This window comes from Roseivivax halodurans JCM 10272 (genome assembly GCF_000521785.1).
GTDB lineage: Bacteria > Pseudomonadota > Alphaproteobacteria > Rhodobacterales > Rhodobacteraceae > Roseivivax > Roseivivax halodurans.
The window spans coordinates 112688-169015 of the sequence record NZ_JALZ01000007.1 but is presented as its reverse complement, the minus strand read 5'-3'; the positions used below and the strand labels follow the sequence as shown (position 1 = coordinate 169015).

The window sequence follows — 56328 nt, the reverse complement described above, 5'->3', positions numbered from 1 at the left end:
CGCCAAGTGGTCGGCTGCCTATACCGACATCCCCGCGGGAGAGGCGACCGGCAATCTCGAGGTGCGCGAGAAGGCGCATGTCGCGCGTATCCTCCACGACGACTCCGGCAAGGTGACGGGCGTCGAGTATTTCGACGACGCGGGCAATCTCCAGATGCAGCGGGCGCGCGTCGTTTGCGTCGCGGGCAACTCGTTCGAGAGCCCGCGCCTCTTGCTCAACTCGCATTCCTCGATGTTCCCGGACGGGCTCGCCAATAGCTCGGGCATGGTCGGCAAGAACTACATGCGGCACCTTACGGGATCGGTCTACGGCATCTTCGAAAAGCCCGTGCACATGTATCGCGGCACCACCATGGCCGGCATCGTGCAGGACGAGGCGCGCCACGATCCCTCGCGCGGTTTCGTGGGGGGGTACGAGCTCGAGACGCTGTCGCTGGGCCTGCCCTTCATGGCGGCCTTCCTCGATCCCGGCGCCTGGGGCCGCGAGTTCACCACCGCGCTCGACAGTTACGAGAACATGGCGGGCATGTGGATCGTCGGCGAGGACATGCCGCAGGAGAGCAACCGCGTGACGCTCTCGGACGTGGAGGACAAGTTCGGCCTCAAGGTCGCCAACGTGCATTACAGCGACCATGCCAACGACAAGACGATGCGCGAACACGCCTACAAGCAGGGCGCGGCGATCTACAACGCGGTCGGCGCGACACGGACGCTGCCGACGCCGCCCTATCCCTCGACGCACAACCTCGGCACCAACCGGATGTCCGAGCGCCCCGAGGATGGCGTCGTGAACCGTAACGGGAGGGCGCATGATGTGCCGAACCTCTACGTCTCGGACGGCTCGCAATTCACCACCGGCGCGGCGGAGAACCCGACGTTGACCATCGTGGCCCTCGCCATCCGTCAGGCAGAACATATCGCCAGCGAAATGCAGAGCGGCGCTCTCTGAGCGCCGAGGATCGGCTGGCACGACACCCCGCGGTTGCGCCGCGGGGTGTTTTCACATCTGGAGCGCCTGCCGCGCGGAGGTCATGAAGATCATGCGCGGAATTCATGACATCGCCCCGTGAACCTTCATCCCGTTCATTATATAAGGCCGGATGATCCGCCATCGGCAGGGAGACACCTCATGGGCAAGCCAGACATCGCACACGCAGCCGCGGACCGCATCCTCGTACTCGACGGCGCGATGGGGACGATGATCCAGGCCGAGAAACCGGACGAGGCGACCTACCGCGGAGAGCGGTTCAAGGACCATCCCTCGGATGTGGGCGGCAACAACGAGCTTCTGAGCCTCACGCAGCCCGACATGATCCGGCGCATCCACGTCGATTTCCTCGAGGCCGGGGCGGATATCCTCTGCACCAACACCTTCGGGGCGAACGCGGTCAGCCAGGCCGATTACGGCATGAGCGAGCTCTCCCGCGAGATGAACGTCGAGAGCGTCCGTCTGGCGCGCGAGGCCTGCGAGAAGAAGACGGCCCAGGACGGCAAACCGCGCTGGGTCGCGGGCGGGATCGGGCCGACGAACCAGACGGCCTCGATCAGCCCGGACGTGAACGATCCCGGGTACCGCGCGATCACCTTCGACGATCTCGCCGCGGCCTATGGTGAGGCGGCTCGGGGGCTGATCGACGGCGGCGCGGACCTTCTGCTGATCGAGACGATCTTCGACACGCTGAACGCGAAGGCGGCGATCTACGCCATCGAATCGCTGCGGGACGAAGGCGTGGCGGTGCCGCCGCTGATGATCTCGGGCACCATCACCGACCGCTCCGGCCGGACGCTGACCGGACAGACGCCCGAGGCGTTCTGGACCTCGATGTGCCACGCGCGGCCATTCTCGATCGGGCTCAACTGCGCGCTCGGCGCCGGCGAGATGCGCCAGCACGTGCGCACGCTGTCCGGCGTCGCCGACACCCGGATCAGCGCCTATCCGAACGCAGGCCTTCCCAACGAGATGGGCGGCTACGACGAGACGCCCGAGGAGACCGCGGCGCATCTGGGGGAATGGGCCGATAGCGGCCTCGTCAACATCGTCGGCGGCTGCTGCGGCACGACGCCCGAGCACATCGCCGCCATCGCGAAGGCGGTCGCGGGCAAGGCGCCCCGCAAGATCCCCGAAAAGGTCCGCAGGATGCGCCTGTCGGGCCTCGAGATGTTCGAAGCAGGGAGCGCGGCATGAGCGGTATCGCGACATTCATCAACGTCGGCGAGCGCACCAACGTCACCGGCTCGGCCAAGTTCAAGAAGCTGATCATGGAGGGCGACTATCCGGCCGCCCTCGACGTCGCGCGCAGCCAGGTCGAGAACGGCGCGCAGATCATCGACGTGAACATGGACGAGGGGCTTCTCGACAGCGAAGAGGCGATGAAGACCTTCCTCAACCTCATCGCGTCCGAGCCGGACATCTCCCGCGTGCCGGTGATGATCGACAGCTCCAAGTTCGAGGTGATCGAGGCGGGCCTCAAATGCGTGCAGGGGCGCTGCGTCGTCAACTCGATCTCGCTCAAGGAGGGTGAGGAGGAGTTCCTGCGTCAGGCCCGCATCATCCGCCGCTACGGCGCCGCTGTGGTCGTCATGGCTTTCGACGAGAACGGGCAGGCCGAGACCGCCGAGCATAAGCACGCGATCTCGCGCCGGTCCTACGACCTCTTGGTGGACAAGGCCGGCTTCGATCCATGGGACATCATCTTCGATCCGAACATCTTCGCTGTGGCGACAGGGATCGAGGAGCACAACGATTACGCCAACGCCTTCTTCGAGGCGATCAAGCTGATCAAGGCGGACATGCCCGACGTCCACGTCTCGGGCGGGCTGTCGAACGTGTCATTCAGCTTCCGCGGCAACAATCCGGTACGTGAGGCGATGCATTCGTGCTTCCTCTACCGCGCGATCCCGCTGGGCATGGACATGGCCATCGTCAACGCGGGCCAGATCACGGTCTACGACGACATTCCCGACGAGCTGCGCGAGCGGGTCGAGGATGTGCTGCTGAACCGGCGGGACGACGCGACCGAGCGCCTGCTCGAGATCGCGGACAAGTATCGCGGTTCGGGTGAGGCGGCCAAGAAGGAAGACCCCAAGTGGCGTGAGCAGGCGGTCGAGAAACGTCTCGAGCACGCCCTCGTGCACGGCATCACCGATTACGTGGTCGACGACACCGAGGAGTGCCGTCAGCGCGCCGAGAAGCCGCTCGATGTCATCGAAGGCCCGCTGATGGACGGCATGAACGTCGTCGGCGACCTCTTCGGCGAGGGCAAGATGTTCCTGCCGCAGGTTGTGAAATCCGCCCGGGTGATGAAGGCGGCGGTGGCGCATCTGTTGCCCTACATGGAGGAGGAGAAGCGCCTTTCGGGCGACACCTCGGCCAAAGGCAAGGTCCTGATGGCGACCGTGAAGGGCGACGTGCACGATATCGGCAAGAACATCGTCGGCGTCGTCCTCCAGTGCAACAATTACGACGTGGTGGATCTCGGAGTCATGGTCCCGACCGAGGACATCCTCGCGAAGGCGAAGGAGGAGAAGGCGGACGTGATCGGCCTCTCGGGCCTCATCACGCCGTCACTCGACCGGATGGTCGAGGTCGCGTCCGAGATGAAGCGGCAGGGCTTCACGGTGCCGCTGATGATCGGCGGGGCGACCACCTCCAAGAAGCACACCGCGCTCAAGGTCGCACCGGAATACGACAACGGCGTGATCCATGTGGACGACGCCTCGAAGGCGGTGGGCGTGGTCTCGCGCCTTCTGTCGAAGAAGGCCGCGCCCGAGTACCTCGCCGAGGTGAAGGCGGATCAGGAAAAGCTGCGCGCCGGCACGAATACGGGCGGCGACCGGGTCAAGACGCTGCTCTCGCAGGCGCGGGCCAACCGCTTCGACGGAGGCTGGGACGATTACGTGCCGCCCGCGCCGCAGGTGCCGGGCCTCACGCCGGTCGCCGACATGGATATCGCCGCGATCCGTCCCTTCATCGACTGGACGCCGTTCTTCAACACCTGGGAGATGCGGGGCGTCTATCCGCAGATCCTCAACGATCCCACCAAGGGCCCGCATGCGCGCGAGCTCTTCGAGAACGCGAATGCCATGCTCGACCGCATCATCGCGCAGGACTGGTTCTCGCCGCGCGGGGTCGCGGCGATCTGGCCGGCCAATTCGGACGGCGACGACATTCTTGTCTGGGAGGACGAAAGCCGTGAGACCCTGCGCGCCCGGATGCCGCAGCTGCGCCAGCAGGGTCAGAAGTCGGGCAACAAGCCGCATATGTGCCTCTCGGACTTCGTCGCGCCCAAGGGAACGCCGGACTGGATTGGCGGTTTTGCGGTGACCTCGGGGCCCGAGGTCCACGAGATCGCCGAGAGCTACAAGGCCAGGGGCGAGGATTACGACGCGATCATGGTGCAGGCTCTGGGCGACCGGATCGCGGAAGCCTTTGCCGAGGCACTGCACGCACGCGTCCGCAAATCGCTCTGGGCCTATGCGCCCGACGAGGGGCTCGACAACGAGTCGCTGATCCGCGAGCGCTACCGCGGGATCCGGCCGGCGCCGGGCTATCCCGCCTGTCCGGACCACACCGCCAAGCCGCAACTCTTCGAGCTGCTCGATGCGACGACCCATACCGGGCTCACGCTCACCGAAAGCTGCGCGATGTGGCCGGCCTCGGCGGTTTCGGGGCTCTATTTCGCGCATCCCGACGCCGCCTATTTCGGCGTTGGCCGGATCGGCCCCGATCAGGTCGCCGATTATGCGGCCCGCAAGTGCATGGAGATTTCCGAGATCGAGACGTGCCTTGCGCCCAATCTCGGATACACGCCCGATCGGGGCCAGGCGGTGAAATCCGCCTGAGGCTCTGGGGGCGGCGGCGCCGCCCTCAAACGATCTTGCCGGGATTCATGATCCCCTGCGGGTCGATCGCCTGCTTGAGCGTGCGCATCAGCGCCCAGGCCGGGCCGTGCTCCTCTTCCATGTAGATCTTCTTGCCGCTCCCAACGCCGTGTTCGCCAGTCACCGTGCCACCGAAGGCGAGGGCGAGCCGGTTCAGCCGGTGGGCCAGCGCCTTGGCGCGGGCGAGTTCCTCGGCGTTGCCGGGCTCGATCAGGATCGAGAGGTGGAAGTTGCCGTCGCCCACATGTCCGACGAGCGGGGCCAGCAGGCCCGATTCCGCGATGGCCTCCTTGGTTTCTGCGATGCAGGCGGCGAGGGCCGAGATCGGCACGCAGACATCGGTGACGAGCGCGACGCAGCCCGGGCGCAGCGCCTTGCAGGCGTAATAGGCGTTGTGCCGCGCCTCCCAGAGCCGGTTGCGCTCCTCGGTGCGCGTCGCCCAGGAGAAGTCCGCCGCGCCCATGTCCTCGGCGATGGCGCGGAAGCTCTCCACCTGTTCGTCGACGCCCGCCGAGCTGCCATGGAACTCGAGGAAGAGATGCGGCGCCTCCGGCAGGCCGAGATCGGGATTGTAGAGGGCCATCCCCCGCATCATCACCTCGTCGAGCAGCTCGATCCGCGCCAGCGGCAGACCAGACTGGATGGCGAGGATGACCGTATCGACGGCGGCCTCGACGCTCGGGAAGGCGGCGGTCGCGGCCGCAATGCGCTCGGGGATGCCGTGAAGGCGCACGGTGAGCCGGGTGATGATCCCGAGCGTGCCCTCGCTGCCGACGAAGAGATGGGTGAGGTCGTATCCGGCCGAGGATTTCCGCGCACGGGTCCCGGTCTCGATCACCGTGCCGTCGGGCAGCACCACTTCGAGCGCGAGCACCGTCTCGCGCATGGTGCCGTAGCGCACCGCGTTGGTCCCCGACGCCCGCGTGGCGGCCATCCCGCCGAGCGTCGCGTTCGCGCCGGGATCGACGGTGAACATGAGCCCCGTCGCTCGAAGTGCGTCGTTGAGCTGCGTGCGCGTGACGCCGGGCTCGACCACGGCGTCGAGGTCCGCCTCGTGCACCTCGAGCACCCGGTTCATGCGCGAGGTGTCGATGCTGACGCCGCCGCGCACCGGAACGATGTGGCCTTCGAGCGAGGTCCCGACGCCGTAGGGCACCACCGGGCAGCCCGCTTCGGCGCAGATCGACACGATCTTGCTGACCTCTTCGGTGGTCTCGGGGAAGGCGACTGCATCGGGCAGCGACGGCGTGCTGTAGGCCTCGTCGCGGCCGTGCAACTCGCGCACCGACGTGCCCGTCGAGAGCCTCTCGCCCAGCAGCTCCTTCAGCCTGTCGATGGTCGCGGACCGGTCAGTCATGCCTCTGCCTCCCTCTGCGCTGGCGTCTCTGCTTAGCAGGGCGGTCGCGCATCCGACAGGGCCGCGGCATCCGCGCCAGAGCGTCAGGAGGACCGCAGACGGCGGATCTCGGCGGCAATGCGTTCGGCCCCCTGCTCGACGCGGAAACGCGCCTCGACCTGCGCCCTGCCGGCGGCGCTGAGGGCGCGGGCATAATCCGGCTGACCGGCGAAGTTTCGGATCGCGCGGGCCAGCATGCCGGGATTTCTCGGCGGCACGAGAATCCCGGTGCGGCCGTCGCGGATCAGCTCGGTCACCCCGCCCGCCTCGGTCCCGATGGTGGGAACGCCGCAGGCCATCGCTTCCATGTAGGAGACACCGAGCGTCTCGTGCCAACTCGGCAGGACGAAGGCATCGGCGGTCAGAAGCTTCTCCCGGATCGCCTCCGAGGGCAGGGAGCCGAGCAGTTTCGCATGATCGCTGAGGCGCAGATGTCTGAGATGGGCCTCGAGTTTCTTGCGGTACCCGGACCCTCCCGCTTCGTCCTCGCCCGCGATCTCGAGCCGCACATCGACCCCCATGTCGAGCAATTGGCGCGTCGCCGACAGCAGGTCGTGATGCCCCTTTTCGGGCCGAAGGCGGGCACAGGAGAAAAGCCGCATCGGGCGTCCGTGACATACCGGCTCGTAGGGCGTCTGCCGGGTCAGGTATCGGGTGTCGACGCCGACCGGCTGCGTGATTACGCGAGGCGGAAGATCGTCCCCGAGGGTGGCTGCGACCTCTCCGTGCAGAGCGTCGGTCACGATAGTGGTGAACGACGCGTTCCGCCATTTGAAGCGCTGAGCGGGCCCCTCGCCGGACAGCGGCCCGTGCAGGGTGAGCGAGTAGGTCGGCCCCCCCATGCGAGCGGCCAGCGCGGCAACGAGCGCCGCGCGACCGCAGGAATGGACATGCACGTGATCGATCCCGCGCGCCCGCGCCATCGCCTGCAGCCGCCCCGCTGCAGGCAGAGCCATCATCAGGTCGCGAGGTCCCGCGACGCCTTCGCCGAACATCGCGACATCCACTCCCCGGGGCGCGAGACCACCGAGGGCGCGTATCGCTGCAAGAGGATCGAGTTGCGACAGGTAGGTCGTGCGTGCCGCTGCCTTGCCGGACCAGCCGTGCACCATATCGGTAGGCGCGGGGCGGCTCGTCGAAAGGACGTCCACCGCAACGCCCATATCCTCCAGCGCGAGTATCTCGCGCCAGAAGCATGTCTGTGTCTGCCCCGGGAATCGAGGCAGCAGATATCCCATTCGAACGGGTCGGGTCACGACCACCGCCTGCTCTTCGTGAATCCGATTGTGCAGCTTCCCCAGCTGCCGACGAGCGTTCACGATTCTGCATGTCTTGGCCACATGTGCAGTGAACCGCAGCCTCGCGCGTGTGGCGCAAATCCCGCAGGTGCAATTCCGTGTCGATCCGCCGAGCGGCTTGCCCCTCTGCTGTCCAGCCCCCATATGCGGCGCCAGACAGAAGGAAGGACCAGATGGCAGACGAGACATTCCCCGGCTGGCACGGCACCACGATCATCGGCGTGCGCAAGGGCGGCCGCGTGGTCGTCGCGGGCGACGGGCAGGTCAGCCTCGGCAACACCGTCATCAAGGGATCGGCGCGCAAGGTGCGGCGCCTGTCGCCAGGCGGCTCCGACGTGGTCGCGGGCTTTGCGGGATCGACCGCGGACGCCTTCGCCCTGCTCGAACGGCTCGAGTCGAAGCTCGAGGCCACCCCCGGCCAGTTGCAGCGCGCCTGCGTCGAGCTCGCCAAGGATTGGCGCACGGACAAGTACCTGCAGAAGCTAGAGGCGATGCTGATCGTGACCGACGGATCGCAGCTCTATGTCGTGACCGGTGCGGGCGACGTGCTGGAGCCCGAAGACGGCGTCGCCGCGATCGGATCAGGTGGCAATTACGCGCTGGCGGCCGCAAGGGCGCTCGTCGACAGCGACATGGACGCCGAGGCCATTGCCCGCCGCGCGATGGCGATCGCTTCGGAGATCTGCGTCTTCACCAACGGAAACCTGACGGTCGAGGCGCTCGACGCCTGAGGCGCCGCGCAGAACCTGCGGCACCGCCCGCAACGGGGCGTGCCGAACACGACCGAGAACCAAGGAACCCCAAGATGACCGACCTCACACCGCGCGAGATCGTCTCCGAGCTCGACCGTTTCATCATCGGGCAGAAGGATGCCAAGCGTGCCGTGGCCGTCGCCCTGCGCAACCGCTGGCGGCGCAAGCAGCTGTCGGACGACATCCGAGACGAAGTCTACCCGAAGAACATCCTGATGATCGGCCCCACCGGCGTCGGCAAGACCGAGATCAGCCGGCGCCTCGCCAAGCTCGCCCATGCGCCCTTTACCAAGGTCGAGGCGACGAAGTTCACCGAGGTCGGCTATGTCGGCCGTGACGTCGAGCAGATCGTTCGCGATCTCATGGACGCGGCGATCGCCATAACTCGCGAGCGGATGCGCGAGGAGGTGAAGGCCGGCGCCCATCAGGCCGCCGAGGACCGCGTCATCGCCGCCATCGCCGGCGAGGATGCGCGCGAATCGACCCGCGAGATGTTCCGCAAGAAGCTGAAGTCGGGCGAGCTCGACGACACGATGATCGACCTCGACGTCAAGGAGACCGCCTCGCCCTTCCCGATGATGGAGGTTCCGGGCCAGCCTGGCCAGGGCATGGGCGGCATGAACCTCGGTGACATCTTCGGCAAGGCCTTCGGAGGGCGCACCACGCGCAAGCGCATGTCCGTCGCCGAGAGCTACGAGACGCTGATCCAGGAAGAGGCGGACAAGCTCCTCGACGACGAGACCGTGAAGGCCGCGGCGCTCGAGAACGTGGAGCAAAACGGGATCGTCTTTATCGACGAGATCGACAAGGTCTGCGCGATGTCCGACGCGCGCGGCGGCGATGTCAGCCGCGAGGGTGTGCAGCGGGACCTCTTGCCCCTGATCGAGGGCACGACCGTCAGCACCAAGCACGGGCCGGTCAAGACCGACCACATCCTCTTCATCGCGTCGGGCGCCTTCCATATCGCCAAGCCCTCGGATCTCTTGCCGGAATTGCAGGGCCGACTGCCGATCCGGGTGAACCTGCGCGATCTGACCGAAGAGGATTTCGTGCGCATCCTGACCGAGACCGACAACGCGCTCACCCGCCAGTATACCGCCCTGATGGCGACCGAGGAGGTCACCGTCGACTTCACGGAGGACGGCATCAAGGCGCTCGCGCGGATCGCGGCGGAGGTCAATGCCTCGGTCGAGAACATCGGCGCGCGGCGGCTCTACACCGTCATGGAGCGCGTCTTCGAGGAGCTGTCCTTCGTCGCCCCCGACAAGGCGGGCGAGAGCGTCACGGTCGACGACGCCTTCGTCGAAAAGCACCTTGGCGACCTGTCGCGTTCCACCGATCTGAGCCGCTACGTGCTCTGATCTCAGTGGCAGCTTCAGGCTTTCGGGCCGGTCCGGTGCTCCGGGCCGGCCTTTTTCGTCCGGACCGACCGTTTCTGATAGGTTTCCCGCCTCCCGCAATGGTGGTATTACATGCTTGACGCGCATGTCTACCGTGCGTCAGATTTTCCGGACTACCCCAAGACCTTTTTAACAGACTTCATTTCGAGGAGGGCTTTCTATGCCCCAATCCACCAAGACTCATGCTACGTCCAGCGTGACGGCCAGCCCGATAACCGCTCCCGATCAGCGCCGGATGGAAGCGATCACGCGCCGGGACAAGGCACGCGCGCTCGCGCTTACCGTCGAATTCGCGTCGCCCGACAAGAACGGTGACGAGGTTTCCCCGTATCTCTTCAGTTTCACGAAGGGGCTCCGGCACAGCGATCAGGGGATCGTCGAGGATCCCGCGGCGTTCACCGCCTTCGCGGCGGGGACCGAAGCTGCAGATCCAACCGTCTTCCAGCAGGCGCCGCTGAACCAGACCGGCTGGAAGACGACGCCACCGGCAGGGCTCGGCGCGCATTACCGCAGGTGGGAGAGCCCGACGGGTGGTCATGCCTACACCCTCATGGGCCCCGATCCGCAGGCGATCGGCATCCCTGCGGCTCCGGCCGCCGGGAGCGCGGAACTCGCTGCCGAGATGGCGGAGATCTACCAGATGGCGCTGTGCCGGGATTGGCCGGTCGCCGCCTTCATGGCTCAGGATCTCGTCGACAAGCTCGATGATCCCTTCGCCAATCAGTGCAAACAGGCCGTCGAAGACGCCGCCTCGCGCCTGTCGCAGATGCGATGGTTCGCTGGCCAGCCCGAGGCGAGCGACGTCACGGACAGCGAGTTGCGCGGCCGCCGTCGTTTCAACGAAGGCCCGACCCCGGCGACGCTCTTCCGCGGGATCGGCGAGGGCACCGCAGACGGTCCGTTCCTGTCGCAGTTCATGGTCGTCGGCAGCAGCACCGGCGAAGGCCGTGGCAGCGGGTACATCACCTATGGCAACCAGGCCATCTCCCAGGACGTGCGCGTGGCGCATCCGCATGTCGACTACATGCAGAACTGGAACGACTGGCTGGACGTCCAGAACGCGTACAACGCGCGCGGCGCGCTTTATCAGGGTGGCGGAGGCGAGTTCACCGATGCGCGGCGTCCGATGCTCACGCTTCGCGACATGGCGACCTACGTGCATGACGACCAGCTCTACCAGGCGTATTTCAACGCGGCGCTCATCCTGCTCTCCGAGGGAGCGGCGACCGACAAGGGCATTCCGTATCACGGCAACGCCACGCGCCAGTTCGGCGGCAACCAGGTGCCGTTCGCCGTCTTCGGGGGCCCTCACCTGCTGACGCTGGTGACCGAGGCATCGAGCCGGGCGCTGCGCGCGGTTCGAGCGGCCAAGTTCACGGTCCATCGACGGGGCCGGCCCGAACTGCTGGCGGCGCGCTTCCACACGGTGCTGTCGGGATACGATCCGAGCGGGCAGAACACGCCCTACGACGATGCGAACCCGCTCGAAATGGACGCGCGGGATATTCTCGCCTCCACCATCGCGCCCTACACCCACCCCACTGACCAGGCTCCGAGGGAGCCCGCGCTCTACGAGATCCTGTCCGAGATCCGCCAGCACAACGCGAAAGCGAACGGGCCTCATGCCCCGTCGAGCTGGCTTCTGCCGATGGCGTTCCCCGAGGGCTCGCCGATGCACCCCGCCTACGGGGCGGGACACGCCACGGTGGCGGGTGCCTGCACCACGATGCTGAAGGCGTTCTTCGACATGGGTCCCAAGGGCGACAGGACGCTCTTCGTGGATCCGAACGCCGCCAACGCGGACATCCGGCAGGCCTACGTGCCGGTCGGCTCGGATGCCCACGACAGCGGAGCGACCCTGAAGGCCCTGAACGTGCATGGCGGATTGTCGATCGTGGGTGAGCTCAACAAGCTTGCCTGGAACATCTCGAACTCGCGCAACATCGCGGGCGTGCACTACTTCACCGATTATATCGAATCGGTCCTTCTGGGCGAGGCGATCACGATCGGTATCCTGCGCGAGCAGATGTGCTGCTACGATCCGGGCGAGCAGGTCGAGATGACGGTGCCGCTCTTCGTGCCGCGCACAATTCCGGCGGTACTGCTCAACGGGCCGGACGGCACGCAATCCGCGATCCAGCCGGACGAGATCGTTCACGAGATCAGGATCTGCAGCGACGGCTCGCTCGCCAAGGTGCACTGACCGGTCTCGAAACAGAAAACGCCCCGCGTGATGCGGGGCGTTTCCTCGTGTCTGGACAGGCTGGTGGCGATCAGGCCATCCACCAGCGCTCGGCATGGCGCGCGTTGTCCATCTGCCAGAGATTGCCGATGGTGTCGGGCGTCGCGACCTTGTTCGAAACCGCCTGCACCCAGTTGGCGAACATCGGGATGATCACGCCGCCGTCGTCGCGCAGGATCTGCTGCATCTCGCCATACATCTCGCGCCGCTTGGACGGATCAAGCGTCGCGCGCGCCTCCACCAGGAGGTTCTGGAACCGCTCGCTGTCATCGGTGCCCCACTGGCTGTCGTTCCACGCGACGCCTTCCTGGTAGGCCGAGGAGAACATCCAGTCCTCGGTGGCGCGGCCGGACCAGTAGCTGGCGCACCACGGCTTCTTGATCCAGACGTTGGACCAGTAGCCGTCCGCCGGCTCCTGAACGACGTTGATGTCGATGCCCGCCGGGGCCGCCGAGGCCTGGTAGAGCTGGGCCGCGTCCACCGCGCCCTCGAAGGCGGCCGAGGATGCCGATAGATCGACGCTCAGCGAGTCCAGCCCGGCTTCCTTCAGGTAGAATTTCGCCTTATCTGGATCGTAGGGGATCGGGTCGAGGTCGGCCATGTACTGGTTTGCCGCGCCGATCGGGCTGTCCGCCGCGACCTTGCCGTGACCGAACAGGATCTTCTGCACCAATTCTTCGCGATTGATCCCGTGCTTCAGAGCGCGACGCACGTTCACGTCGTCGAACGGGGCGATGTTGGTCAGCATCGGGAAGGTGTAGTGCTGGTTGCCCGGCACTTCCTGGATACGGATCGCCGGGTTCGCCTTGAGCAGGCTCTCGGTCTTGAAGTCGATGCGGTTGATCGCGTCGACCTGTCCCGTGAGGAGGGCGTTCATCCGGGCGGTATTGTCGTTGATCGCGATGAACTCGATCTCGTCGAACCAGCCCGCCTGTCCGTCCTTGTAGTGCGACTCGACGCGCTGCCCGACCCAGCGCACGCCGGGATCGAAGCTGACGTTCCTGTAGAGACCGGTACCGATGCCCTGTGCGATGGCCTCTTCGATCTGGCCCGCAGGATATATGAGCAGGTGGTAGTCGGACATCAGGTACGGGAAGTCGGCATTGCCCTCGGCAAGCACGAACTGCACCTGATGCTCGCCGAGCTTCTTCATTTCGGTGATCGGAGAGACGAGCGGCGCGGCGCTCGACTTCGAACCTTCGGCGACGTGCAGCTGCAGCGATTCGATCACGTCATCCGCGCCGAATTTCTTGCCGTTGTGGAAGGTCACGCCCTTGCGAAGGTTGAAGGTCCAGGTCTTCGCGTCCTCGGAGGCTTCCCAGTCGGTCGCAAGCTCGCCCACGAGGCTTCCGTCGGCGGCGACCTCGGTCAGGCTGTCGAAGACCGCGCCCTGTCCGGACGAGGTCATGAAGATGTCGGAATGGGTCCGGCCGTCCCAGTTGTCGGAGGTGTTCGCGCCCGAGAGGCCCACGACGAGGCGGCCGCCCCGCTTGGCTTCTTGCGCGCGGATGGGCAGGCCGGTGGCAGCGAGCACACCGGCGGCGGCGCCGGTGCGCAAAAGACTGCGTCTGGAAATCGAAGTCATCGTGACGTCTCCCTTGTCGTTCTTGTGCGGGACGTGCCCGCGATTGGTGGCGCCCCGAGGACGGGGCGCAGAATCAAGATGCCCGCCCGGTCGAGGCGTCGCCGATATTGTCGCGGCCGCGTTCCTCGAGCAGGCGGGTGAGCCAGTCCGGATCCATCTCGGGCACCGAGCTGAGCAGCAGGTCGGTATAGGGATGGTGCGGGGGGCGGAACATCTCGCGCTTGTCACCCTGTTCGACCACTTCACCGTCCTTCATGACCACCACCTCGTCCGCGATCGCGCGGACCGTCGCCAGATCGTGTGTAATGAACATATATGACAGTTTCCGCTCGTCCTGTAACCGTGCCAGCAGCTTGAGGATGCTTTCCGCGACAAGTTGATCGAGCGCGGAGGTCACCTCGTCGCAGATGATGAACTTGGGCTCGGCCGCGAGGGCTCGCGCAATCCCGATGCGCTGCTTCTGCCCGCCGGACAACTCCGAGGGCAGACGGTGGAGATACTGGCCGGGTGGCAGCTCGACCTCTTCGAGGATTCGCTCGACGCGCTTGCGTTTCTCGCGGCCTGAGACACCCATGTAGAACTCGATCGGCCGGCCGATGATCTCTCCGATCGTCTTGCGCGGATTGAGCGCCGTGTCGGCCATCTGGTAGATCATCTGGATCTGCCGCAGCTGCTCCTTTGACCGCTTGCGGTAGTCGAGTGGAAGATCCTCTCCGTCGAGCTGGATCACGCCCGTCTTCGGCGGCAGCAGGCCGGTGATGCACCTCGCAGTGGTCGACTTGCCCGACCCGCTCTCGCCCACGACCGCGACGGTGCGGCCCTCGTGGATGTCGAAGCTGACATCGCTCAGCACCTTGGCGGTACCGTAGGCGGCGTCGATGCCCTGCACAGAGATCACCGGCATCGCATCGGTCGCCGGGGCGGGTTTCGCCGGGCGTTCGAAGCTGCGCACGGCCCAGAGAGACTTCGTGTAGTCCTCCCTGGGCTCGCTCAGCATGGTGCGGGTGTCGGCTTCCTCGACCTCGTCGCCGCGGAACAGGACCTTTATGCGGTCGGCCATCTGGGCGACGACCGCGAGATCGTGCGTGATGTAGATCGCCGCGGTGTCGAACTGGTCGACGATGTCGCGGATCGCGGCCAGAACCTCGATCTGCGTCGTGACGTCGAGCGCGGTGGTCGGCTCGTCGAAGATGATGAGGTCGGGGCGGCATGACATCGCCATCGCTACCATGGCGCGCTGCAGCTGGCCGCCCGAGACCTGGTGCGGATAGCGGAACCCGATTTCCTCGGGGTTTGGAAGGCGCAAGCGCTCGTAGAGGCGGATCGCGTCCTCCTCGCTTTCCTTCTTCGTCATCTCGTGGTGCCGCACCGGGGCCTCGGTGTGCTGCTCGATCAGCTTGTGCGCGGGATTGAAGCTCGCTGCAGCCGATTGGGCGACATAGGCGATGCGCTTGCCGAGCAGCCCGCGCTTGACGCTCATGCGGGAATTGACGAGGTCGATCCCGTCGAACTCTACCGTCCCCCCCGAGATGCGCACGCCGTCCCGGGTGAAGCCCATCGCAGCGAGGCCGAGCGTCGACTTGCCCGCGCCGCTCTCGCCGATGAGGCCGAGCACCTCGCCGCGCTTGAGATCGAGGTCCACGCCGTTGACGATCTGCGTCCACGTCTCGTCGCTCTGGCCTTCGAGCTTGAGGCCGCGGATCTTCAGAAGCGGTTCGGTCATCGGGTCACTCCTTCAATCCAGAGGAGCGCTGCAGCATCCAGTCCACGACGAAGTTCACCGCGACGGTCAGGAGCGCGATGGCCCCGGCCGCCATCAGCGGCAGTGCGGCGGCGAGCGGCGAGAAGGCGGCGAAGTTGATGAACTGCGCGAGGTCGCGGACCATGGTGCCCCAGTCGGCAAGCGGCGGCTGGATCCCGACACCAAGGAAGGACAAGGCCGCGATGGTCAGGAAGACGAAGCAGAATCGCAGCCCGAACTCGGCCAGAAGCGGCGCGGTCGCGTTGGGCAGGATCTCTTTGAAGATGAGGTAGGGCAGGCCCTCGCCACGCAGCTTCGCGGCCTCGATGTAGTCCATCACGACGATGTTCTGCCCGACCGCGCGGGCGAGCCGGAAGACGCGGGTCGAATCGATCACCGCGATAATGACAATCATGTAGAGCGTCAGCTGCCATTGCTGGCTGCCCGCCCAGGCGCTTGCGATGGTCATCAGGAGAAGCGCGAAGATCAGCGACGGGATCGCCATCAGCACGTCGACGATGCGGCTGAGGATGTTGTCGAACCAGCCGCCGATCGTCGCCGCGAGGAACCCGAAGGAGCCGCCGAGGAAGAAGGCGAGGCAGGTGGTCGCGAAGGCGATGCCGACGGTGTTCTGCGCGCCGTAGAGCAGGCGGGACAGCAGGTCGCGCCCGATCTGGTCGGTGCCGAGCGGATGGGCGGGATCGCCTCCGTTCGCGACATCGCCCCCGGGCAGTAGGTTCACCGCACCGACGACCTCCGACTGGCCGTAGGGGGCGAGCAGCCCGGCAAACACGGATATCAGCGCGTAGATCAGGATTGTCAGCAGGCCGAAGGACGCGGTCAGCGGCATGTGCCGGAACGCTTTCTTCGTCGCTTCGGTGCCGACCTTGCGGCCCGCGAGGCGGAAGATGAAGGCCGCGATGGCGGCAGCGACGAAGAACTGCACCGCCCAGCGGAAGAAGACGGCTCCGGGCACGAACCACAGCCATACGCCGCCCGCGATTGCCGCCGCGGCGAAGACGTAGCCGAACGCGACCGCGAAGGGCATGTCGCGAAAATATGGCTTGTTGCCGGTCGCCGCCGCGCCCGCGGCGCGGAAGACGAAGGCGAGGCCGAAGAGCACGGCGAGGACGATCACGGCCCAGATCCAGTTGATCATTTGGGATGCCTCAATCGGGGATTGGACAGGATCGACAGAATATCCGCCAGCAGGTTCAGGAGTATGTAGGCAGCCGCGAAGATCAGGCAGCAGGCCTGCACCACGGGGATGTCGCGGTTCTTGACCGCGTCGACGAAGAGCTGGCCGATGCCGGGATAGACGAAGACCACCTCGACGACGACAACGCCGGTGATGAGGTAGGCGAGGTTCAGCGCGATCACGTTGATGATCGGCGCGAGCGCGTTCGGCAGCGCGTGCCGCACGATCACGTGCATCGGCTTCATCCCCTTGAGCCGCGCCATCTCGATATAGGGACTGGCGAGCAGGTTGATGATCGCCGCCCGCGTCATCCGCATCATGTGCGCGGTCACGACGAGCGTGAGCGTCAGGGCCGGCAGGAGCGTCTTCTCGATCCGCTCTCCGAGGCCCATCCCGTCATAGATGTTCGACAGGGACGGCAGGATTGGGTTCAGCACGGCAAGGAAGAGGATCAGCACGTAGGCGAGAAAGAATTCGGGGCTCGAAATCGAGGACAGTGCGAAGACGTTCGCGCCCTTGTCGAAGGCGGTATTGCGGTAGAGCGCGGCGAGGATGCCGAGACCGACGGCGAAGGGCACCGCGATGAGCGCGGTCACGCCGGCGAGGAACATGGTGTTCTCGAAGCGCGGTGCGATCTGCTGCATGACCGTGGCGCCCTTCGCGGCGCCTTCACCGACGAAGCTCGCGAAGTTGGCCTGCGCGAAGGAGGTGCCGAGATCGCCCTGCACGGCGCCGCCAAGCCAGTGGAAGTATCGAAGGACTAGCGGCTGATCGAGCCCGAGATCCCGGCGGATCGCCGCGACAGCGTCGGGTGTCGCGCCCTGACCCAGGATGACCTCGGCAAAGTCCCCGGGCAGCATGTTGACCGCAGCGAAGATGACGACCGAGACGACAAACAGCGTCAGCAAGCCAAGCAGCAGACGCTGGAGAATAATCTTCAATACGTTGGACACGGACCCTGTATTTCGGCCTCTTGTTGTTTCGGCGCTTTGCACCTTACCGGGGTACGATCACCATTCAAAGCCTTATGTCGTTTTCATCCTGCCCGGGGTCGTCTTCAAGCCATGTCGTCCATGATCCGCACAAGTTCCGCGCTGATGCCCGGCTCGGACAGCGCGTGACCGGCGTTGCGGATCATCCGAAGGTCGGATTGCGGCCAGGCCCGGGCGAGCCGCCAGGCGCGCACGGGCGGACAGATCATGTCGTAGCGGCCCTGCACGATGTAGCCGGGGATATCCTTCAGAGTGCCGGCGTTCTTGAGGATCCACTCGTCCTCGCCCAGAAAGCCGCGATGGGTGAAGTAGTGGTTCTCGAGCCGGGCGAAGGCGCGGGCGTAATCGCCGGGCGCCTCGCCGCCATGGCCGCTCGACTGCACCGAGGCGAGCGCGTTCTCCCAGGCCGACCAGGCGCGGGCGAACTTCGTCTCCATCCGCATGTCGCCCGAGAAGAGCCGGCGGTGATAGGCGGCGATCATGTCGCCCCGCTCGTCCTCTGGCACGAGGTCGGAGAACCGCGCCCAGGTCTCGGGCCAGAAGAGACCCGCGCCGCCGCCGTAGAACCAGTCGAGCTCGGCCTCGGTCATCAGGAAGACGCCGCGGAGGACCAGCGCGCGCACCGCCTCTGGATGGCTGATCGCGTAGATGAGAGCGAGGGTCGCGCCCCAGGATCCGCCGAAGAGAACGACCTGCTCCAGGTCCAGCTCCTCGCGGATCCGTTCGATGTCGGACACGAGATGCCATGTGGTGTTGTTCTCGACGCTGGCATGGGGCCGCGACCGCCCGCAGCCACGCTGGTCGAAGAGGATGACGCGATAGACCTTGGGGTCGAAATAGCGGCGCATCGCGGGGGAGCAGCCCCCGCCCGGCCCGCCATGCAGCACGATGACCGGACGGCCGGCGGGATTCCCGCATTGCTCGACATAGATCGTGTGCCCGTCGCCCACGTCGAGCATCCGCTGGTCGAAGGGGTCGACCGGAGGGTAGAGATATTGCACCGCGCGCTTTTGACCGACGTCTTTGTCCATGCCCCAGCTATATGAGAGAAATCGCCCTGAAGACCATGAGAAAGTCAGCCGCATGACCGACCCCAGCGTCGACCCTTCCGAGGTCGCGAAATTCGAGGCGATGGCCGCCGATTGGTGGGATCCGAACGGAAGCACCGCGCCGCTGCATGCCATGAACCCCTGCCGCCTCGACTACATCGTCGCTCAGATCTGCGGCGAATTCGACCGGGACATTCGGGTGGGGCGGCCCTTCGAGGGGCTCTCGGTCCTCGATGTCGGCTGCGGCGGCGGGCTCCTGTCGGAACCCCTGGCGCGCCTCGGGGCTCGGGTGACCGGCGTCGATGCGGCGGCGAAAAATGTGGAGATCGCCCGAGCGCATGCGCGCGATGCGGGGATGGAGATCGACTACCGCGCGGTGACCGCCGAGTCCTTGCTGGCGGAGGGTGCCGCCTTCGACGTCGTGCTCGGGATGGAGATTGTGGAGCACGTGGCCGATCCTGCGACATTCCTACGCAGCCTGGGCGCGCTTGCACGGCCCGGTGGGCTCGTTGTCGTCTCGACGCTCAATCGCACCGCCAGGAGCTTTGCCGCGGCGATCGTCGGCGCCGAATGGGTGATGCGCTGGCTGCCGCGCGGCACACATGACTGGTCGAAATTCGTCTCGCCGGAGGATCTTGCGGGGATGATGCGGGAGGCAGGGCTCGATCCCGTGGACCGCAAGGGCATGGTGCCCGATCCGCTCCGCGGGCAGTGGCGTCTTTCGGACCGCGACCTGTCGGTGAACTACGTCATGACCGGCGTGCGGACCTGATCCGGCGGAGCGGCGCTGGCGCGCCGCGCTGGTCATGTCGCCATGCGCCCTTGCGGGCTTTGGCTCCGGCTGGGCACCCCGCGTGACGCGTCGGGCGCAGAGGTGTCCCTGCAGTCAGGTTTCGGACGCGGATTCAAGACTTTGGCGCAGGGCACGCAGGACCGGGAGGGCGCCGCGCAGGCGCTCGGGCTCGATCGTGTCCGTCGCCTCGGCGAGAACGGGGGCGATGGCCTCGAGCGCCTCGTTGCGGGCGCGCAGGCCGGACGGGCTGAGCGACACGAGCTTGCGGCGGGCATCTTCCCAGTCGGGACGGATGTGCACGTGCCCCGCGAGATCGAGCCGGCTGAGCGTGTTGGTCATCGCGCCCCGGGTCAGGTGGAAGGCGCGGGCGAGCTGCGCGGGGGTGCGCTCGTCGCCCGTTCGCGCGAGATAATTCAGCACAGAGAAATGCGAGAGCTCCATTCCCTGCGGCAGGACCCGGGCGAGGCGCGAGCGCAGCAGCTGGTCCGCCGCCATGACCTCGCTCACGAGCGACACGGCGAGATCGCGCGTCTCGGCCATCAGGGGCCCTCGAAGTCGCGGCCGTGGGTGAGCGACGGGATCCTGGCCCGGGCCTCGGCCACGGCGCTCCGGTCGATGTCGACGAAAGTGACGCCGGGCGCCGTTCCAGCATCGGCGAGCACCTCGCCCCAGGGCGAGACGGCGAGAGAATGGCCCCAGGTCGACCGGGCCCGGCCGCGGCTGGCGGCGTGATCGCCGGTCTGGGCGGGCGCGAGGACGTAGGATCCGGTCTCGATCGCCCGGGCGCGCAGGAGCGGCTCCCAGTGCAGCGGGCCGGTCGCGGGCGAGAAGGCGGACGGGACCGTCAGGATCTCGGCGCCCGACTGCGCAAGCGCGCGATAGAGATAGGGAAAGCGCAGATCGTAGCAGACCGTCAGGCCGAGCGTGCCGAACGGCGTCTCCGCGATGACCGCGCGCTGGCCCGGCGCGTATCCCGCGCTCTCGCGGTAGGTCTCGGCCTCCGAGACCTGGACGTCGAACATGTGCATCTTGTCGTAGCGCGCGGTGATCGCTCCGTCCGGCGCGATCAGGAACGAGCGGTTGGCGAAGCGTTCCTCCGGCGGATCGGACTTCACGGCCAGCGAGCCGATGAGAAGCCAGATTCCGGCGCGGGCCGCTTCGTCCCGGAGGCCAGCGAGCGTCCTGTCTTCGTTCTCGACCCGCAGGACCTCGCGCTGACGCGTCCGGCTGGCAGAGACGCAGTTCGTGACCTCGGGCGTGAGAACGAAGCCCGCGCCCTCCGCCGCCGCGGCGCGCACCTCGCTCACGACCCGGGGCAGGTTCTCGGCCGGATCGTCGGAGGAGGTGAGCTGCAGCAGCGCGGCGCGGGTCACGCGGCGAGCAGCGGGTCGAGCTTGCCCGAACGCTCGAGCGCGTAGAGCTCGTCGCAGCCGCCCACATGGGTCTCGCCCACAAAGATCTGAGGCACGGTGCGAGAGCCGCCGGCGCGCTCGATCATCTCGGGCTTGCGCTCGGGCGAGGCCCAGACGTCGATCTCGGAGAAGGTGACGCCCTTCTGGGTGAGCAGGCGCTTGGCGGCGTGGCAGAAGCCGCAGAGGGGGGAGGTGTAGATCTCGACGGTTTGCATGAATTCGTTCCTTGTCGCTGTCCCCTCCGATCTAGGCGTCCCGGCCGACGCGTGCCAGTGCCAGCGTGCAGACCTCTCTTGCGCCGCTGGCATAGAGCGCGTCGGTCGCGGCACCGAATGTCGCGCCGCTGGTCATGACATCGTCGACGAGAAGGACGTGCCGGCCGGCGATCTGCGCCGCTCGCGAACGGCGAACGGCGATGGCGCCGTGCAGGACTTCGAACCGCGCCTCGCGCGTGCGTCCGTCGAGGCTTGGCGTGCGGCGGGTGCGCACCAGCGCATCACAGAGGATGTCGCATCGGGTTTCGCGGGCGAGCGACTGGGCGAGAAGGGCGGACTGGTTGTAGCGCCGCTTGAGCAGCCTCAAGAGGTGGAGTGGCACGGGAACGATCAGGCTGTCGTCTCTCAGGATCGGCGCGGCGGCCCGCGCGAGCCACGGGGCAGCGGCGCGCGCAATGTCGTGGCGGTCGCCGTGTTTCAGCGCAAGGACCAGCCTGCGACCTGCCCCGGAATAGAGCAGTGCTGCGCGGCCCTGGCTCCAGGGGCGGCGCGCGGCGAGGCAGCCGTCGCAGAGGATGCCGTCTTCGGCTCCGTCCCCCGGCAGGGGCGTGCCGCAGGCGTCGCAGACGAGACCGGTGATGAAATGCGTCTCGGAAAAGCACGCGCCGCAGAGGCCGAACTCGGTCGAGACGTGCTCGCCGCAGGCGAGGCAATGCGGCGGATAGACCAGCCGGATCGCGGTTTGCACACGGGCGGAGAGCACCTTATCTGATCCTCATGACAGAAGCGCCGAAGCTCACCGACCGCACCGCCCTGAGGCGCAACCGGGCCCGTGCCCGCCGCGCGCCCGCGCTCGTCCTCCACGAGATGGCCGCCGACGACCTGCAGGATCGTCTCGATCTGGTTAACAGAGAGTTCACGGCACCGGCCGTGGTGACGCCTTTCCCGGAGGTCTGGGAGGGACGGTTTCCCGGTGCCCGGATCGTGCCTGACGAGGAGGTCCTCGACCTCGAGCCGGGGGCGCACGATCTCGTCCTCCACGCGCTCGCGATGCATTGGGCGGACGATCCGGTCGGCCAGTTGATCCAGAGCCGGCGGGCGCTGAAACCGGACGGGCTTTTCATGGGTACGGCCTTCGGGGGAGAGACCCTGACCGAACTCCGTGCCGCTCTCGGACAGGCGGAGATCGAGATTGCCGGGGGGCTTTCGCCGCGCGTCGCGCCTATGGCCGATATTCGCGACCTCGGCGCGCTGATGCAGCGCGCGGGGCTGGCCCTGCCGGTGGCGGATTCCTTCGCGATCACGGCGACCTACGAAAGCCCGATCCACCTCATGCACGACCTGCGGGCGATGGGAGAGGCGAACGCGCTGTCCGCGCGCCTGCGCCGAGCGACGGCGCGCCGGGTTCTGATGCGGGCGGCCGAGCTCTATGTCGAGAGCTACGCGATGGAAGACGGTCGCGTGCCTGCGACCTTCGAATTCGTCTCGCTCACCGGATGGGCGCCGGACGACAGCCAGCCGCAGCCGTTGCGGCCCGGCAGTGCGACCCATCGCCTCGCGGAGGCATTGAATACCGGCGAAACGCCTCTGAAAGATTGAACCGGCAGGGTCTCCGCTACGTATGACCCCGGACAAGAAGGACAGGATGCCCGTGATGTTGGATGCCACCAAGGCCGCGACGCGGCCGGCGCACGCCCCCGCCGATCACCCCAAGGTTCCGGCCGGGAAGGTCGGCATCCTGCTCGCCAATCTCGGAACGCCCGACAATTACGACTACTGGTCGATGCGGCGCTATCTGAACGAGTTCCTCTCGGACCGCAGGGTCATCGATTATTCGCCGTGGCTCTGGCAGCCGCTGCTTCAGCTCGTGATCCTGACGAAGCGTCCGTTCTCGAGCGGCGAGGCCTACAAGTCGATCTGGAACGAGGAGGCCGGCGAGAGCCCGCTCATGACGATCACCAAGGCGCAGACGGCCAAGATCGAGACCGCGATGCGGGCGCGCTACGGCGATCAGGTCGAGGTCGACTTCTGCATGCGCTACGGAAACCCCTCGACGAAGTCCAAGGTCCGCGCACTGACCGAGAAGGGCTGCCGCCGCATTCTCTTCTTCCCGCTCTATCCGCATTATGCGGGCGCGACCTCGGCCACCGCGAACGATGCGTTTTTCCGGGCTCTCATGGACGAGAAATGGCAGCCGACGGCACGAACCGTGGATCCCTATTTCGAGCATCCGCTCTACATCGAGGCGCTCGCGCAATCGATCGAGCGCCGCTATGCCGAGATGGAGACGAAGCCCGACATCCTCGTCTGCTCCTATCACGGCGTGCCGAAACGCTACCTTCTCGAGGGCGATCCCTACCATTGCCAGTGCCAGAAGACGACGCGCCTCCTGAAAGAACGGCTGGGCTGGGACGACACGCAGATCACCACGACCTTCCAGTCCCGGTTCGGCCCGGAGGAATGGCTGAAGCCCTATACGGTCGAGGAGGTGGCGCGTCTCGCCGAGGAGGACGGCAAGAAGAACATCGCCGTCTGCGCGCCTGCCTTCTCCGCCGATTGCATCGAGACGCTCGAGGAGATCAACGAGGAGATCAAGGAGAGCTTCGAGGAAGCGGGCGGTGAGCACTTCACCTATATCCCGTGCCTCAACGACGACGATGCGCATATCACTGCGCTCTCGACGGTGATCGAGGAGAATCTCGACGGTTGGCTGGACTGAGCCTGTGGGCTGGCCCGCGCAACGATGAAAATCGTTTAAGCTTCGACCGGTACGCACGGTAAGATGACTCAGTTCAATGGTGGCGTCCGGATCAGGTATAGGTTCCGAAACCCGGAATGCATAAATTCCTGAGACGGGCGGATGCCCGTTTGCAGGAGTTCGAGTACCTTGGCCGGCACGATCCGATCCCGATCCGATTCCGTTCTTCGCGCGCTGGGGCTGCGCCTTGCGAAATTCCTGACCCGCGGGGACGCCGCGGGTGGCACCACCACACCCTCCGATTTCGCCAAGCTGGCCGCGGTGCTGCGTCCGGGTGACGTTCTGCTGGTGGACGGTCAGTCCCTTGTCAGCCATTCCGTCAAGTACTCCACGCAATCGGTCTGGTCGCATGCCGCGCTCTATGTCGGGGATTCAGCGGCACTTGGGGCGAAGGGCGCGCCGCAGGAACTCGTCGAGGTGAATCTCGGCGAGGGCTGCGTGGCATCGCCCCTGACCAAATACGTGAATTACCATACCAGGATCTGCCGTCCCGTCGGACTGACCGAGACAGAGAGGCTCGAGGTCGCCCGCTTCATGGTGGATCGCATCGGGCTGCGCTACGACATGCGCAACATCCTCGATCTCGCCCGCTTCCTGATGCCGACGCCGCCCGTTCCGCGTCGTTTCCGGCGGCAGCTTCTGGCACTGGGCTCTGGCGATCCCACCCGTGCGATCTGCTCGTCGCTGATCGCGCAGGCGTTCCAGTCGGTGCATTATCCGATCCTGCCGCGGGTGAGGGAGGTGCGGCTGCGCACCCGGTCCGAGGAATCGCGCCGCGAGCTGCTGCACATCCGCCACCACTCGCTCTACGCCCCGAGGGACTTCGATCTCTCGCCCTATTTCGAGATCGTCAAACCCCAACTGGCCGGCGGGTTCGATCCTCGCCTGCTGGTCTGGGCCCACCAGGTCCCGGACGAGGTCGGTGGGGCGGAGGCCCTGCAAATGGCCGCACAATAGACGGGAAAAGAAAAAGGCGACGCCGAAGCGCCGCCTTTCCCGAAGTCGGAGACGGACAAGGTCCGGATCAGTCGGCGGCAACCGCAGCAGCGACCAGCGCGAGCAGGATCAGCGGCACGATGATCGCGGCCGAGGACGATTGCTGCTCGGTTTCCTCGACAACAACGACGGGCTCCATGACCACGTCGTTCTTGGCGTAGGAACCGGCCATTGCGGAGGTGCCGGCTGCTGCGAAAGCGACGGCGAGTGCGAGTTTCTTCATTTTGGAATCCTCCAGATATTGACCCGCAGCCCACCTTGACTGGTGAAACGGCGGGCCCCCAAAGACTTAGAGAGCGATTCGTTGTACCCAGCAAACATTCGGGTTTTCAATTTGACTCGCTCCGGAGGTCCCACGAAGACCGCTCGCTACGTCAAATTAGCAACACCTGCGTTCCGACCTGGGCGAGCTGATACAATTCTTCGATGTGGTGGTTGTAGAGGCCGATGCAGCCGTTCGACGACCGACGGCCGATCTTGCGCGTGTCGTGTGTGCCGTGGATGCGGTAGTACTGCCAGCTGAGATGCAGCGCGCGCGTGCCGAGCGGGTTGTCCGGACCGGGACCCACGTAATCCGGCCATTCGGGATTGCGCTTCTTCATCGACGGCGTCGGCCGCCAGTCCGGCTCCGGATCCTTGAGCGTCACGCTGGTCCGACCGCGGCGGGTCAGATCCTCGGTGAGCGGCACGGAGGTCGGATAGAGCTTGTAGATGCTGCGGTCCTCGGACCAGTAGTGCAACGCCCGCGAGCGGATGTCGACGAGGATCGCGCCATTGTTCAGGTTCGAGAAGTAGGGCTGCCAGTCGAGCGTCCGGAAGCTCGATGTGTTACGGCGGACCACTGTCGAGAGGTCTCGCTCGATCTCGGTCGTGTCGGGGCCGGTCTGAGCCAGCGCAGGCGTTGCAACCATGGCGGCGGTACCGGCCAAGAAGGTGCGGCGGCCAAAGGCTTGTTTTCTATCAGATGTCATCGCGGTATCTCCAAGTCGACCGAGCTGGCGCAAGCTCGGTACTCTACTCTTGCCCTAGTGCGCGAAGGCCTCAGTCGCAAATCAAACGCCTGTCATATCGGGTTTCACACGGATGTGCGTTTGATTGGCAACTCTTAGGGCGATATGGCGTTCCCTATATACACGACAATTAGGGACAGGCATGACACGAATTTTCCTTCTTGCCGCAGCGGCGGCAGTGACTTTGTCGGCCTGCGCTCCGAGCCCGCTGACGACGACCGAACCCCGCCTGGGGGCGGACGGACAGCCGCTTCCGCGGGTCTACAACATCTCCCGCGCCGACGAGTCGCGTATCCTCTACCGGATGCTGGATTCGGTGAACGCACTGAGATCGCAGCAAAGACTGGCAAGTCTCGAGCTCAACAGCCAGCTGCGGGCCGCGGCCGCCACGCATTCGCGGGACATGTCGGTCCAGAACCGTCCGTGGGCGTTCGGATCGGACGGCTCCTCTCCCCTCGATCGGGTCCGCAATGCCGGATATACCGGGGAGTTCCTGGGGCAGGCGATCTCGGAATCTTTCGAGACAGAGCTTCAGACGCTCGAGGCCTGGATGGACGAGCCCGGTCCCCGGGAGATCATCCTCGATCCGCAGGCGCGCGAGATGGGGTTCGCATGGCTGCAGGAACCCGGTGGCAAGATCTGGTGGACGCTCGTCACCGGCGCACCCGCCGGCTCCGGGGCGCAGATCGCGGGGCTCTGAGCCCCGCCGATCCTTGAGGTTACCGCCCTTGGACCCGCGCCCGCTGACGAAGGTCGGCGGGCGCGATGTATATGGGCGTTCCGTTCTTCACCATGGCATAGACCTGCTCCATCTGCTTATCGGTGATGGCGATGCAGCCCCAGGTCCAATCGCTCTTGCCGTCGATCTTCGTGCCGCGCGGGGGTCCGCCATGGATGAAGATGTCACCACCGGGGCTCTTTCCGAGGGCTTCGGCGAGCGCCATGTCGCGTTGGTTGGGATAGTCGATCCCGATCGACAGGTGAAACTTGGAATTCGGGTTGCGGCGATCGATGACGTAGTGGCCCTCGGGGGTGCGCCCGTCGCCCTCCACCATCTTGTGCCCGCTGGGCGCGAAGCCGAGCTGTACGGGATATTGCTTGAGCACCCGGTTGTGGTGCATCAGGAACATCCGCCGCTGTCCCTTGTCGACCACCACCTGCGTGACCTCGGGACCGTTATAGGTGCGGAACTTGCTGCTGCCGCACGCGCTCAGAAGCGTGGCCGCGAGGACCACCGCGATAATCCGGAATTTTGTCATTATACTGCCCGCTCGTTTTGCGCGGAGTCTTACCCGAAACAGCGTCTTCAGCCTAGCGCGTTTGCACGGCGGCTCACGATCCGGTGAGAACTGTGGGCGATTTTCGCTTAAGACAGGGTTAACTGCGCCACGATTTCGACATGGGTAGACCACCGGAACTGGTCGACGACTTGTACCCAATCGAGACGGTAGCCTGCCCGGATCAGCGTCGCGCTGTCGCGCGCGAAGGTGACGGGATTGCACGAGACATGGGCGATGCGTGGAACCTGGGCCTCGGCGATCTCGGCCACCTGCGCCTCCGCCCCGGCGCGGGGCGGGTCCATGACCACCGCATCATAGGCTTCGAGGTCGCCGGCGATGACAGGGGCCCGGAAGAGGTCCCTCGCCTCGGTCGTGACCTTACGCAATCCGCCCGCATGCCGCCAGCCGGCGTCGAGCGCAGCGAGCATGGCGCGGCTGGCCTCGATCGCGTGAACCTCGGCACGGTCCGAGAGCGGAAGGGCGAACGTCCCGCATCCGGAGAAGAGGTCCGCGACCCGCTTGGCTCCGCCCACGGCCTCGAACACGCCGTCGCGCAGCGCCGCTTCGCCCTGTGGCGTCGCCTGCAGAAACGCGCCGGGCGGGGGCGTGACGCGGGTGGGGCCGAAGGTGATGTGCGGTGGACGGCGTTCGAGCGTCTCGTCCTCGCCCCATGACAGCCGCGCAAGGTCGTTGTCTTCGGCCAGCCGCGCAAGCTCGACGCGGAGCGCCCCGTCGGCGGGTTTGCCGCCGCGCACCACGATATCGAGCCCCGCTTCGCTCCGTGTCACGGCGACGTCGAGTTCTCCCTTCCGGCTGCCTCCGAGCCGCGCGAGTTCCTCGGCCAGCGGCAGCGCATGCGCGATGTCGGGATGCACGACGAGGCAGTCCGGGACGGAGACGATGACGTCCGACCGCTTCTGGTGGAAGCCCGCCAGCGCTCCGCCCTTGGTGCGCCGGGAGGAGAAGGTCGCCCGACGGCGGGACCTCGGCGGCGATGTCGCGATCTTGCGGAACTCCGTCTCGATGCCGTGGGCCGCGAGCGCAGTTGCGACGACGTCCTGCTTCCAGCCGGCAACGAACGCGTCCGAGGCGTGCTGAACCTGACATCCGCCACAGGCCTTTGCGTGGCGGCAGGGCGGCGCAACGCGGTCGGGCGAGGGGGTGACGATCCTGGGTTTCGCCAGGATGTCTCCGGCGATCTCGCCCGACACCTCCTCGCCCGGCAGGGCGCCCGGGACGAAGATCGTCTGACTGTCCGCATGGGCGATTCCGTCCCCGAGATGGCCGAGGCGGTCGATTGTCAGCGTGGGCATGGCAGGCTCTGGCGTTCCGGTTCGGGGCTGGGCCCCGTCTACGCGCGGGCGGCGTGGACCGAAAGACCCTCGATGCCGCGTTCGAACCGCGAGACGAAGGCGCGAACCTCGCGCGGCGAGCGCAAGTGGTGGACCTCGGCATGGTCCTCCGCCGCCCGGATGACCGAGAGCATGCGCGCCCGCATCTCGGCGCGCGAGGACCAGATCCAGCGCCAGAATTCCGGATCCACGTGATCCCGGCAGCCGTCGGCGAGGTCGGGGCGCGTCCGGCCATAGCTGATTGCCGTGCGCCGCAGCACCCGGGCGAAGCGGAGCGGCAGCGGCAGGTCGAGCGCGATCACCGTGTCGGCTCGAGCGAGGCGGGTATGGCAGGTGGCGAAGTAATTGCCCTCGATGATCCAGGCGGGCAGGTGCGCCGCGTCCAGCATGTCGCGATCCCGGGCGGCGCGGTCGCGCGGCACCCAGCCCGGGGACCAGTGCAGGCGGTCGAGATGCACCACCGGCAGCCCGGTGCGGTCGCCGAGCCGGCGGGCGAGCCACGACTTGCCCGCTCCCGATTGGCCCACGATCATGATCCGTTTCACTCCGCCGCCTCCTGCGTCCGGATGAAGCCGCCCGATTGCCTGTCCCAGTAGCGCGCGTAGAGCCCTCGTTTCCCAAGGAGCTCGCGATGCGTGCCGATCTCGGCGATCCGGCCGTCGTGCATCACGACGATGCGGTCCATATGCGCGATTGTCGAGAGCCGGTGCGCGATGGCGAGTACCGTCTTGCCCTCCATGACCCTTTCGAGGGCATTCTGGATCTGCGCCTCGACCTCGCTGTCGAGCGCTGACGTGGCCTCGTCCAGAACGAGGATCGGCGCATCCTTCAGGATCGCCCGTGCGAGGGCGATTCGCTGCCGCTGGCCGCCGGAGAGCTTCACGCCTCGCTCGCCGAGATGCGCATCGTACCCCTTGCGGCCCTCGTGGTCCTGCATGACCTCGATGAAGTCGTGCGCCTCGGCGCGGCGCGCCGCCTCGATCACATCCTCGAAGGTCGCATCGGGCGATCCGTAACGGATGTTCTCGAAGGCCGAGCGATTGAACATCGCGGTTTCCTGCGTGACCATCCCGATCCTTGCGCGCAGGGATTCCTGGCTGACCTTCGCGATGTCCTGCCCGTCGATCGAGATCTGGCCCTCCTCGGTGTCGTACATTCGCAGAAGGAGCGAGACGAGCGTCGACTTGCCCGCCCCCGACGCGCCGACCACCGCAAGCTTCTCGCCCGGCCGGATCTCGAGATCGATATCCTCGAGCCCGCCGACATCGTGGCCGTAGCGGAACGTGAGATCCTCGATCCTGATGTGGCCGTCGGTCACCTGAAGCTCGCCTGCATCTTCTGCGTCGCGCAGCGTGTAGGGCGGGGTCAGCGTGCGCATCCCGTCCTCGGTCTCGCCAACATTGGCGTAGACGGCCATCAGCGTGTGGCTGACCCAGCCGGTCATCTGCGCGAGCCGCAGGGCCACGGCGCCCGTCGCCGCGATGTCGCCGGCGGAGAGGCTGCCGGTGTTCCAGAGCAGGAGCGCGCCGCCCACCATAAAGACCGGCAGCAGCCCCGCCAGCATCACCAGCCAGAAGCGGAACGCCGTCGCCACGGCGCCGTAGGCGAGCGTGCGGGTCCGGAACGTGTCCATCGCGTTCAGCGCGGCGCGGTCCTCGTGGTCGGCATGGGCGAAGAGCTTGACCGTCTTGATGTTGGTGACGGTGTCGACGATCTGCCCGGTGACGTTGGCGCGGGCCCCGGCCCGCGCCTTGGACGTGCGGCGCACGCGCGGCATGAAGTAGCGGATCATCGCCCCGTAGCCGATGAGCCAGACGAGCAGCCCCGCGCCGATGGCGGGATGAACCGTGCCCACCAGAATGATCGCTCCCACGAACGATGCGAGCGCGACGAGGATCGAGGTCACAATCTCGACCACCACGTCCGTGAGGGCGCGCGCGGTCTGCATCTCCTTCTGCGCGATCCGGCCGGCGAAGTCGTTGTCGAAGAACGTCGTCGCCTGCCCGATCGTGTAGCGGTTGATGCGTGACAGGACGAGATTGAACACGTTGGGCTGGATGACCATCGTATTGAAATACGTGCTCGCGACATAGGCGAGGGGGCGCAGCGCCACGAAAAACAGCGTTGCCCCGACCAGCGTCATCGTGGCCTCGGTGAAGACCGATCCTTCCGCGGCGAGCGCCGCGTCGACGACCAGCCCGAGCACCATCGCCGCGGCGACCTCGATCACACCAAGCATGATGGCCAGCAGCGAGCCCGCGAGAAGTACCGTCCAGGCACCCTCGAGCGCCCACCGGATGAAGGCGATCAGCGTGCGCGGCGGCGGGCCGGACGCGGGCTCGAAGGGGTCGATCCAGTCGGAGGGACGTCTCATGGGCAATCTACCTGTGTCACCGTGCCGGCGATGCAACCGCGGCCCGTCCGCTCACTCCGCCGCCTCTGCGTCCATCGCGAGAAAACCGCCCGATTGCCGGGCCCAGAAGACGGCATATAGACCGCCCTCCGCCAGGAGCTCGGAATGGGTGCCCTCCTCGACGATGCGGCCGTCGTCCATGACGAGGATCCGGTCCATGTGGGCGATGGTTGAGAGCCGGTGCGCGATAGCGATCACCGTCTTGCCCTCCATCATGCCGTAGAGCGTGTCCTGGATCGCCGCCTCGACCTCCGAATCGAGCGCCGAGGTGGCTTCGTCGAGCACGAGCACCGGCGCATCCTTGAGGATCACGCGGGCGAGTGCGATGCGCTGGCGCTGGCCGCCCGAGAGCTTGACGCCCCGCTCGCCGACACGCGCGTCATAGCCGGTCCTGCCGTCCGCGTCGCGCAGCCCGAGGATGAAGTCGTGGGCCTGCGCCTGCCGTGCCGCCGCGATCATCTCCTCCTCGCCGGCGTCGGGCCGGCCGTAGAGAATGTTCTCGCGCACCGATCGGTGTAGCAGCGCCGAATCCTGCTGCACCATGCCAATACGTCGGCGGAGGCTTTCTTGCGTCACCGCCGAGATGTCCTGCCCATCGATGCGGATCGAACCGCCCTCGGCGTCGTAGAACCGCAGCAGCAGCTTCACGAGCGTCGACTTGCCCGCGCCCGACCGCCCGACGAGGCCGACCTTCTCTCCCGGCGCGATCGTGAGCGTGATCGCGTCGAGCCCGCCGCGGCCCTTGCCGTAATGATGTGACAGACGGTCGATCTCGATCCGGCCCTCGGAGAGCCGCATCTCCTCCGCATCCGCTCTGTCCCTTAGCGCGATGGGCTGGGCGATCGTCTCCATGCCTTCGGCGACGACGCCGAGCTGCTGGAAGAAGTTGGTCATAGCCCACATGATCCAGCCCGTCATCGCGTTGAGCCTGAGCGTCAGCGCCGTCGCCGCGGCGACCGTGCCCACGGTCGCGACGCCGAGGCCCCAGAACCACAGCGCCATGCCGACGACGGACACGATCAGGAACCCGTTGAGCGCGGTGAGACAGACATCCATGATCGTGTAGAGCCGCATCTCGTTTGCGAAGGTGCGGCGGGCCTCGTCGATCGCCTCCTTGCCATAGGCGACTTCGCGGTCGTGGTGGGCGAACATCTTGACCGAATGGATGTTGGTGTAGCTGTCGACGACCCGTCCCGTGACGAAGCTGCGCGCATCGGACGCCGCCTGGCTCGCCGGTTTCACGCGGCGCACCGTCCAGCGCATCAGCAGCATCCACAGGCCGAACCACACCGCGAGTGGCAGCATCATCCACGGATCGGACCCGCCGAGAAGAACGAATGACCCGATCACGTAGGCGAACGAGTAGGCGAGCGCGTCGAAGACCTGGAACACGGCCTCGCCGGCCGCCGGGGGCGTCTGCATGATCCGGTTGGCGATGCGGCCCGCGAAATCGTCCTCGAACCAGCCGACCGATTGCCGCAGGACGTGGCGATGCGCACGCCAGCGGAAGAGCGTGCCGTAATTCGGCATGATCGCGTTGTTCAGGATCAGCACATCGAGTGCCTGCAGGATCGGCCGCAGGATCAGCACGAAGAGGCCGAGCCCTATCAGCGCCCAGCCATGCTGATCCCAGACCTCCTGCGGCGAGGCGGCGAGGATGTCGACGACCCAGCCCATCGCCCAGATCAGCACCAGCTCCACCAATGCAACGGCAATCGCGAGCAGACCTGCGAAGATGAAGACCGTGCGGAACGGTTTCGAATATTCCAGCATGAACGGCAGGAGCCGCCTGGGCGGCGTGTCCGTCTCGGGATAATCGCCGTAAGGATCGACGAGGCCTTCGAAAAAGCGGAAGAGGCGCACCGGATCGCTCCCTGGACTGGATGATGAGGCGACCGGCGGCGAGAAGACGCAGGCCGGCATGCTGCCTGCAAGTTAGGTCCGGGGCGCGGCCGATGCAAATGGCGGATCGGATCCGGAGTGACGGGCGCTCAAAGTGCCAGAAGTTGTTCGCGCGTCGCGCTGAAGCCCGAGGAGATCCAGGCCTCCTCGAGGTCTTTCAGCCTTTTGCCGAGAGCGGGTCCCTCGTAGGCGGGCTGCAGGTCCCGCGGCTTGACCGGAAGCTTCCGCCGACCGCCGCGGGCGGCGCGGGACAGGGCGTCCGTGGGCATCTGCTCCCCCAGGCTGGCGCTGCGGATGAGGAGGGCGTCGCGCGCCGTCTCCTCGCCGAACCGGTAGCCAAGCTCCTCGGCTCCCGCCCCGTGTTCGACGGCGGCGAAGATCGCCGTGAGGGATCTGCTTTCCGCCTTGGAGAGCCGCAGCGCGGCGCCGTCGCGATGGCCGAGCGCGGCCAGTCGGCGGAGCGGCGCCGGTGCCACCCCGGCAAGCGCCTCGAGATGCACGAGCGGCGCGAGCGCGCGCGGCGACGTTCCGGGCAAAGTCGCGGCCAGCGCGCCGGTCGCCTCCATGGCCGCCACGGCGGGGGCGGGGTCCGGTGCGCGGAGGAGTTTCCGGATTTCCTGACCGATCCGCTCGCGCGAGAGCTGCGCGATCCCGTCCAGATTGGACGCGATGGCGGCGAGCGCGTCCGCGTCCATGCCCGCCTCGGCGTCGGCATACCACGCGGAGAAGCGGAAGAACCGCAGGATGCGGAGGTAATCCTCTCGGATGCGGCGTTCGGGATCTTCGATGAAGCGCAGGCGCCGCGCCTGCAGGTCGGCAAGGCCACCGAGCGGATCGACGATCTCGCCGCCCGCACCGGCATAGAGCGCGTTCATGGTAAAGTCGCGCCGCCGCGCGTCTTCGAGCACGTCGTCCGAGAAGCGCACCACCGCGCGGCGGCCGTCCGTCTCGACATCGGCCCGGAACGTCGTGACCTCGTAGCCGGTGCCGTCCGAGACGACCGTGACAGTGCCGTGATCCACACCGGTCGGGACCGCCTTGAGCCTGGCAGCCTCGCAGAGCTCCATCACCCTCTCGGGGCGCGCATCCGTGCAGATGTCCACGTCGTCCACCGGGGCATCGAGCAGCGCGTTGCGCACACAGCCGCCGACCGCATAGGCCGCGTGCCCGCCGCCCGCGAGCATCGAGAACACCGCCTGCGTCGCGGGGCGGCTCAGCCATTCGGCATCCCTCAGTCGCACGCGGCCATCCGGTCGGCGAGGCCGCGCAGCACCCGCGCCGTGGCGCCCCAGATGTAGTAGGGGCCGAAGGGCACGGTGTAGTAGTGCCGCCGCGTGCCGCGCCAGCGGCGGTACTGGACGCTGAAGCGCGCGGGGTCGGAGACATGCGCGAAGGGGACGGTGAAGATCTCTTCACATTCGCCGGGCTCAGCGACGGGCGTGAAGGGGCCCGTGATCAGACCGATCACGGGGGCCATCGAGAAGCCGGTGACGGTCTCGTGCACCGGCAGGTGGCCGAGGATCTCCACCGACGATCTGGGCAGTCCGATCTCCTCCTCGGCCTCACGCAGGGCCGCGTCGGTGGCGTCGCGGTCCGTCTCTTCCTGCTTGCCGCCGGGAAAGGCGATTTGGCCGGGATGGTGTTTCAGCCGCGAGGAGCGCTTGGTCAGTACGACGCGCAACTCCCCGTCCCGCTCCCAAAGCGGCACGAGGACGCCGGCCGGGCGCAGGGTCCGGCCCTCGGGCAGGAGGGTGTCGGGGTTCAGGTCGAAATCCGAGGACCGGTCACCGGGCGCCGAAAGCGCCCGGCTCAGGTGCTCGAGTGCCTCACGCGGAGGTGTCATTCCCGTCGCTCCCGCCCTGAGGCGCCTCGGGCGCGTCGAAGCCGAGCGTCGCCGGATCGAGCACGTAATGCGCGCCGCAGAACTGGCAGTCGGCGGTCACGACGCCCTCGTCGGTGGTCATCTTCTGGATGTCCTTGGCCGAGTAGATCGACAGCGACTGGCGCACCCTGTCCTCCGAGCACGTGCAGCCGAACCGGACCGGCTGGGTGTCGAAGACCCGCGGCGTCTCCTCGTGGAAGAGCCGCACCAGAAGGTCGGTCGGCGGCAGGGAGGGGCCGATCAGCTCCATCTCCTCCACCGTGTCGAGGTGGAAGTTGGCGCGGTTCCAGTCCTCGCCCTCGTCGTCGCCCAGAAGATCGCCCGCGGCCAGCAGTCCGCCTTCGCCGGAGCCGCTGCCCGAGACATGCGGCGAGGCCTTCGGCATGTGCTGCAGCATGATGCCGCCTGCACGCCAATGCTCCTGCCCGCCTTTCTCGGTCGAGCGGCCGAACTTCAGCTGGAAGCGCGTCGGCAGCTGCTCGGACTGCGCGAAATAGGCCTCGGCGGCTTCGGAGAGCGTCGTCGTGATCAGCGGTGTGATGCCCTGATAGGGCTGCATTCCTTGGCCCTGATCGATCATGATCGCGAAGTAGCCCTCGCCGACATTCTCCATCGGCGCGCCGCCGACGCGGTCGCGGTCGAAGCTCGCATAGGCGCGGATGCGGGCGGGCTCGCCCTCCTTCTCTGGGGCGTAGAAATCGGTGGCGATCATCCGTACGGGGCCCTTGGACTGGACCTGCAGGGAGAGCTTCCAGCGCAGCTTCATCGTCTGGCCGATGAGGGCCGTCAGCAGCGCCATCTCCGCGACGAGCGCTTCGACCGGCGCGGGGTAGTCGTGCTGTTTGAGGATTCCGTCCAGGACGCCGTCGAGCCGCGCCACCCGGCCGCGGATGTCCGAGCGGTCGAGCTGAAAGGGCAGGACCGTGTCGTCCCAGGCGAGCTTTGTGCCGAGTGTCATGGGCTTTCCTTGTGGCGCGGGGATTGGCATATCGGCCCCATATATGCAGCGCAAGCATAGGTCCAAGGGGGTCCTTCCATGACACGACGCTTCGGCCCGCCGCCCGAGCCCGGACGGCGCTACACCCGTCGCGCCGGCGCTTACGCCATCCTCATGCGCGGGCGGGATCTTCTGTTGACCTGGCAAAGCGAGCCGAACCCCGAGTTGCAGCTACCGGGAGGCGGGATTGATCCGGGCGAAAGTCCGGTGCGGGCGCTGCACCGCGAGGTCTTCGAGGAGACCGGCTGGACGATCGCGGCGCCGCGCCGGCTCGGCGCGTTTCGCCGTTTCGTCTACATGCCAGATTACGACATGTGGGCCGAGAAGCTCTGCATGATCTATCTCGCCCGGCCGGTGATGCAGATCGGCCCGCCGACCGATGCCGGGCACGAGGCGGTCTGGATTGCGCCGCATCTTGCCGCAAGGACGCTCGGCAATGACGGCGACCGAAGCTTCGTTGCGCGTTACCTCGCGGGCGGTCCGTATTCGAGAAGCGCTGCCGAGACGTCGTCGTCGAGCCGGGACTGAACCGGCATCTCCTGCGTGAGCCGCCAGAAGAGATCGTCGAGGAACTCTGTCCCACGCGCATCGCCGCACTCGCTCACCAAGCGCATGAGCCCCTCCTCGCCGAGCATGTCGCCGGTTCGGGTCATGGCTTCGGTGAAGCCGTCCGAATAGAGCAGCAGACGGTCCCCCGGCGACAGGCGCAGCGCCGTGGTTTCGTGCCGGACTTCGCCGATCAGGCCCACCGGCAATCCTGCCGTGCCGACGAAGCAAGGCGGGGCCGCGGCCGGGATCAGCAGAGGGGGAGGGTGACCGGCCTGCACGAAGCGGATCTCAGCTGCAGCAAGGTCGATCGTGGCGTAGACCATGGTCAGGTATTCGTCGACACCCGGATCGGCCACGAGCCGCTGGTTGAGGTGCCAGACCACCTCGTCGGGCTGTCGCATGGCATCGGAACGCTCGGATTTCCGCTCGAGCGCGATGTTGTCGTCGGCGAAGACCGGGTTGAGATAGCTCGCGACGCGGGCGGTCACCATCGCCGAGGTGATGCCGTGCCCCGAGACGTCGAGCGCGTAGAACGCGATCCGGTCGCGGCCGGGGCTGAACATGCCGACGAGATCGCCGCCGACATGGCCGCAGGGCTTGCAGAGGAGGCTGACGGACGCCGCGCCGAAATCGCGGTGGCGCTCCGGCACCAGCGCCTGCTGGATCTTGCGCGCCTGCCGGAGGTCCCGCTCGATCGCCGCATGCGCCTCCTGCAATTCGGCGAGGGTGGCGGTGATCACCTCGGTCTGTTCCATGAGAGCGCGCTGCATCTCGACGATGCGGCCGCCCGCATTGATCCGGGCGCGCAATTCGCTGGTGTTGACGGGTTTGGTCAGGAAGTCGTCGGCACCGGCGTCGAGCCCCTGCGCGACCTCCTCCTTTTCGCTGCGCGAGGTCAGCAGGATGAAGTAGCCAAAGCCGTGGCCGCTGGCGTCACGGAAGCGGCGGCAGAATTCGAGCCCGTCGATCCCCGGCATCATCCAGTCCGACAGGATGATGTCCTGCGGATGATCGGTCAGCAGCGCCAGCGCCTCGTGCCCGTCCCGCGCCTCGGTCACGGCATAGCCCCAACGGCCGAGAAGGCGGGAGAGCATCAGCCGCTGACCGGCGCTGTCGTCCACGACCATGATGCGGAGGGCCGCGCCGGGCGCGGCCTCGGTCGTCTGGCGAACCTGTCGAGAGAGACCGATCATTCACGTCCTCGGGCGGCATCCGGCGGCCTAAGCGACGGTGTACCGGCCTGCGGTTAAGTCTTGCTGAACCGCGCCCGTTTACGCCCTTTTCACCGGTCGGGACGATCATGGTGCGGAATGCGGGAGGGTGCGCATGATCGATTGGGCTCAGGTCTCGCAGCTGCGTGACGAGATCGGGGACGAGGGGTTCGCCGAGATCGCGGCCGCGTTCCTGGCGGAGATCGAGGAAATACTGGACGATCTGCACAGTGGACGAATTGCGGCAGAGAGAATGGAAGGCACCTTTCACGTGCTCAAGGGCAGTGCGCTGAATCTCGGATTGTCGGATTTTGCCGGGATCTGCGCTCAGGCCGAGATCTCGGCCCGCACGGGGCAGCCGATGCCGGATCCCGACTGGCTCGTCGGCGTCTTCCGAGTCGGGCAGGACGCGTTCCTGAAGGAAATGGGCGCCCGCTTCTTCGTCTGAACCGCCCGCTCAGATCAGGAACTGCGCCAGCGTGTCGTTCTCGGTGATATCCTGATAGGTGAAGCCCTCCGCCTCGAGCTTGGCGAAGAGGATCTCGAAATTGCGCGCCTCGGTGGTTTCGATGCCGATCAGAACCGATCCGAAATTGCGCGCCGACTTCTTGAGGTACTCGAACCGCGCGATGTCGTCCTCGGGGCCGAGCACATTCAGGAAGTCCTTCAGCGCTCCCGGGCGCTGCGGTAGCCGCAGGATGAAGTACTTCTTCACGCCGGAGTAGCGCTGCGCGCGTTCCTTGACCTCGGGCAGTCGTTCGAAGTCGAAATTGCCGCCCGAGGCGATGCAGACCACGCGCCGCCCGCGGATCGACTGGCCGAGATCCTTGAGCGCGTCGATGGCCAGCGCCCCCGCGGGCTCGAGCACGATGCCCTCGACGTTCAGCATCTCGAGGATCGTGGTGCAGAGCCTGTCCTCGGGCACCGTCAGGGTATTGGCAAGACCTACGTCGCGCAGGATCTCGAACGGAGCGGCGCCGATCCGGCCCACCGCCGCGCCGTCCGCGAAGGTGTCGACCCGCGGCAGGGGCACCGGCTCGCCGGCCATCAGGGCCGCGCGCAGGCAGGCACCGCCAGAGGGCTCGACCAGCGTGTATTGGGGGCCGGTGCCGAAAAAGCTCAGGAGACCGGCCGAGAGGCCTCCGCCTCCGACGGGAACCACGATGTGATCGGGCGTGCCCATCTCGGCGTCGATCTCCGCGGCGACGCTGGCCTGGCCCTCGATCACGTCCGGATCGTCGAAGGGCGGCAGGAACACCCCGCCCGCGCCCGCGCAATACTCCTGCGCCGCGGCGAGGCACTGGTCGAAATAGTCGCCCACCATGCGGATCTCGATCGCGTCGCCACCGAAGGTGCGCGTCTTCTGGATCTTCTGCTGCGGCGTGGTCACCGGCATGAAGATCACGCCCTTCTTGCCGAAATGCCGGCACATGAAGGCGACACCCTGCGCGTGGTTGCCCGCGCTCGCGCAGACGAAGAGGTCCGCGTCCGGCTTCTTGCGCATGGCATTGAATGCACCGCGCATCTTGTAGGACCGCACCGGGGCCAGATCCTCGCGCTTGAGCCAGATCTCGGCGCCGTAGAGCTTCGAGAGATGCTGGTTCTTCGCCAGAGGCGTCGCGGGAAAGATCTCGCGCATGGCCTCCGCGGCGGCGCGGGCACGGGTGGCAAAGTCGGTCATGATCCCGCAGGTGACCCAGAACGCCGGTCTTGGCAAGCCCGCCGCCTTGCCGCTGGGGCCGAAAGCCGCTATCCGCGCCGCCAGATTTGACGTGAGGAAACCCGAGACATGCCCGCACACGCGCCCAAGAAGGTCGTCCTCGCCTATTCCGGCGGGCTCGACACCTCCATCATCCTCAAGTGGCTGCAGACCGAATACGGTTGCGAGGTGGTGACCTTCACCGCCGACCTCGGTCAGGGCGAGGAGCTGGAGCCGGCGCGACAGAAGGCGGAGCTGCTCGGAATCAAGCCCGAGAATATCTACATCGAGGACGTGCGTGAGGAATTCGTCCGCGACTTCGTCTTTCCGATGTTCCGGGCCAACGCGGTCTACGAGGGGCTCTACCTCCTCGGCACCTCGATCGCGCGGCCGCTGATCTCCAAGCGCCTCGTCGAGATCGCCCACGAGACCGGTGCCGACGCGGTCGCCCACGGTGCGACCGGCAAGGGCAACGACCAAGTGCGCTTCGAGCTCGCCGCCTACGCGCTCGACCCGGACATCAAGGTGATCGCACCCTGGCGCGAATGGGATCTCACCTCGCGCACGAAGCTTCTCGCCTTCGCCGAGGAGAACCAGATCCCGATCGCCAAGGACAAGCGCGGCGAGGCGCCGTTCTCGGTCGATGCGAACCTTCTGCACACCTCCTCCGAGGGCAAGGTGCTCGAGGATCCCGCCGAAGAGGCGCCGGACTACGTCTTCCAGCGCACGGTGCATCCCGAGGACGCGCCGAACGAGCCCGAATTCCTCGAGGTGACTTTCGAGCAGGGTGATGCGGTCGCAATCAACGGCGAGGCGATGTCGCCCGCCACGATCCTGACTGAACTCAACGAGTACGGCCGCCGGCACGGCATCGGACGGCTCGATCTCGTCGAGGGGCGCTTTGTCGGTATGAAGTCCCGCGGCATCTACGAGACCCCGGGCGGCACGATCCTGCTCGAGGCGCATCGCGGCATCGAGCAGATCACGCTCGATCGCGGCGCGGCGCATCTCAAGGACGAGATCATGCCGAAATACGCCGAGCTGATCTACAACGGCTTCTGGTTCAGCCCAGAGCGCGAGATGCTGCAGGCTCTGATCGACCGCAGCCAGACCCACGTGACCGGCACCGTCCGGTTGAAGCTCTACAAGGGGCTCGCGCGCACCGTCGGCCGCTGGTCGGAGCATTCGCTCTATTCCGAGGCGCATGTGACATTCGAGGACGACGCCGGCGCTTACGACCAGAAGGACGCGGCGGGCTTCATCCAGCTCAACGCCCTGCGCCTGAAGCTCCTCGCCGCCCGTGACCGACGCCTCAAGCGCTGAGGTCGCAGCGTCGCGCTTGCCATTGTCGCGCCGCTGCCCTTGGTGGCGGCGCGGCAGGCAGGAGAGACGCCCATGACACTCGAAGACATCCGCGCGAAGCTCCAGCGCGGCCTCGACCGACGCCCGATCGAGGACACGCTGAAGTTCGATTGCGGCGAGGACGGCGCGATCACGCTTTCCGGCAGCGAGGCGCGCCTCGCCGACGCGCCGGCCGATTGCACCATCCGCATCTCGCGGAGCAACCTCGAAAAGCTGATGGGGGGTGCGCTCAACCCGATGACCGCCTTCGCCATGGGCAAGATCAAGGTGTCCGGCGATATGTCCGTGGCGATGAAGCTCTCGCAACTTCTGAAGTAAGCGGCACGGAACGGGCTCGTCGTGGAGCGGCGTCGAGTGGCTCGCTGGGCTCGCATTGGCGCGCCGCGACGCCGCACGGCGGGTGGCAAGCCGCAGGTGATGGCCCGCCTGTGGCTTCGGTTGCTCGGCATTCCGCACGCATTGGGTCAGGTCCATGGCAGAGTTCTCGGAATTTGTGGCGGCTCAGGATCGCGTATGGGCGGACGTGCGCGCGGAATTGCGAGCGGGGCGGAAGACGAGCCACTGGATATGGTTCGTCTTTCCTCAGCTCGCCCACCTCGGCCGATCCGAACGCGCAAGGCATTTCGGGCTGTCGGGGCTCGAGGAAGCTCGCCGATATCACGCCCATTCCGTTCTGGGCTCGCGCCTCGCCGAAGTCGCGGGCCTGTTGATGGACCATCGCGGCACGGAGCCGGCGCTCATCCTCGGCGAGATCGATGCACTCAAGGTCCGCTCCTCAATGACGCTTTTCGAGGCGGTGGCCGGGGCCCCAATCCTCTACGGCCGGATCCTGGACGAGATGTATCACGGCTCGCGATGCGAGGCGACGCGCGCCGAATTGGCCTCGTGATGCCAAACATGTCCGGCATCCGTGGGACCGCCGGGCGCGTTGGCCGCTGCGCTCCCACATGGGGGCGTGGGCGCGCAGCGGGTACTCGTTAACGAACGCACGCATACTGCGTGTATGCAGGATGCACGGAGCCTGCCGTCCGAGAGTTTCAGTCCCGCGACGTTTTTCAGATCTTGTCTTTCGCAAGTTCCTCGTAAGCCGGCATGGCGGCGTCGGCGAGCGCGGCGGCATCTCGGCCGAGTACCGGAAGTGGTCCTTCGGGGCCTGCGAACCCGGTTGAGTTATGGACCGCGTCATACCAGACCGGAGCCCAGACCCCGTCCTGCGCATGGCCGCCGGTGGGCCAGCTCAGCATTGCGGGGTCGAAGGCGATACCGAGGGCCGCGCAGAGGCGTTTCAGCATGAGCTCAGGCGCTGCGCGGATGTCGGCGCTGTCGATCACATGGGCCGAATGCCCTTCTGCGACCAGCTGCCGGTAGAGCTCGACCTGCTGGATGAACCCGATCTCCGGCAATGTGGGGTTCTGGTACTTCGCAGCGAAGCTCGCGACGACCCGCGCCGGGTGCCGGATCAGGAAGACGTTGGCGACAGAGCCGATCCAGTCCCGTGGGATACCCGCGATCATGTGCTGGGACATGTGCTTGTGATAGGCATGCGGTCGGTTTCCGGGAACGGGGCCGGTCAGCTCTTCGATGACCACCCGGGGATCCTGCGACTGAGAGGCCAGAATCTCGGACCGCATCGGATGCTCGAAATCGGTGCGTGCAAGGTATGCCGCGTAGAAGGGCTCGTCCACGACGTGGAAATCGCTCCGGTTCCCGAAGGCGTACATCATCGCGGTCGAGAGGTTTCGCGGCCCGGACCACATCGCGAGTATCATCGTCGCCTCCCTGCAAGCATCCAGCCGGTCCGGCGGGCTGACTTCGCCCCTCCGGACCGGCGATGGGCCGAGGCTATGGCAGAGCGCAGCCCGGGCCAACCGGATCGCGCCGAACTTGCGGGCCTCAGGGCTCCGGCGCGGGTTCGGGCGGGTCTGCGGGTTTCGGAACGTCGGCGTTTCGCCCGGCCAGCATGACGCTGACCCGATAGGCGGCGTCGGGAGACAGGCCCGCCATGATCGCGGCGGCGGATTGCGGCGGCATGCGGCCGAGAAAGCCCGCGGCAAACTCCGGATCCATCTGCTCGAAGAGCGCGGCCGCCTGGCGCGGCTTCATCTGGGCATAGACATCGGTGAGTTGCTTCAGGTCGTTCTCGGCGGCGGATTGGGCCAGAGCGAGGGTCTCACGCAGCTGCTGCTCCGCGTCGGCCAGCGCTGTCATGCGTTCGTCAATCTGGGTTTCGGCCACCCGAAGGGCCTGCATGCGGATCAGAAGATCCCGTTCGCGTTTGTCGAGCCTGCTCTCGCGTTCGCGCAGGGCCTCAAGCAACGCCCCCGCCTTGCCGTTCGGGTCCGCGTTCTCCTCGTGGGCCGTCATGCCGCCCTCCTCGGAAGCCGCTCCCTCGGCGGCGAGCGCCATGAACTGGATCCCCTCCTCCCCTGCTCGAAGAAGCGCCGAGGTGATGAAGAGCCCTCCGATCAGCGCCAGCGTCCCGCGTTTGCGACCGCGGCGGGGCGATGCGGGTCTGCGCGCCTGTTTCCGAGTTTTCATGCTGATCATCCAGCGGTACCCGCTCGCGCACGCCGAGAGAAGACCGGCCCCATCGGTGGATCCTCGGTCTTCCGGGGTGCGGGATCGACGGGAGCGGCAGGTCCGGGCAGATCGTGCATGGACGCCACCAGCAGCTCGAGCCGCCGCGCGACGTCTTCGGCACGCCCGGTCAGTTCCTCGAGCGAACTTTCCGACGTGCCGGCGGCCTCGCGCGCTGCGGACAATGTCCTGGACAGATCGTCCACCTGCGCGGAGAGCACCGCCACGGCGCCGCCGACGCCGTTCTCGAGATCGGTAAAGCGGGTCAGGCGGCGCGCCAGCACGAAGCAGTAAAAGCCTGCGCCGAGCGCACCGGTCACCAGCAGAATGTCTGCGATCAGATCCATGACGCCTCCTCAGGTCAGAACGAATTCCAGCACGAGCAGGTCGCGCATCTTCTCGCGGCCGAGCACCAGTTGCACCCGGCGGGTCAATTGGGCGCGGATCACGAGCAGCGCGTCTCGCGCCTCTATGTCCGAGGCCGAAAGCGCGCGCAGGTAGCCGTTCATGGCGTCGAGCACCCGCGGGGTCATGGCAGACACCTCTTCCGCATATTGCGCGGGAACCTCGAGCGTGGCGCGGAACCGCAGATGTGTGGTCTGGGCGCCGGGAATCATGGAAATCACCAGCGGCGGAAGTTCGACAAAGGCGAACTCACCCAACGTCACCGGACCGCTCCCGGCGTGAGCGTCGCCATGGCCTGCATCGGTCGCGTGTCCGTCGTCCTTCGCAGGCGTGTCGTGACCGTCACTTCCGTGCGTTTCGCCGGCCTTCTGACCCCCGTCGCCCCCGGACAGCAGCATCCCCGAGCTCACCGCGAAATAGCCACCGCCGCCGCCGGCCAGCGCCAGGACGAGTCCCAGGATCAAGGGCATCTTCGATGCCTTCCGCGGAGCTTCGGCCTCGGCGGTCGCGTCGCTCATCGTTTCACTCCCCGTGTCGGTGCACCGGGGTCATAAACCCAAACCAGCTAACCGTTTCTTAAACGCGTTCGTCCCAAAGTCCGCTCACGCCGCAGAATGCCGGCGCAAGATTCGGGGGCACTTTTGCAGCACCTTCTGTCTGTTTGGAACGCGCTCAGTCTGCAGCGCCGCATTGTCGTGACGGCGGCCACACTGGTGATGTTCGGCGCCGTGCTGGCGCTGTCCCGCATGGCCGCTTCACCCGCGATGGATCTGCTCTACGCTGGCCTCGACGCCCCGGCTTCCGGAGAGGTCGTCGAGGCGCTCGAGGCGCGCGGCGTGCAGTACGAGGTGCGCGGGGGCGCGATCTTCGTGCCGGCCGCCGAACGGGACGCGCTGCGCATGACCCTCGCCGGAGAGGGGCTCCCGGCCAATGGCGCGGCGGGCTACGAATTGCTCGACGGGCTGACCGGCTTCGGGACAACATCGCAGATGTTCGACGCCGCGTATTGGCGCGCAAAGGAGGGCGAGCTTGCCCGCACGATCGTCGCGGCCCCGCATGTGGCCGCGGCCCGGGTTCACATCGCGACCAGCAGCGCCAATCCGTTCCGCCGGGAGGCAACACATCCGCCTCCGTCTCCGTCACCGGCGAGACCGGAGCGCTCAATGCCGCCCAGGCGCGCGCGATCCGCTATCTTGTGGCATCGGCGGTTCCGGGTCTGGGACCCGATGACGTCGCCGTGATCGACAGCCGGGATGGCCTTCTGGGCGTCGAGGGCGAGGGTGTCGGAGCCGGGGCGGAGGATCGGGCGGCGGCGCTGCGCGAACGGGTGCAGCGGCTCGTCGAGGCGCGGGTCGGAATGGGCAACGCCGTGGTCGAGGTCAGCGTAGAGACGGAAACCGACAGCGAGGAGATCCGTGAGCGCAGCTTCGATCCGGAAGGCCGGGTGGCTATCAGTTCGGACACCGAAGAGCGGATCGAACAGAACGAGGAGCAAGGCGCAGGTGACGTGACCGTCGCCTCGAACCTGCCCGATGGCGAAGCCGGAGGTGGAGACAGTTCGAAATCGAGCGAGAACACCACGCGGGAGCGGGTAAACTACGAGGTGTCCGAGACCACACGCCAGATCGTTCGCGCAGCCGGCGCGGTCAAGCGCCTGAGCGTCGCGGTTCTCGTGAACGGAACTTTCGAGACAGCTGCCGACGGCACGTCGACCTTCGTTCCGCTCCCCGAGGAGCAGCAGACGGCGCTCCGCGAACTCGTCGCGTCGGCGGTCGGCTTCGACGAGGCGCGCGGGGACACGATCACCTTGCGCTCGCTGCCCTTCGAGCGGCCGGACGGGCTCGGCACGGCTGCCGAAGCGCCAGGCCTCTTCGCTGCGGTCCGCCTGGATCCGATGCAGCTCATCCAGCTTTCGGTCCTCGCGGTGGTGGCACTGATCCTCGGTCTCTTCGTCGTCCGGCCGGTTCTGGCAGGCGGCGGCGTCGCCGCCCTTCCGGCCCCCGGGCCGGCGGACGACGATCTGCCCAGCTTCGCGGTTGCCGAAGCGCTCACCGGTGTGGTCGACGACGCGCCCGGCTTTCCGGGGCTGCCGGCGCTTGCCTCCGGTGGGACGGGCGGCTTCGAGATTCCGGCGGACATCGGCGGCGAGGATCCCGTCGAGCGCTTGCGTGGTCTCATTGACGAGCGACGCGACGAGGCCGTGCAGATCCTCAGAAGCTGGCTCGACGAACCGGAGCGGGTCGAATGAGTGGCCTTGCGTCTTTCATGCCCGATTTCGGTGCGGCGCAGTCCGATCGAACCGCGGGTCCGGCGATCGACGACGCGGTGTTGGAAGCTCGGGAAGCGAAGGCCTACGAACAGGGCTATCGCGCCGGTTGGTCCGATGCGGTCGACGCCCAAAGCGCGGATGGAAAGCGGCTGACCGCCGAGGTCGCGCAAAATCTCCGGGACCTCTCCTTCACCTATCACGAGGCGTATAGCCACGTCCTGCGCGCCATGACGCCGCTTCTCGAGGATATCGTCGACAAGGTGGTTCCCGCGGCGCTGGGCGACGGGCTCGCCGCGCATGTCGTTTCGGAACTTCAGGCGAGGGCGGGCACGCTCGGCGCAATGTCCGTTACCATCGCCGTGGCGCCCGAACAGCTCCCGCTGGTCGAGCCGTTGGTTCTGCGCGACGTGGGTTTTGCGGTGGACGTGATCGCCGATGGAGCGCTTTCCGAGGGGCAGGCCGACATCCGTCTGGCCGACAGCGAGGAGCGCATCGACCTGTCCGACATCGCCGACGGGATCCGCGCCGCAGTCGCGACACTTGCGAATGCCGGCACATTGACCAGCGAAGGACGCTTTGCCCATGGATGACGCGACCGCAGCCGCCACGCTTTCCGCGGTACCCCGCGCCGACACCAACCCGCTTGCCGCGGTGCCGATCGAGATCACCGTCGCGGTGGGACGGGCGCGGCCCCTGATCCGCGACCTCCTCCAGCTCGACGAAGGATCGGTCCTCGTTCTCGACCGTCAGCTCGACGACCCCGTGGAGCTTTACGTCGGGGATCGCATGATCGGGATCGGGGCTCTCGAGGTGGTCGAGGAGAATGGCCAGAGCCGTCTCGCCGTGCGCCTGACCGAGGTCGCGGACCTCAAGGCTCCGGTCTGATCATGCTGCACCGGATCGGCGGATCCGTGTTGGCCAGGGTCAAAGAGAGCCGCTCTACCGTCGCGCCGAAGAGCTGCGTCCCAGAACCCGCGGGCGCGTTGAAGCGGAGCTTCGGTGCAGGGAGCGCCGCCGGCCCAATCGCTGGTGTCTTGCTAGCGGCGCTGTTGCTGATGGCCGGTGCGTTGCCTGCAACGGCACAGGAAATCTCGATCGATCTCGGCGGCGGAGGCTCGGTCGCCGGAACGACACTTCAGCTCCTCGCGCTTGTCACCCTGCTGAGCCTCGCGCCCGGCATCGCGATCATGATCACCTGTTTTCCGTTTATGGTGACCGTGCTTGCGATCCTGCGGCAGGCGATCGGATTGCAGCAATCGCCGCCCTCGATGCTCATTGTCAGCCTGGCGCTGTTCCTGACCTATTTCGTGATGGAGCCGGTGTTCACCGAGGCCTACAACGCAGGTATCGCGCCGCTGCTCGCCGACGACATGGCCGTCGCGGAGGCGATAGAGGCCGCGCTCGGTCCGTTCCGCGATTTCATGGCCGGGCGCGTCGATCCGGGTACGTTCACGGCGATGGCAGAGCTCCGCCCCGACGCCGCCGGCCTCGCGCTCACGCCGGAGGCGCCGCTGTCGGTCCTGATCCCGAGCTTCATGCTCTCCGAGATCGCCCGCGCCTTCCAGATCGGCTTTCTGGTCTTCATGCCGTTCCTGATCATCGATCTCGTCGTCGCGGCCGTGCTGATGGCGATGGGCATGATGATGGTCCCGCCCGCCATCGTGTCGCTGCCCTTCAAGCTGGCCTTCTTCGTGCTCGCCGACGGCTGGTCCCTGCTCGCCGGAAGCCTCGTGCGCAGCTATTTCTGAGCCCTTACCGTCAATCTATGCGCGCCTTTCCGCGCTTGCCCTTTCACCGCACGCCCTATGCTCGTATCCCACGCGCGACGTCAGACTTGAGCGGGGACGATCATGGCACATGAAACGGAGTTCGACCTCTTCGTCATCGGCGGCGGGATCAACGGCTGCGGCATCGCCCGCGACGCTCAGGGCCGGGGCCTGAATGTCGGGCTCGCGGAAATGAACGATCTCGCGTCGGCGACATCCTCGGCCTCGACAAAGCTTTTCCACGGTGGCCTGCGGTATCTCGAGTATTTCGAGGTCCGCCTCGTGCGGGAAAGCCTGATCGAACGCGAGACCCTCATGCGCGCCATGCCGCACATCTCGTGGCCGATGCGGTTCGTCCTCCCGTTCCATCCCTCCATGCGGTTCGAGAGCTCGACGCCCACCTCGCGGATCCTGAACACCGTCATGCCGTGGATGAAGGGTCGCCGTCCCGCATGGCTGATCCGTCTCGGGCTTCTCATGTACGACAATCTCGGCGGCCGGAAGATCCTGCCGGGAACGAAGACCCTCGATCTCCGCCACGCCCCTGAAGGCGCGCCGCTGAAGGACAAGTTCGAGAAGGCGTTCGAATACAGCGATTGCTGGGTTCAGGACAGCCGTCTGGTCGTTCTCAACGCCCGCGATGCCGAAGCCCGCGGCGCGACGATCATGACGCGCACGAAGGTGATTTCCGCCGAGCGAGACGGCGAGGGGTGGCGCATCGAGCTCGAGGACCGGTCGAGCGGGGAGACGCGGACCGTCAGTGCCAGGATGCTGGTGAACGCCTCGGGCCCCTGGGCGGGCGACGTGATCCGCACCAAGATCCGATCGAACTCGACCGAGAGCGTTCGCCTTGTCCGCGGTAGCCACATCGTGACCCGGAAACTCTACGATCACGACAAGTGCTATTTCTTCCAGGGCACGGACGGCCGGATCATCTTCTCGATCCCTTACGAGCAGGACTTCACGCTGATCGGCACCACCGACAGCGAGCAGGACGATCCCGACCGCCGTCCCGAATGCACGCCCGAGGAGCGCGACTACCTGCTGAACTTCGCGAACAACTATTTCAAGCGGGAGCTGACCGCGGACGACGTCGTCTGGTCCTATTCCGGCGTCCGGCCGCTCTACGACGAGGGTGGCGGGTCGGCGACGGCGGCGACGCGCGACTACACGCTCAAGGTCGACGATGCCGGCGGCGCGCCGGTTCTCAACATCTTCGGCGGCAAGATCACGACCTATCGCCGGCTCGCCGAAAGCGCGCTCGAGAAGATCTCGCCCTATTTCGACGGCCTCGAGGGTCCGTGGACGGCCGGCGTCACCCTGCCCGGCGGCGATTTCGAGGTTCAGGAGGCAGCCGCCAAGATCGACGGCCTCGCCTCGGATTACCCCTTCCTCGGCGAGAAGTGGGCAACCCGGCTCATCCGCCACTATGGCACCGAGGCGTGGGACATCCTAGGTGATGCGACCTCTGCCGACGATCTTGGCCGGGACTTCGGTCACACCCTGACCGAGGCGGAAGTGGCCTGGCTCATGGACCGCGAATGGGCTGAGACGGCGGAGGATGTCGTCTTCCGCCGGACGCGGCTCGGCATCCGCATGTCCGAGGCCGAGATTGCGGCTCTGGGAACTTGGATGCAGGATGCTCGCGGGGCTGCGCGCGCGAACGCCGCGCAGTAAGGCCCGAATATCAAGGGACCAAAAGGGAGGAGAGCCGATGCGATACGTCCTCGCCATCGATCAGGGCACCACGTCGAGCCGGGCGATCCTGTTCGACGAGAATCTGGCCATCACGGCCGTCGCGCAGGAGGAATTCGCCCAGCACTATCCGGCAAGCGGCTGGGTCGAGCACGACATCTCGGACCTCTGGACGACCGTCGCCGCAACCTGCCGCGGCGTGATCGAGAAGGCGGGCATCCGTCCCTCGGACATCGCCTCCATCGGCATCACCAACCAGCGCGAGACGGTCTGCGTCTGGGACCGCGAGACCGGCCAGCCGGTGCGCCGCGCCATCGTATGGCAGGACCGCCGCACGGCGCCCATCACAAACGCGCTGAAGGAAGACGGTCACGAGGACATGGTGACCGACCGCACCGGCCTTCTTCTCGATCCCTACTTCTCGGGCTCGAAGCTCAAATGGATCCTCGACGAGACGGAGGGCGCCCGCGAGAAGGCGCGCGAGGGCAAGCTGCTCTTCGGCACGGTGGACAGTTTCCTGATTTGGAAGCTCACTGGCGGTGAGAGCCATGTCACCGACGCGACCAACGCTTGCCGCACGATGCTTTACGACATCCACAAGGGGCGCTGGTCGAGCTCGATTGCGGAGCTTCTGGACATCCCCATGGAGATGCTGCCCGAGGTGCGCGATTGCGCCTCGGAGTTCGGGACGACGCGCCCGGACCTCTTCGGCCGCGAGATCCCGATCCTCGGCGTCGCCGGCGATCAGCAGGCGGCCACCATCGGTCAGGCCTGCTTCCAGCCGGGCATGCTGAAATCGACCTACGGAACGGGATGCTTTGCACTTCTCAATATCGGATCGAAACCCGTACGCTCGGAGAACCGCCTCCTGACCACGATCGCCTACCAGATGGACGGCAGACCGACCTATGCCCTCGAGGGATCGATCTTCGTCGCCGGCGCCGTCGTGCAATGGCTCCGTGACGGATTGCGGATCATCCGCGAGGCGCAGGAAACGCAGCCGCTGGCGGAACGGGCGGACGAGGGACAGAACGTCGTTCTTGTGCCCGCCTTCACCGGCCTCGGCGCGCCTTACTGGAACGCTGAATGCCGCGGCGCGATCTTCGGCCTCACGCGCAATTCGGGACCCGAGGAATTCGCCAAGGCCGCGCTCGAAAGCGTCGGGTTCCAGACACGCGACCTCATCGAGGCGATGCATGCGGACTGGACCACGGAGGGCGGCGAGCGGACCCTGCGCGTCGACGGCGGCATGAGCGCCTCGGATTACGCGATGCAGTTCCTGTCGGACATCATCGGCGCGCCGGTGGACCGGCCGAGGGTGCTCGAGACGACGGCGATGGGCGCCGCCTGGCTCGCAGGGATGAAGGCCGGTGTCTATCCGGATATGGACGGCTTTGCGGACATGTGGGAGCGGGAGCGCGAATTCAGGCCCGCGATGGACGACGACACGCGCGACAGGAAATACACGGCGTGGAAACGCGCGGTCGAGGCAGCGCAGGTCTTCTGACCGCCTCGCCTCCTTCTTCTTGGCAAAAATACTCCGGGGAGCGCGAGGGGCTGGCCCCTCGCATCCGCCGGCCCGCCGCGAGAGCGGGCCGGCGCAGGTCTCATGACCAGTCGAACAGCTTCGATGCCGCCTTGGCGGTCTTCTCGGCGATCTCGTCCGCCTCGCCTTCGGTCAGGCAGAAGGGCGGGGCGAAGCCGAGGATATCGCCCTGCGGCATGGCCCGCGCGATGATGCCGTCGTCGAGCAGGAGCCCCGAGAGCAGAGCGCCGATCTTGTCGGAGGCGTCGAAGAACTCGCGGGTCTCGCGGTCCTTCACGAACTCGACCGCGCAGAGCATGCCCTCGCCGCGGACCTCGCCCACATGCGGATGGTCCGCCAGCGCCTCGCCCATGACCTTGTTGAGATAGGCCCCGGTTTTGCCCGCATTGGTCACGAGATCGAGCGTGTCGAGCAGCTTGAGGTTCGCGACGCCCGCCGCAGCCCCGATCGGGTGCGCCGAGTAGGTCCAGCCGTGACCGATGGGCCCGTTCTCATCCGTGCCCTGCTCGAGCACCGCCCACACCTTGTCCGAGATGATTGAGCCGGAAAGAGGCGCGTAAGCCGATGTGAGGCCCTTTGCGATCGTCATGATGTCCGGCTTGATGCCGTAATGGTCCGAGCCGAACATCGAGCCCGTTCGCCCGAAGCCGGTGACGACTTCGTCGGCGATCAGCAGGATGTCGTGCTTGTCGAGCACCTTCTGGATCGCGTCCCAGTAGCCGGCGGGCGGCGGCACGATGCCCCCGGTGCCGAGCACCGGCTCGCCGATGAAGGCGGCGATGGTGTCGGCGCCCTCGCGCTCGATCAGCGCTTCGAGTTCCGATGCGCAGTGCTGGACGAAGTCGTCCTCGCTCATCGAGAGGTCGTCGCGGCGGAAATAATAGGGCGCCTCGGTGTGGATCACCTGGTTCAGCGGCAGGTCGAACTTCTGGTGGAAGAGGTGCAGGCCGGTGAGCGAGCCCGACATCAGGCCCGAGCCGTGATAGCCGCGCCAGCGCGAGATGATCTTCTTCTTCTCGGGGCGTCCGAGGATGTTGTTGTAGTACCAGACCAGCTTGATGTTGGTCTCGTTCGCGTCCGAGCCCGAGAGGCCGAAATAGACTTTCGACATGTTCGAGGGCGCGCGGTCGAGGATCATCTTCGACAGCGTGATCGACGCCTCGGTGCCGTGGCCCACATAGGCGTGGTAATAGGCGAGCTCCCGGGCCTGGTCGGCGATCGCCTCGGCGATCTCCTGGCGGCCGTAGCCCACATTGACGCAGTAGAGGCCGGCGAAGGCGTCGAGCAGCTTCGTGCCGTCGCGGGTCTCTATATGGCAGCCGTCACCGGTCTGGATCACGCGCTGCGGGGCGTTGCCGCGCGCGAATTCGGCGAGGTGGGTCGAGGGGTGGAAGAAGTTCTCCCGGTCCCATTCTTCGAGCATGTCGTTCTTGAGCATCGCTCAAACTCCTTCCTATTGTCCGGTGCCTCCGCCACGAGCGGCGGTGAGGGGCTAGGGGTCATGGACGCGGCGGGCGGTCAGCCCCAGTCGCGGCACACGTACTTGATCTCGGTGAAGGCCTCGAGGCCCTGGCGCGCGCCTTCGCGGCCGAGGCCCGACTGCTTCATGCCGCCGAACGGGATCGGCGCGCCGGTCACCTTGGTGCGGTTCACCGCCACCATGCCGAAGTTGAGGGCCTTGGTCGCGCGGTAGATCCGCTTGGGGTCCTTGCTGTGCACGTAGGCGACGAGGCCGTACTCGGTGTCGTTCGCGCGGCGCAGGACCTCTTCCTCGGTGTCGAAGGGCACGAGCGCCGCGACCGGGCCGAAGGTCTCCTCGTGAAGGATCGCCGCACCCTCGGGTACGTCCGCCAGAACGGTGGGTTGAAAGAAAAGCGAGCCTGCCGCATGGCGCTTGCCGCCGCAGAGAAGGCGCGCACCCTTGTCGAGCGCGTCCTTCACGTGCTCTTCCTGCTTGGCCACCGCCTTTTCGTTCATCAGCGGGCCGATGTCGGGGTCGTCCATCCCGATGCCGACGCTCAGCGCCTTGGTGGCTTCGGCGAATTTCTCGACGAAGCCGTCGTAGACCGCGCGCTCGATGAAGATACGGTTGGCACCGAGGCAATCCTGCCCGGACGTGGCGAACTTGGCCTTCATCGTCTCGACGACCGCCTTCTCCATGTCCGCGCCCTTGAAGACGATGACAGGTGCGTGGCCGCCAAGTTCCATGATCAGCGCCTTCACGGTACCTGCGCATTGCTTGTAGAGAAGCCGGCCGACTTCGGTGGAGCCGGTGAAGGACAGCGCCCGGACGCGCGCGTCCTGCGTCCAGGGCTCGACGATCTCGGGAGCGATGCCGGTGACGACGTTGAAGACGCCCGGCGGCAGCCCGGCACGCTCGGCCAGCTCGGCGAGTGCCAGCGCCGAGAACGGCGTCTCGGCCGAGGGATGCGCGACCACGGTGCAGCCGGCAGCGAGCGCTGCGGCGGCCTTGCGGGTCAGCATCGCGGCGGGGAAGTTCCAAGGCGTGATCAGCGCCGCGACGCCCATCGGCTCGCGCCAAAGCTCGACCTCCGCGTCGGGCAGGTGTGATGTCACGCCCTCGATGTTCGGACGGCGGGTTTCCTCGGCGTAGAACTCTATGAAATCGGCGGCGTAGTCGATCTCGCCGCGCGCCTCGGAGATCGGCTTGCCCTGCTCGAGCACCATAATCCGCGCGAGGTCTTCCTTGTGCTCCTTCATCAGCTCGTACCAGCGGCGGAGAAGCCGCGCGCGCTCTTGCGGCAGGCTTTGCGACCAGCTTCCGAAGGCCTCGTGCGCGGCGTCGACCGCGGCGCGGGATTCCTCGCCCGAGAGCTGCGCGACTTCGCCCAGCCATTCGCCGTCGGCGGGGTTGGTGACGGCAAAGGCCTCTCCCGATGCGGCGCCCTGCCACTTTCCGTTCACGTAGGAGAAGTTGCGAACGAGCCGCGGATCCTCGAGATCCGAGAGGGGGGATTTCGGGAAGGTGCGGTGCATGGTCATGCGATCCTCCGTGTGCGCTGCTGCCCGACATATGACGCGTCGCGGCCAGCGAAGGGGACCAAAGATCGGGTCGCCCGCAGTGGAATCCTCTGGCTTTGCCGCGTCCGGCAGACCGGATCGCCTGTTTCGCAAGGGTGGGCATTCTCGGACGAGCGCGCCGGCAGACGATGTTTCGGGCTCAGCCGTCTTGCGCAAGGAGCGAGATCGGCAGGCCGTGTGCCTCCTTCACCCGTTTCGTGACGATGTAGGTGTAGTAGCGCGAGAGCCCGATCCGCGCCTCGAGAAGGTGGTCGATCAGGCGCTGATAGGCGTCGATATCCCGGGCGATCACCTGCATGAGATAATCGAAGCCGCCGCCGAGCGCCCAGACCCAGGTGATCTCCTCGTGCGCCTGAACGGCCTCCTCGAAGACCCGGAAATCGGACGCCTTGTGGGTGTCGAGCTCCACCGCGACGAAGACGGTGACATGGGCGCCGAAGGCGCGCAGCGAGATCCGTGCGCCATAGCCTTCGATGATGCCGGCCTTCTCGAGCTTCTTGAGTCGCTCCCAGCAGGGAGTCGGCGAGAGGCCTACGCGGGCCGCCAACTCCGCCTTTGTGATACGCCCCTCCGCCGACAGCGTCCGCAAGATCTCGAGGTCGCGCGCGTCGAGGCGGAGCATCTTACAGTCAAGCCTTCACGAGCGTGCCGGCATCGCCGAGCCGCGCCGCGACATGGGACGCGATCGCCGTGTCCTGCGCGCCCGTGCCGGTAAGGTCGGCGATGGTTATGTCGGAGGGGCCGTTGCGCCCCTTCGCGCCGGTGACGATCTCGCCGAGCTCCGGTGGCGTCCCGGTCATGAGGCCTGCGGCTCGGGCGGCACGAAGCTCCCCGAGGATCTCGGTCTGGCTTACCCGGTCGGCGACGTAGAGGTCGGCGCGGGCGAGCGCCTCGGGCGCGATCTCGTTCTTGCCTTCCTGATCGGAGCCCATCGCGGTGATGTGCAACTCGGGATGCAGCCACTCCGCCTGAATGATTGGCTCGCGCGCGGGCGTGGTGGTGACGACGAGTTGCGAGCGCGCGACCAGCGTCTCGGGACCCGTGCAGATCTCGGCCTCGACGCCGAGCGCGGCTTTCAAATCGGCTGCGCAGGAGGCTGCCTTTTCGGGGTCGCGGCCCCAAACCAGCACGCGCTCGAAGGGTCGCACGAGATGCGCTGCCTGCATCTGGAGCCGGGCCTGAACGCCAGTGCCGATGACGCCAGCCGTGGTAACCTCGGACGGCGCGAGGTGGCGCGCGGCGACCGCCCCGGCAGCGGCGGTGCGGATGTCGGTCAGGTAGCCATTGTCGAGGAACACCGCCTGAACAAGGCCGGTCCTGGCCGAGAACAGGATCATGAGGCCATTGAGGGAGGGCAGTCCGAGCGACGGGTTGTCGAAGAAGCCCGGCGAGACCTTGATGGCGAACCCGTCGAAGCCGGGAATGTAGGCCGTCTTGACGTCCACCTCGCCGTTCACCTGCTCGAGCGCCATGGACAGAACCGGCGGCATGACCACCTCACCACCCGCAAGGGCGACGAAGGCCTGCTCGATGACGTCCACGAGCGCGGTGTCGAGCGAGACCACCTCGCGCAGTTCGGCCTCGGTCAGGATGCGGATGTCATGTGCCATACTTGTGTCCCTCGATATGCGTGTCGCCGAGCTGCACGTCCCGTCCCGAAATCACCTGCGCCAGAACGCGCATGTCGAGATTGCGGCCAGTGAGGATTGTGCCGGTCGGGCCGGTGAGGTCCAGCTTGCCGCTCTCGACGGCCGCGATCCCGACGACGCAGGCGCCCTCGGCCACCATCCGTTCCTCGTAGTAGAGCGTCTGGAGCGCGCGGTAGACTTCCGCTTCGGAGACGAGGATGACGTCGTCCAGCAGGTCGCGGCACATCGGGAAGCTGAACCGGTTGTCCATGCCGATCCCGCCACCGAGGCTGTCCGCGAGGCTCTCGGGCTCCTCGATCTCGACCGGGTGACCGGCCTGAAGGCTGGCATACATCGCCGCGCCCCGGTCCATCGAGATCCCGATCACGCGGATGTCCGGCTTGATTGCCTTCGCCGCCGCCGCGATGCCCGCAGCGAGGCCGCCCCCCGAGAGCGGCACGAGCAGTGCCTCGAGCTCGGGCCGCTGGTACAGCATCTCGAGGCCGATCGTGCCCTGACCCGCGATGACATGCGCGTCGTCGAAGGGCGAGATCATGGCAAATCCCTCCTCCTCGGCGAGCCGGACGCTTTCGGCAAATGCGGCGTCCTGCGTGCGGCCGTGAATGTGCACGTCGGCGCCGAGCGCGCGGATCCCGTCGACCTTGGGGGCGGGCACGAGTTCCGACATGCAGACCACGGCGCGCATGCCCTTCTCCCGGGCGGCAAAGGCGACCCCGCGCCCGTGATTGCCGGTCGAGCAGCAGGTCACGCCGCGTGTCCCCTCGGGCAGGTTCGCGACCGCATTGAGCGCGCCGCGCAGCTTGAACGCACCTATCGGCTGGGCGAGTTCGAGCTTCAGCCAGAACGGATGGCCGTAGGCTTGTTCCATGTGGACGGACGGCACCATCGGCGTCGCGTCGGCGCGACCCCGGATGGTGTTGGCGGCGGAAAGGATGTCGGCGAGGGTCACGGTCATGCCCGGGACTATGAGGCGCGCCGGGGCGGAAGGAAACCCGGCGCGCGGGACTTCCTGCC

53 protein-coding genes and 1 pseudogene (1 of these 54 running past the window's edge) are annotated in these 56328 nt (G+C 66.7%); 22 read left to right on the top strand and 32 right to left on the bottom strand.

Annotated elements, in window-relative coordinates; all coding sequences use genetic code 11:
* From OCH239_RS09060 to metH, 3 genes are all read left to right on the top strand, one after another.
* Nucleotides 1-949 carry the 3' portion of a GMC family oxidoreductase gene (locus OCH239_RS09060; RefSeq protein WP_037261323.1) on the top strand. 620 nt of this gene lie to the left of the window's left edge, so only the last 949 of its 1569 coding nucleotides appear in the window; its start codon lies beyond the left edge, outside the window; its stop codon occupies nt 947-949.
* Nucleotides 950-1129: 180 nt separating this feature from the next.
* Nucleotides 1130-2185 carry a homocysteine S-methyltransferase family protein gene (locus OCH239_RS23865; RefSeq protein ID WP_037261320.1) on the top strand — a complete coding sequence of 352 codons (1056 nt, stop codon included), beginning with the start codon at nt 1130-1132 and terminating at the stop codon, nt 2183-2185.
* Nucleotides 2182-4842: a methionine synthase gene (gene metH / locus OCH239_RS09050; RefSeq protein WP_037261317.1), complete on the top strand. Its 2661-nt coding sequence runs from the start codon at nt 2182-2184 to the stop codon at nt 4840-4842. The genes OCH239_RS23865 and metH overlap by 4 nt, the downstream gene beginning before the upstream one ends.
* A 25-nt stretch (nt 4843-4867) precedes the next feature.
* Here the strand turns inward: metH and OCH239_RS09045 are convergent, their stop codons facing one another.
* Both OCH239_RS09045 and epsE read right to left on the bottom strand, forming a co-directional pair.
* Nucleotides 4868-6238 (bottom strand): FAD-binding oxidoreductase, encoded by a 1371-nt coding sequence (locus OCH239_RS09045; protein WP_037261314.1) that lies wholly within the window; start codon nt 6236-6238, stop codon nt 4868-4870.
* A gap of 83 nt (nt 6239-6321) precedes the next feature.
* Nucleotides 6322-7533 carry an exopolysaccharide biosynthesis GT4 family glycosyltransferase EpsE gene (gene epsE, locus OCH239_RS09040; RefSeq protein ID WP_244430330.1) on the bottom strand — a complete coding sequence of 404 codons (1212 nt, stop codon included), beginning with the start codon at nt 7531-7533 and terminating at the stop codon, nt 6322-6324.
* A gap of 215 nt (nt 7534-7748) precedes the next feature.
* On the opposite strand from epsE, the gene hslV reads away from it, so the two are divergent.
* From hslV to OCH239_RS09025, 3 genes are all read left to right on the top strand, one after another.
* Nucleotides 7749-8306 (top strand): ATP-dependent protease subunit HslV, encoded by a 558-nt coding sequence (gene hslV / locus OCH239_RS09035; protein WP_037261308.1) that lies wholly within the window; start codon nt 7749-7751, stop codon nt 8304-8306.
* 74 nt (nt 8307-8380) lie between these two features.
* Entirely contained in the window at nt 8381-9688 is a 1308-nt protein-coding gene (gene hslU / locus OCH239_RS09030) for an ATP-dependent protease ATPase subunit HslU (RefSeq protein WP_037261305.1), read from the top strand.
* A 199-nt stretch (nt 9689-9887) separates the two neighbouring features.
* Nucleotides 9888-11930 (top strand): phosphatase PAP2 family protein, encoded by a 2043-nt coding sequence (locus tag OCH239_RS09025; RefSeq protein ID WP_157577834.1) that lies wholly within the window; start codon nt 9888-9890, stop codon nt 11928-11930.
* A gap of 70 nt (nt 11931-12000) precedes the next feature.
* Here the strand turns inward: OCH239_RS09025 and OCH239_RS09020 are convergent, their stop codons facing one another.
* The 5 genes from OCH239_RS09020 to pip form a co-directional block, all read right to left on the bottom strand.
* A complete protein-coding gene (locus tag OCH239_RS09020; protein WP_037261302.1) occupies nt 12001-13554 on the bottom strand; it encodes an ABC transporter substrate-binding protein in 1554 nt (517 codons plus the stop codon).
* Nucleotides 13555-13627: 73 nt separating this feature from the next.
* Entirely contained in the window at nt 13628-15277 is a 1650-nt protein-coding gene (locus OCH239_RS09015; protein ID WP_037261300.1) for an ABC transporter ATP-binding protein, read from the bottom strand.
* A 4-nt stretch (nt 15278-15281) separates the two neighbouring features.
* Nucleotides 15282-16454 (bottom strand): ABC transporter permease, encoded by a 1173-nt coding sequence (locus tag OCH239_RS09010; protein ID WP_051489391.1) that lies wholly within the window; start codon nt 16452-16454, stop codon nt 15282-15284.
* On the bottom strand, nt 16451-17446 hold the full coding sequence (locus OCH239_RS09005) for an ABC transporter permease (RefSeq protein WP_037261298.1): 996 nt from the start codon (nt 17444-17446) through the stop codon (nt 16451-16453). Before OCH239_RS09005 ends, OCH239_RS09010 begins: the two co-directional genes overlap by 4 nt.
* 104 nt (nt 17447-17550) lie before the next feature.
* Nucleotides 17551-18516 (bottom strand): prolyl aminopeptidase, encoded by a 966-nt coding sequence (gene pip / locus OCH239_RS09000; RefSeq protein ID WP_037261295.1) that lies wholly within the window; start codon nt 18514-18516, stop codon nt 17551-17553.
* 52 nt (nt 18517-18568) lie between these two features.
* Here pip and ubiG point away from each other — a divergent pair, with 52 nt between their 5' ends.
* Nucleotides 18569-19306 (top strand): bifunctional 2-polyprenyl-6-hydroxyphenol methylase/3-demethylubiquinol 3-O-methyltransferase UbiG, encoded by a 738-nt coding sequence (gene ubiG, locus OCH239_RS08995; protein WP_037261292.1) that lies wholly within the window; start codon nt 18569-18571, stop codon nt 19304-19306.
* 114 nt (nt 19307-19420) lie between these two features.
* On the opposite strand, the gene OCH239_RS08990 is transcribed toward ubiG, so the two are convergent.
* From OCH239_RS08990 to OCH239_RS08975, 4 genes are read right to left on the bottom strand one after another with little or no spacing between them, the layout of a single operon-like run.
* The gene (locus OCH239_RS08990; protein WP_037261289.1) at nt 19421-19867 is read right to left on the bottom strand and encodes a MarR family winged helix-turn-helix transcriptional regulator; all 447 of its coding nucleotides are present in this window, start codon (nt 19865-19867) and stop codon (nt 19421-19423) included.
* Nucleotides 19867-20700, bottom strand: coding sequence for a carbon-nitrogen hydrolase family protein (locus OCH239_RS08985; protein WP_037261285.1), 834 nt, complete (start codon nt 20698-20700; stop codon nt 19867-19869). The genes OCH239_RS08990 and OCH239_RS08985 overlap by 1 nt, the downstream gene beginning before the upstream one ends.
* A complete protein-coding gene (gene grxC / locus OCH239_RS08980; protein ID WP_037261280.1) occupies nt 20697-20954 on the bottom strand; it encodes a glutaredoxin 3 in 258 nt (85 codons plus the stop codon). The genes OCH239_RS08985 and grxC overlap by 4 nt, the downstream gene beginning before the upstream one ends.
* A 31-nt stretch (nt 20955-20985) precedes the next feature.
* Nucleotides 20986-21717 (bottom strand): double zinc ribbon domain-containing protein, encoded by a 732-nt coding sequence (locus OCH239_RS08975; RefSeq protein WP_037261277.1) that lies wholly within the window; start codon nt 21715-21717, stop codon nt 20986-20988.
* Nucleotides 21718-21731: 14 nt separating this feature from the next.
* Here OCH239_RS08975 and OCH239_RS08970 point away from each other — a divergent pair, with 14 nt between their 5' ends.
* From OCH239_RS08970 to OCH239_RS08960, 3 genes are all read left to right on the top strand, one after another.
* Nucleotides 21732-22553 carry a methyltransferase domain-containing protein gene (locus OCH239_RS08970; protein WP_037261274.1) on the top strand — a complete coding sequence of 274 codons (822 nt, stop codon included), beginning with the start codon at nt 21732-21734 and terminating at the stop codon, nt 22551-22553.
* A 55-nt stretch (nt 22554-22608) separates the two neighbouring features.
* Complete coding sequence (hemH, locus tag OCH239_RS08965) at nt 22609-23673, top strand: ferrochelatase (protein WP_037261468.1); 1065 nt, start codon at nt 22609-22611, stop codon at nt 23671-23673.
* A 168-nt stretch (nt 23674-23841) separates the two neighbouring features.
* Nucleotides 23842-24669 (top strand): C40 family peptidase, encoded by an 828-nt coding sequence (locus OCH239_RS08960; protein WP_244430329.1) that lies wholly within the window; start codon nt 23842-23844, stop codon nt 24667-24669.
* A gap of 67 nt (nt 24670-24736) precedes the next feature.
* On the opposite strand, the gene OCH239_RS08955 is transcribed toward OCH239_RS08960, so the two are convergent.
* On the bottom strand, nt 24737-24931 hold the full coding sequence (locus tag OCH239_RS08955; RefSeq protein ID WP_037261272.1) for a hypothetical protein: 195 nt from the start codon (nt 24929-24931) through the stop codon (nt 24737-24739).
* A 151-nt stretch (nt 24932-25082) separates the two neighbouring features.
* Nucleotides 25083-25679: a L,D-transpeptidase gene (locus OCH239_RS08950; protein ID WP_037261269.1), complete on the bottom strand. Its 597-nt coding sequence runs from the start codon at nt 25677-25679 to the stop codon at nt 25083-25085.
* Between the two features lie 181 nt (nt 25680-25860).
* On the opposite strand from OCH239_RS08950, the gene dalA reads away from it, so the two are divergent.
* Nucleotides 25861-26418 (top strand): divisome-associated lipoprotein DalA, encoded by a 558-nt coding sequence (dalA, locus tag OCH239_RS08945; RefSeq protein ID WP_037261267.1) that lies wholly within the window; start codon nt 25861-25863, stop codon nt 26416-26418.
* Between the two features lie 19 nt (nt 26419-26437).
* Here dalA and OCH239_RS08940 read toward each other — a convergent pair whose 3' ends face one another.
* The 8 genes from OCH239_RS08940 to hslO form a co-directional block, all read right to left on the bottom strand.
* Complete coding sequence (locus tag OCH239_RS08940) at nt 26438-26977, bottom strand: L,D-transpeptidase family protein (RefSeq protein ID WP_051489389.1); 540 nt, start codon at nt 26975-26977, stop codon at nt 26438-26440.
* A 107-nt stretch (nt 26978-27084) separates the two neighbouring features.
* Nucleotides 27085-28311, bottom strand: coding sequence for a class I SAM-dependent RNA methyltransferase (locus OCH239_RS08935; protein ID WP_037261264.1), 1227 nt, complete (start codon nt 28309-28311; stop codon nt 27085-27087).
* 38 nt (nt 28312-28349) lie between these two features.
* Nucleotides 28350-28895 carry a P-loop NTPase family protein gene (locus OCH239_RS08930; RefSeq protein ID WP_037261261.1) on the bottom strand — a complete coding sequence of 182 codons (546 nt, stop codon included), beginning with the start codon at nt 28893-28895 and terminating at the stop codon, nt 28350-28352.
* Entirely contained in the window at nt 28892-30724 is a 1833-nt protein-coding gene (locus OCH239_RS08925) for an ABC transporter ATP-binding protein (protein WP_037261260.1), read from the bottom strand. Before OCH239_RS08925 ends, OCH239_RS08930 begins: the two co-directional genes overlap by 4 nt.
* Nucleotides 30725-30775: 51 nt before the next feature.
* Nucleotides 30776-32626 carry an ABC transporter ATP-binding protein gene (locus OCH239_RS08920; protein WP_037261257.1) on the bottom strand — a complete coding sequence of 617 codons (1851 nt, stop codon included), beginning with the start codon at nt 32624-32626 and terminating at the stop codon, nt 30776-30778.
* 128 nt (nt 32627-32754) lie between these two features.
* Nucleotides 32755-33906 carry a CCA tRNA nucleotidyltransferase gene (locus OCH239_RS08915; RefSeq protein WP_037261256.1) on the bottom strand — a complete coding sequence of 384 codons (1152 nt, stop codon included), beginning with the start codon at nt 33904-33906 and terminating at the stop codon, nt 32755-32757.
* Complete coding sequence (locus OCH239_RS08910) at nt 33897-34508, bottom strand: CoA pyrophosphatase (RefSeq protein ID WP_037261254.1); 612 nt, start codon at nt 34506-34508, stop codon at nt 33897-33899. The genes OCH239_RS08915 and OCH239_RS08910 overlap by 10 nt, the downstream gene beginning before the upstream one ends.
* Nucleotides 34492-35505, bottom strand: coding sequence for an Hsp33 family molecular chaperone HslO (gene hslO, locus OCH239_RS08905; RefSeq protein WP_037261251.1), 1014 nt, complete (start codon nt 35503-35505; stop codon nt 34492-34494). The genes OCH239_RS08910 and hslO overlap by 17 nt, the downstream gene beginning before the upstream one ends.
* Before the next feature lie 78 nt (nt 35506-35583).
* Here hslO and OCH239_RS08900 point away from each other — a divergent pair, with 78 nt between their 5' ends.
* A complete protein-coding gene (locus OCH239_RS08900; protein WP_051489388.1) occupies nt 35584-36072 on the top strand; it encodes an NUDIX hydrolase in 489 nt (162 codons plus the stop codon).
* Here the strand turns inward: OCH239_RS08900 and OCH239_RS08895 are convergent.
* Complete coding sequence (locus OCH239_RS08895; RefSeq protein ID WP_037261248.1) at nt 36009-37286, bottom strand: PP2C family protein-serine/threonine phosphatase; 1278 nt, start codon at nt 37284-37286, stop codon at nt 36009-36011. The genes OCH239_RS08900 and OCH239_RS08895 overlap by 64 nt on opposite strands.
* Before the next feature lie 133 nt (nt 37287-37419).
* Here OCH239_RS08895 and OCH239_RS08890 point away from each other — a divergent pair, with 133 nt between their 5' ends.
* Nucleotides 37420-37752: an Hpt domain-containing protein gene (locus OCH239_RS08890; protein WP_037261245.1), complete on the top strand. Its 333-nt coding sequence runs from the start codon at nt 37420-37422 to the stop codon at nt 37750-37752.
* 9 nt (nt 37753-37761) lie between these two features.
* Here the strand turns inward: OCH239_RS08890 and ilvA are convergent, their stop codons facing one another.
* A complete protein-coding gene (gene ilvA / locus OCH239_RS08885) occupies nt 37762-38985 on the bottom strand; it encodes a threonine ammonia-lyase IlvA (protein WP_037261457.1) in 1224 nt (407 codons plus the stop codon).
* A 108-nt stretch (nt 38986-39093) separates the two neighbouring features.
* Between ilvA and OCH239_RS08880 the strand changes: the two genes are divergently transcribed.
* From OCH239_RS08880 to OCH239_RS08870, 3 genes are all read left to right on the top strand, one after another.
* Entirely contained in the window at nt 39094-40326 is a 1233-nt protein-coding gene (locus OCH239_RS08880; protein WP_037261242.1) for an argininosuccinate synthase, read from the top strand.
* Nucleotides 40327-40398: 72 nt separating this feature from the next.
* Entirely contained in the window at nt 40399-40683 is a 285-nt protein-coding gene (locus tag OCH239_RS08875; RefSeq protein ID WP_037261240.1) for an SCP2 sterol-binding domain-containing protein, read from the top strand.
* 154 nt (nt 40684-40837) lie between these two features.
* The gene (locus tag OCH239_RS08870; RefSeq protein WP_037261238.1) at nt 40838-41254 is read left to right on the top strand and encodes a DUF1810 domain-containing protein; all 417 of its coding nucleotides are present in this window, start codon (nt 40838-40840) and stop codon (nt 41252-41254) included.
* 166 nt (nt 41255-41420) lie between these two features.
* Here OCH239_RS08870 and OCH239_RS08865 read toward each other — a convergent pair whose 3' ends face one another.
* The 4 genes from OCH239_RS08865 to OCH239_RS08850 form a co-directional block, all read right to left on the bottom strand.
* On the bottom strand, nt 41421-42134 hold the full coding sequence (locus OCH239_RS08865) for a sulfotransferase-like domain-containing protein (RefSeq protein ID WP_037261236.1): 714 nt from the start codon (nt 42132-42134) through the stop codon (nt 41421-41423).
* 124 nt (nt 42135-42258) lie between these two features.
* Nucleotides 42259-42903 (bottom strand): MotE family protein, encoded by a 645-nt coding sequence (locus OCH239_RS08860; RefSeq protein WP_157577833.1) that lies wholly within the window; start codon nt 42901-42903, stop codon nt 42259-42261.
* A 5-nt stretch (nt 42904-42908) separates the two neighbouring features.
* Entirely contained in the window at nt 42909-43289 is a 381-nt protein-coding gene (locus OCH239_RS08855) for a hypothetical protein (protein ID WP_037261233.1), read from the bottom strand.
* A 9-nt stretch (nt 43290-43298) separates the two neighbouring features.
* Nucleotides 43299-43865 carry a flagellar basal body-associated FliL family protein gene (locus OCH239_RS08850; RefSeq protein ID WP_037261230.1) on the bottom strand — a complete coding sequence of 189 codons (567 nt, stop codon included), beginning with the start codon at nt 43863-43865 and terminating at the stop codon, nt 43299-43301.
* Between the two features lie 96 nt (nt 43866-43961).
* Between OCH239_RS08850 and fliF the strand changes: the two are divergent.
* The 6 genes and pseudogenes from fliF to glpK all read left to right on the top strand — a co-directional run bounded on the left by fliF (nt 43962) and on the right by glpK (nt 50584).
* Nucleotides 43962-45595, top strand: a pseudogene (fliF, locus tag OCH239_RS08845) (flagellar basal-body MS-ring/collar protein FliF).
* Nucleotides 45592-46206, top strand: coding sequence for a FliH/SctL family protein (locus OCH239_RS08840; RefSeq protein ID WP_051489386.1), 615 nt, complete (start codon nt 45592-45594; stop codon nt 46204-46206). Before fliF ends, OCH239_RS08840 begins: the two are co-directional and overlap by 4 nt.
* On the top strand, nt 46199-46501 hold the full coding sequence (locus OCH239_RS08835) for a FliM/FliN family flagellar motor switch protein (protein WP_037261227.1): 303 nt from the start codon (nt 46199-46201) through the stop codon (nt 46499-46501). The genes OCH239_RS08840 and OCH239_RS08835 overlap by 8 nt, the downstream gene beginning before the upstream one ends.
* Before the next feature lie 170 nt (nt 46502-46671).
* Nucleotides 46672-47364: a flagellar type III secretion system pore protein FliP gene (fliP, locus tag OCH239_RS08830; protein WP_051489385.1), complete on the top strand. Its 693-nt coding sequence runs from the start codon at nt 46672-46674 to the stop codon at nt 47362-47364.
* 102 nt (nt 47365-47466) lie between these two features.
* Nucleotides 47467-49059: a glycerol-3-phosphate dehydrogenase gene (gene glpD / locus OCH239_RS08825; RefSeq protein ID WP_037261224.1), complete on the top strand. Its 1593-nt coding sequence runs from the start codon at nt 47467-47469 to the stop codon at nt 49057-49059.
* A 37-nt stretch (nt 49060-49096) separates the two neighbouring features.
* Nucleotides 49097-50584: a glycerol kinase GlpK gene (gene glpK / locus OCH239_RS08820; RefSeq protein ID WP_037261221.1), complete on the top strand. Its 1488-nt coding sequence runs from the start codon at nt 49097-49099 to the stop codon at nt 50582-50584.
* A 100-nt stretch (nt 50585-50684) separates the two neighbouring features.
* Here glpK and OCH239_RS08815 read toward each other — a convergent pair whose 3' ends face one another.
* The 5 genes from OCH239_RS08815 to eutB form a co-directional block, all read right to left on the bottom strand.
* The gene (locus tag OCH239_RS08815; RefSeq protein WP_037261219.1) at nt 50685-52061 is read right to left on the bottom strand and encodes an aspartate aminotransferase family protein; all 1377 of its coding nucleotides are present in this window, start codon (nt 52059-52061) and stop codon (nt 50685-50687) included.
* A gap of 80 nt (nt 52062-52141) precedes the next feature.
* Nucleotides 52142-53626 carry an NAD-dependent succinate-semialdehyde dehydrogenase gene (locus OCH239_RS08810; protein WP_157577832.1) on the bottom strand — a complete coding sequence of 495 codons (1485 nt, stop codon included), beginning with the start codon at nt 53624-53626 and terminating at the stop codon, nt 52142-52144.
* Nucleotides 53627-53804: 178 nt separating this feature from the next.
* A complete protein-coding gene (locus tag OCH239_RS08805; protein ID WP_037261217.1) occupies nt 53805-54287 on the bottom strand; it encodes an Lrp/AsnC family transcriptional regulator in 483 nt (160 codons plus the stop codon).
* A 7-nt stretch (nt 54288-54294) separates the two neighbouring features.
* A complete protein-coding gene (locus OCH239_RS08800; protein WP_037261213.1) occupies nt 54295-55275 on the bottom strand; it encodes a cyclodeaminase in 981 nt (326 codons plus the stop codon).
* Nucleotides 55265-56269: a hydroxyectoine utilization dehydratase EutB gene (eutB, locus tag OCH239_RS08795; protein ID WP_037261210.1), complete on the bottom strand. Its 1005-nt coding sequence runs from the start codon at nt 56267-56269 to the stop codon at nt 55265-55267. Before eutB ends, OCH239_RS08800 begins: the two co-directional genes overlap by 11 nt.
* Nucleotides 56270-56328 lie beyond the last annotated feature (59 nt).

Bases quoted from the DNA above. Each gene is read 5' to 3' on its own strand.
- OCH239_RS23865 (WP_037261320.1), top strand. From the start codon at position 1,130: ATGGGCAAGCCAGACATCGCACACGCAGCCGCGGACCGCATCCTCGTA.
- metH (WP_037261317.1), top strand. From the start codon at position 2,182: ATGAGCGGTATCGCGACATTCATCAACGTCGGCGAGCGCACCAACGTC.
- OCH239_RS09045 (WP_037261314.1), bottom strand. From the start codon at position 6,238: ATGACTGACCGGTCCGCGACCATCGACAGGCTGAAGGAGCTGCTGGGC.
- hslV (WP_037261308.1), top strand. From the start codon at position 7,749: ATGGCAGACGAGACATTCCCCGGCTGGCACGGCACCACGATCATCGGC.
- hslU (WP_037261305.1), top strand. From the start codon at position 8,381: ATGACCGACCTCACACCGCGCGAGATCGTCTCCGAGCTCGACCGTTTC.
- OCH239_RS09025 (WP_157577834.1), top strand. From the start codon at position 9,888: ATGCCCCAATCCACCAAGACTCATGCTACGTCCAGCGTGACGGCCAGC.
- OCH239_RS09020 (WP_037261302.1), bottom strand. From the start codon at position 13,554: ATGACTTCGATTTCCAGACGCAGTCTTTTGCGCACCGGCGCCGCCGCC.
- OCH239_RS09015 (WP_037261300.1), bottom strand. From the start codon at position 15,277: ATGACCGAACCGCTTCTGAAGATCCGCGGCCTCAAGCTCGAAGGCCAG.
- OCH239_RS09010 (WP_051489391.1), bottom strand. From the start codon at position 16,454: ATGATCAACTGGATCTGGGCCGTGATCGTCCTCGCCGTGCTCTTCGGC.
- pip (WP_037261295.1), bottom strand. From the start codon at position 18,516: ATGGACAAAGACGTCGGTCAAAAGCGCGCGGTGCAATATCTCTACCCT.
- ubiG (WP_037261292.1), top strand. From the start codon at position 18,569: ATGACCGACCCCAGCGTCGACCCTTCCGAGGTCGCGAAATTCGAGGCG.
- OCH239_RS08990 (WP_037261289.1), bottom strand. From the start codon at position 19,867: ATGGCCGAGACGCGCGATCTCGCCGTGTCGCTCGTGAGCGAGGTCATG.
- grxC (WP_037261280.1), bottom strand. From the start codon at position 20,954: ATGCAAACCGTCGAGATCTACACCTCCCCCCTCTGCGGCTTCTGCCAC.
- OCH239_RS08970 (WP_037261274.1), top strand. From the start codon at position 21,732: ATGACAGAAGCGCCGAAGCTCACCGACCGCACCGCCCTGAGGCGCAAC.
- hemH (WP_037261468.1), top strand. From the start codon at position 22,609: ATGTTGGATGCCACCAAGGCCGCGACGCGGCCGGCGCACGCCCCCGCC.
- OCH239_RS08955 (WP_037261272.1), bottom strand. From the start codon at position 24,931: ATGAAGAAACTCGCACTCGCCGTCGCTTTCGCAGCAGCCGGCACCTCC.
- OCH239_RS08950 (WP_037261269.1), bottom strand. From the start codon at position 25,679: ATGACATCTGATAGAAAACAAGCCTTTGGCCGCCGCACCTTCTTGGCC.
- dalA (WP_037261267.1), top strand. From the start codon at position 25,861: ATGACACGAATTTTCCTTCTTGCCGCAGCGGCGGCAGTGACTTTGTCG.
- OCH239_RS08940 (WP_051489389.1), bottom strand. From the start codon at position 26,977: ATGACAAAATTCCGGATTATCGCGGTGGTCCTCGCGGCCACGCTTCTG.
- OCH239_RS08935 (WP_037261264.1), bottom strand. From the start codon at position 28,311: ATGCCCACGCTGACAATCGACCGCCTCGGCCATCTCGGGGACGGAATC.
- OCH239_RS08925 (WP_037261260.1), bottom strand. From the start codon at position 30,724: ATGAGACGTCCCTCCGACTGGATCGACCCCTTCGAGCCCGCGTCCGGC.
- OCH239_RS08910 (WP_037261254.1), bottom strand. From the start codon at position 34,508: ATGACACCTCCGCGTGAGGCACTCGAGCACCTGAGCCGGGCGCTTTCG.
- hslO (WP_037261251.1), bottom strand. From the start codon at position 35,505: ATGACACTCGGCACAAAGCTCGCCTGGGACGACACGGTCCTGCCCTTT.
- OCH239_RS08900 (WP_051489388.1), top strand. From the start codon at position 35,584: ATGACACGACGCTTCGGCCCGCCGCCCGAGCCCGGACGGCGCTACACC.
- OCH239_RS08895 (WP_037261248.1), bottom strand. From the start codon at position 37,286: ATGATCGGTCTCTCTCGACAGGTTCGCCAGACGACCGAGGCCGCGCCC.
- OCH239_RS08890 (WP_037261245.1), top strand. From the start codon at position 37,420: ATGATCGATTGGGCTCAGGTCTCGCAGCTGCGTGACGAGATCGGGGAC.
- ilvA (WP_037261457.1), bottom strand. From the start codon at position 38,985: ATGACCGACTTTGCCACCCGTGCCCGCGCCGCCGCGGAGGCCATGCGC.
- OCH239_RS08880 (WP_037261242.1), top strand. From the start codon at position 39,094: ATGCCCGCACACGCGCCCAAGAAGGTCGTCCTCGCCTATTCCGGCGGG.
- OCH239_RS08875 (WP_037261240.1), top strand. From the start codon at position 40,399: ATGACACTCGAAGACATCCGCGCGAAGCTCCAGCGCGGCCTCGACCGA.
- OCH239_RS08870 (WP_037261238.1), top strand. From the start codon at position 40,838: ATGGCAGAGTTCTCGGAATTTGTGGCGGCTCAGGATCGCGTATGGGCG.
- OCH239_RS08865 (WP_037261236.1), bottom strand. From the start codon at position 42,134: ATGATACTCGCGATGTGGTCCGGGCCGCGAAACCTCTCGACCGCGATG.
- OCH239_RS08860 (WP_157577833.1), bottom strand. From the start codon at position 42,903: ATGAAAACTCGGAAACAGGCGCGCAGACCCGCATCGCCCCGCCGCGGT.
- OCH239_RS08855 (WP_037261233.1), bottom strand. From the start codon at position 43,289: ATGGATCTGATCGCAGACATTCTGCTGGTGACCGGTGCGCTCGGCGCA.
- OCH239_RS08850 (WP_037261230.1), bottom strand. From the start codon at position 43,865: ATGAGCGACGCGACCGCCGAGGCCGAAGCTCCGCGGAAGGCATCGAAG.
- OCH239_RS08840 (WP_051489386.1), top strand. From the start codon at position 45,592: ATGAGTGGCCTTGCGTCTTTCATGCCCGATTTCGGTGCGGCGCAGTCC.
- OCH239_RS08835 (WP_037261227.1), top strand. From the start codon at position 46,199: ATGGATGACGCGACCGCAGCCGCCACGCTTTCCGCGGTACCCCGCGCC.
- fliP (WP_051489385.1), top strand. From the start codon at position 46,672: ATGGCCGGTGCGTTGCCTGCAACGGCACAGGAAATCTCGATCGATCTC.
- glpD (WP_037261224.1), top strand. From the start codon at position 47,467: ATGGCACATGAAACGGAGTTCGACCTCTTCGTCATCGGCGGCGGGATC.
- glpK (WP_037261221.1), top strand. From the start codon at position 49,097: ATGCGATACGTCCTCGCCATCGATCAGGGCACCACGTCGAGCCGGGCG.
- OCH239_RS08815 (WP_037261219.1), bottom strand. From the start codon at position 52,061: ATGCTCAAGAACGACATGCTCGAAGAATGGGACCGGGAGAACTTCTTC.
- OCH239_RS08810 (WP_157577832.1), bottom strand. From the start codon at position 53,626: ATGACCATGCACCGCACCTTCCCGAAATCCCCCCTCTCGGATCTCGAG.
- OCH239_RS08805 (WP_037261217.1), bottom strand. From the start codon at position 54,287: ATGCTCCGCCTCGACGCGCGCGACCTCGAGATCTTGCGGACGCTGTCG.
- OCH239_RS08800 (WP_037261213.1), bottom strand. From the start codon at position 55,275: ATGGCACATGACATCCGCATCCTGACCGAGGCCGAACTGCGCGAGGTG.
- eutB (WP_037261210.1), bottom strand. From the start codon at position 56,269: ATGACCGTGACCCTCGCCGACATCCTTTCCGCCGCCAACACCATCCGG.